This is a genomic window from Roseomonas sp. AR75 (assembly GCF_005222815.1).
Classification (GTDB): domain Bacteria; phylum Pseudomonadota; class Alphaproteobacteria; order Acetobacterales; family Acetobacteraceae; genus Falsiroseomonas.
Genome location: NZ_STGB01000005.1, coordinates 444,047 through 499,195, shown reverse-complemented (window position 1 = coordinate 499,195; position 55,149 = coordinate 444,047). Strand labels below are relative to the sequence as shown.

The window sequence follows — 55,149 nt, the reverse complement described above, 5'->3', positions numbered from 1 at the left end:
CATTCACGCCGACGCACAGCACCAGCAGCCAGCGCAGCCGCCGCTGGCGTTCGGCGCGCGCCGCCCCGGCATCCGCATGCGTCCAGGCGGCTCCGGCGGGTCCGACCTCGTAGAGCCTGCTCTCATCCACCTCGAAGGGAGGCGGGGGGTTCCTCAGCGGCGGATCACCACGAAGTGGATCGGCTGGCCCTGCTTGCGGGCGCGGCGCAGCCGCCACCAGATCGAGCCGGCGCCGATCACGCCCGCCACCAGCAGCACCGGCAGCATGATGCCGAGGAACAGCACCGCCAGCGCGGCAAACACCAGCCCGCCCGCGGCCAGCGCCACCAGCACCGCCACCCCGCCGACGCGCGCAAGCACGCGGTCGAAGGTGCCGGCCGGCTTCGGCGCGGTGTCGCGGAACTCGCCCTCCGGCGTCATGTCGAGCACGGGCGGGCGGCGCCCTGAGGCCATGTGATCGTCCATGCCCCCCATGTTGCGCGTCCGGCCCCGCGCTTCAAGCATGGACATCCTGTCATGCGGCGCCGCGCCCGTGACGAAGCGTTACCGCTCACCCCGCCGGCGCCGCGTCCACCACATGCAGGCTGGCGCTGACGGAATCGTTCCAGCTTTCCGCGCGCAGATGCCCCGCCAGATGCAGCACGCCGCCGCCGAGCAGCGCCTGGGCCAGCGGCCCGTCCTTGGCGCGGAAGCAGATCGCCTTCAGCCGCGGGCCCCCGCCCTCGCCTTCCAGGAAGCAGCGCACGGCGCTGCCTTCCTTGCCGACGCGATCGGCGCGCACCACGCGGGCGCGGTTCAGCACGAAGACGGGTTCCTCGTTGCCCGCGCCGAAGGGCGCGAGGCGCGCCACGTCCTGCGCCACCGCCACCGTCGCGCCCTGCACCGCCAGCGTGCCCTCCACGGGCAGATCCGCCGCGGAAGGCAGGCTTGCCGCGTGGGACAGCCTCTCGTTCAGGAAATCCTGCACCTCAGCCCCGCGCGCGGCGCGATAGGAGAAGCCGGCCGCCATCGGATGCCCGCCGCCGGTCTCCAGCAGCCCCGATTGCCGCGCCGCGATGATGGCGGAACCGAGGTCCACGCCCGGCACCGACCGCCCCGACCCCTTGGCCAGGCCCTCCGCCAGCCCGGCCACGCAGGCGGGCCGGTTGAACTTCTCCTTGATCCGCCCGGCGACGATGCCGACCACACCGGGATGCCAGCCCTCGCCCGAGACCAGCAGCACGGGATGGCCGAGCTCCGATTGGCGCGCCGCGGCCTCGAAGGCGGCGGTGAGCACATCCGCCTCCACCTCCTGCCGCCGGCGGTTCACGGAATCGAGCGTCGCGGCCATGGCGCGCGCCTCGACCTCGTCATCCTCGATGAGCAGGCGCAGGCCGAGGTCGCTCTCCGCGATGCGGCCGGAGGCGTTGATGCGCGGACCCAGCAGAAAGCCCAGCGTGTGCGCCGTCGGCGCGTCCTTCGCCTGCGCCACCTCCAGCAGTGCGGCGATGCCCGCACGGCCGCGCCGCGCCATCACGCGCAGGCCCTGTGCGACCAGCGCGCGGTTGAGGCCGGTCAGGGGCATCACGTCGCAGACGGTCGCCAGCGCCACGAGGTCGAGATAGGTCTTCAGGTCGGGCTCCGGCCGCGCCGCAAAGAATCCGCGCCGCCGCAGCTCCCGCAGCAGCGCGACGGCGCCGAGGAAGGCGACGCCCGCGGCGCAGAGATGCTTCAGCCCGCTGGTGCAATCCAGCCGGTTCGGGTTCACCGCGGCATGCACCGGCGGCACTGCGCCCTCGGCCTTGTGGTGGTCGAGGATCACGACATCGGCGCGGCCCTCGGCGGCAGCCAGCGCCTCGGCCGCGGCGATGCCGCAATCCACCGTGACGATCAGCGTCGCGCCGCGCTCGCAGAGCGTGCGGATGGCGGCTTGGTTGGGGCCGTAGCCCTCGTTGATGCGGTCGGGCACGTAATGCGCCACGCGGCAGCCGAGCTCGCGCAGCAGCCGCACCATCAGCGCGCCGGAGCAGGCGCCGTCCACGTCGTAGTCGCCGAACACCGCGACGGATTCAGCGCGCTGCACGGCATCGGCCAGGCGCGCCGCCGCGCGGTCCATGTCGCGCAGGCAGGAGGGATCGGGCAGCAGCGCGCGCAGCGTCGGTTCCAGGAAATGCGGCGCGTCCTCGATGCCGACGCCGCGCGCCGCCAGCAGCCGCCCCACGATCTCCGGCAGGCCGAGCCGCTGCGCGATGCCGAGCCCGATGCGCGATTCCGCCGCGCGCCAGATCCAGCGCCGCCCCGTGGCGGAGCGCGCGATGCCGAGGACGGGGCCTTCTTCCAGAATGGCGCTCACCTGCCCCCTCCCAACCCTCCCCCGCACTGCGGGGGAGGGCTTCTTCTCCCTCTCCCGCAAAGCGGGGGAGGGCCGGGGTGGTGGCCGCGCGCGCGCAACCGCCTCACGCCACGAAGGCGCTGGGCTTCAGGGCGAAGTTGTGATGCCCCTCGACATACCGCACCGTGCCGGACTTCGAGCGCATCACGATCGAATGCGTCACCGCGCCCGATCCGAAATGCCGCACGCCGCGCAGCATCGGGCCGGTGGTCACGCCGGTCGCGGCGAACATCACCTCGCCGCTCGCCATGTCCTCAAGGCCGTAGATGCGGTTCGGGTCGGAGATCCCCATCTCCTTCGCGCGCGCAATCTGCTCGTCATTCTCGAACAGCAGGCGGCCCTGCATCTGCCCGCCGATGCAGCGCAGCGCGGCAGCCGCCAGCACGCCTTCCGGCGCGCCGCCCGAGCCCATGTAGATGTCCACGCCCGTCTCCGCCTGCGACACGGCGACCACGCCGGAGACGTCGCCATCGGGGATCATCATGATTCGCGCGCCGGCGGCGCGGCAGCGCTTCACGATCTCCTTGTGGCGGTCGCGGTCCAGGAGGCAGACCACCAGGTCGGTGATGCTGCGCTTCTTCGCCTTCGCCAGCTCCCGCAGGTTCTCTTCGACGCCGGCGTCGAGGTTCACCACGCCCGCGGGCAGGCCGGGGCCGACCGCCAGCTTGTCCATGTAGATGTCGGGCGCGTGCAGGAAGCCGCCCTTCTGCGCCAGTGCCACGCAGGCCATCGCGTTCGGCCCGCCCTTGGCGGTGATCGAGGTGCCCTCCAGCGGGTCCACCGCGATGTCCACTTCCGGCCCACCGCCGGCCTTGGCGTAGATGCCGACCTTCTCGCCGATATAGAGCATCGGCGCCTCGTCCATCTCGCCCTCGCCGATCACCACGGTGCCGGAGATGGCGACGGTGTCGAAGGCGCGGCGCATCGCCTCCACGGCGGCGCCATCGGCCGCGTTCTTGTCGCCGCGGCCCATCCAGCGGCTGGCGGCGAGGCCCGCGGCCTCGGTCACGCGCACCAGCTCCAGCGCCAGGTTGCGGTCCACATGGACCTGCGGGTCGTCTTGGTGATGGGCGGCCATGGGCGGGCTTCCTCGGATGATTCGATCTGCAGGATAGCGCGGCGCTGCGCGGCGCGGACCCCCCGGCGTCACTGCCGCGCGAGCGGCCCCGCGCAGGCGGCCGGGAGCGGGCGCGGCGGCGAGGCGCGGCGCAGCGAGAAGACGGTGCAGCCGGGCCCGTCCACATTGCCGAAGACCTGGCCGTCCTCGCCCATCCAGGCCTCGAGGTCCACGGTCACGTAGTCCGGCGGTTCCAGCAGCCAGCGCCCGGCCGTCAGCGAGAGCGCCGGCGGCGCGCCCGGGCGCGGCGTCGCGCGCATCTCGAAGCAGCCTTCCGCGGCCCCCGGGTTGCCGGGCAGCGGCCAGAAATGGAACAGCCCGCCCAGCATGCCGTCGCCGCGCGCGCGCAGCCGCAGCGTGAGACCGGTCTTGCCCTGGCCGCAGACATAGGCGCCGACCCATTCGCCATCCCAGCGCAGTGCCGCCCCATCCTGCGCCGCGGCCGGGGCCGCCAGCAGGGCGGCCAGCAGGCCGAGCGCCGCGCGCCCGAGGCTCACAGCGTCTCGATCCGGATCAGGGCGGGCTTCTCGACCACCGTCTCCAGCGCCTCGATCCGCGCGATGGCGGCGCGCATCTGCGCCTCCTCGCAGTCATGCGTGGTCACCACCACCGGCACCGCTTCGCCCGGCGCGCGGCCGCGCTGCAGCATGCTCTCCAGGCTGATCGCATGGTCGCGCAGCGCGGCGGTGACGTCGGCGATCACGCCCGGACGGTCCAGCACCATCAGCCGCAGGTAGTAGGCGCCGACGCGCTTCGCCATCGGCACGCTCGGCAGCGCCGAGAGCGCGCCGTCCGAGACGCCCCAGACCGGCGTATGACGGCCGCGCGCGATGTCGATGAGATCTGCCACGATGGCGCTCGCGGTCGGCCCCGCGCCGGCGCCGCGGCCTTCCAGCACGACGCGGCCGCAAAAATCGCCTTCCGCCACCACCGCGTTGAACACGCCGTCCACGCGGGCGATCGGATGCGCCACGGGCACCATGCAGGGATGCACCCGTGTCTCGATCCCGGCCTCGGTGCGGCGCGCGATGCCCAGCAGCTTGATCCGGTAGCCGAGCTCCTCCGCCAGCTTGATGTCGAGCGCGGAGATGCTGCGGATGCCCTCGACATGAACCGAAGAAAAGTCCACCGGGCGCCCGAAGGCCAGCGCCGCCAGGATCGCCAGCTTGTGCGCGGCGTCGATGCCGTCCACGTCGAAGGTCGGGTCGGCCTCGGCGTAGCCCAGCTTCTGCGCCTCGCTCAGCGCTTCCGCGAATTCGCGCCCGCGCTCGCGCATCTGCGTCAGGATGTAGTTGCAGGTGCCGTTGAGGATGCCGAGCACGCGCGACAGGTCGTTCGCCGCCAGCCCCTCCCGCACCGCCTTGATCGCAGGGATGCCGCCGGCCACCGCCGCCTCGAACATCAGGGCCACGTTGTTCTGCTCGGCGAGCCGCGCGATCTCCGCGCCATGGACGGCGAGCAGCGCCTTGTTCGCGGTGACCACGGGCTTGCCGGCGGCCAGCGCCGCGCGGACGAGGTCGGCGGCCGGCCCTTCCGTGCCGCCGATCGTCTCCACCACCACGTCCACGTTCGGATCGCTGGCGAGTGCCGGCGCGTCCTCGTACCAGCGCAGCCCCGTCAGCGACACGCCGCGGTCCTTGCTGCGGTCTCGGGAGGAGACGGCGGTGACGGCGATCGGCCGCCCGGCCCGCGCCGCGACGGTCGCGGCATTGTCGCGCAGCAGCGTGAGCACGCCGGCACCCACGGTGCCGAGGCCGGCGACGCCGATGGCGAGGGGTTTTGTCATGGAGTTTGTCCTGCTGGTTCCCTCCCCCGCTGTCGCGGGGGAGGGTTAGGGTGGGGGAAATCCCCCTTTCGTCGCGGTTCCGCCTCCATGGGGCAGTGGGTCTCCCCCACCCCATCCCTCCCCCGCAAGCGCGGGGGAGGGGGGCTACGCCGCATCCACCTCCATCCCATCCACCGGCCCGGCATTGTCGGCCGCAAGGAACCCCTTGATCCCCCGCAGCGCCTGGCGGATGCGGTGCTCGTTCTCGACGAGAGCGATGCGCACATGCTCGTCGCCATGCTCGCCGAAGCCGAGGCCCGGGGCGACCGCGACGCGCGCCTTCTCCAGCAGCAGCTTCGAGAAGCCGACCGAGCCGAGATGCCGGAAGCGGTCCGGGATCGGCGCCCAGAGGAACATCGAGGCCTCCGGCGAGGGCACCTGCCAGCCCGCGGCGTGCAGCCCCTTCACCAGCACGTCGCGCCGCTTGCGATACAGCTCGCGCATCTCCGCGACGCAATCCTGCGGGCCGTTCAGCGCGGCGACGGCGGCGACCTGGATCGGCGTGAAGGCGCCGTAGTCGAGGTAGGACTTCACCCGCGCCAGCGCCGCGATCAGCCGCGGATTGCCGGCCGCGAAGCCCATGCGCCAGCCCGGCATGTTGTAGGTCTTGGACATCGAGGTGAACTCGACCGTCACCTCCTTCGCGCCGGGAATTTCGAGCACCGAGGGCGGGATGTTGTTCTCGTCGTAATACAGCTCGGCGTAGGCAAGGTCGGAAAGAATGAACAGCTCGTGCTTGCGCGCCATCGCGACCAGCTCGCGGTAGAACTCCCGGCTCGCCAGCAGCGCCGTCGGGTTGGACGGGAAGTTCACGATCAGCGCCGTCGGCTTCGGTACCGAATGCCGCACCGCGCGATCGATCGCGGACAGCATGTTGTCGTCCGGCGTGTAGGGTATCGAGCGCGCGCTCGCACCCGCGATGATGAAGCCGAACTGGTGGATCGGGTAGGACGGGTTCGGCACCAGGATCGTGTCGCCCGGCGAGGAGATCGCCTGCGCCAGGTTCGCCAGCCCCTCCTTCGAGCCGAGCGTGGCCACCACCTCCGTCTCCGGGTCCAGCTTCACGCCGAAGCGGCGGGCGTAGTAGCCGGCCAGCGCCTTGCGCAGCCCAGGGATGCCCTTCGACATGGAATAGCGATGCGTGCGCGGGTCCTGCACTGCCTCGACCAGCTTCGCCACGATATGCGGCGGCGTCGGACTGTCGGGGTTGCCCATGCCGAGGTCCACGATGTCCTCGCCGGCCCCGCGCGCCTTGGCCTTCGCGCCGTTCACCTCGGCGAAGACATAGGGCGGCAGGCGCCGGATGCGGTGGAACTCCTCGGTCATCGTCTTCGGTCCGTTTGATTCGCGTGCAGGATAGCCGAGCGCCCTAGCCGCCGCGAGGCGCGAGCAGGTCGCGCGAGGGCGGCGGAGGGGGCGCGAACAGGTCGCGGGACGGCGCCGGCGGCGGCGCCATCGGTTCGGGGGCCGGGACCGCGGGGGCGGGCGCGGCCGGGGCGGCCGGCGTCGCGGGCGCGGGGATCGCGGCCGGCGGCAGGGCAGGCGGGATGGTGGCGGGCTCCGCCGCCCGCGGCACCGGGGCGGGTGCCGGCACGGGCCGGGCGACCGGCTCCGGCGCGGCGGGCAGCGACTCCGGCTCCGGCCGGATCGCCGGCAGGGCGGCGATGCGCGGCGGGGCCGGCGGCGCCGCCGCGCCCGAGGGCAGGCGGCCCGCGCCCGAGGGTTCCAGCGGGCTGCGCGACTGCTCGCGGTCGGCGGCAAGGCCCGCCGAGAGCCGCGCGCGGGTCTCGGCGCTCGGCGGTTCCGGCCGCGGCGGCACGCTCGACAGATGCGGGAAATCCCCGTCCATGCCCGGCGGCGGCTCCCGCCCTTCCAGATGCGTCCGGAAGAACAGGTTCGACAGGCCCGGGCGGGGATCGAGCTCCGAGATGCGCTCGGTGCAGGCCGGCAGCGCGGCAATAACGCCCAGCAGCACGGCCGCGCGCGCTTGATCGCGCGCCCGCGAGACCCTAGCCTTTTGGCGTCTGCCGTGGCCTCCGACGCGCGGGATCATCGCTTCCCCTTCCGTGCGGGGGCGAGGGTTAGCCCGAACCGCACGCCGGCGGAAGCATCGCAGCGGTGCAACACGGACAGGCCGCCGCCCGGGCAGGGCGGCAGGACAGGCTGAGGGCTGGAAGCGGATGTCGCAGGACCCCACCACCGAGGACAAGACCAGCTTCCGCCTGCCTGACCCCAACCTGGTCAGCCGGACCATGGCCGACGTCGCCGAACGCGGCCAGCGCATCGTCACGGACTTCCTCAAGCGCCAGAGCGCCGAGGGCGCCGCCACGCCCGGGCCGGACCCGCTGAACATCGGCTCCGCCTTCCTGGAGATGACGACCCGGCTGATGACCAACCCGGCGCGGCTGATGCAGGCGCAGATCGGCTTCTGGCAGGATTATCTCACGCTCTGGCAGAACACCGCCCGGCGCATGATGGGCGAGCCGGCGAAGTCGGTGATCGAGGAATCCAAGACCGATCGCCGCTTCAAGGACGACGCCTGGCGCGAGAACGAGGTCTTCGACTTCATCCGCCAGTCCTACCTGCTCTCCGCCCGCTTCTTCACCAACGTGGTGCAGAACACCGAGGGGCTGGACCAGAAGACCGCGCAGAAGGTGGATTTCTACACGCGGCAATTCGTGGACGCGATGAGCCCGTCCAACTTCCTGATGACCAACCCGGAAGTGCTGCGCCGCACCGCCGAGACCGGCGGGGAGAACCTGCTCAAGGGCCTGTCGAACCTGCTGGCCGACCTGGAGCGCGGCAAGGGCCAGCTGCGCATCCGCATGACCGACGAGACCAAGTTCAAGGTCGGCGAGAACATCGCGGTCACGCCCGGCAAGGTGGTGTTCCGCAACGACCTGATGGAGCTGATCCAGTACCAGCCCACCACCGAGACGGTGCTGAAGCGGCCGCTGCTGATCATCCCGCCCTGGATCAACAAGTTCTACATCCTCGACCTGCGCCCGAAGAACAGTTTCATTCGTTGGGCCGTCGAGCAGGGGCACACGGTCTTCGTGGTGTCCTGGGTGAACCCCGACGAAAAACTCGCGGAGAAGGGCTTCGACGACTACATGCGCGAAGGCCCCTATGCCGCGCTCGACGCCATCGAGAAGGCGACGGGGGAGAAGGCGGTCAACGCCATCGGCTACTGCCTGGGCGGCACGCTGCTGGCCTGCACGCTGGCGCATATGCAGGCGCGGAAGGACACGCGGATCAAGTCCGCGACCTTCTTCACCACCATGGTGGACTTCGCCGAGGCCGGCGAGCTCGGCGTCTTCATCGACGAGGAGCAGCTGCAATCCCTCGAGGACAAGATGCAGAAGCGCGGCTTCCTCGAAGGGTCGGAGATGGCGACCACCTTCAACATGCTGCGCGCGAACGACCTGATCTGGTCCTTCGTGGTGAACAACTACCTGCTGGGGCAGGAGCCGTTCCCCTTCGACCTGCTCTACTGGAACGACGACAGCACGCGCATGCCCGCGCGGATGCACAGCTTCTACCTGCGCCGGATGTATCAGCAGAACGACCTGGTGCGCCCGGCCGGCGACCCCGAGGGCATCGTGCTGGACGGCGTGCCGATCGACCTGCGCAAGGTGAAGCTGCCGACCTACATCCTCTCGACGCGCGAGGATCACATCGCGCCCTGGAAGAGCACCTATCGCGCGACCCAGCTCTATGCCGGCAAGGTGCGCTTCGTGCTCGCGGCGTCCGGCCATATCGCCGGCGTGGTGAACCCGCCGGAGGCCGGCAAATACAGCCACTGGGTCCATGACGACCTGCCCGCCGACCCCGACAGCTGGTTCCGCGGGGCGACGGAGCTTTCCGGTTCCTGGTGGCCGGACTGGCAGCGCTGGATCGCGGCGCAGGACAAGGCCCAGGTGCCGGCGCGCATGCCCGGCGCCGGCGGCCTGCCGGCGCTCTGCGACGCGCCGGGCGCGTATGTGACGGTGCAGGCGCGGGACTGAACGCCCGCCGCGCCTGGAGCAACTCCCGGTTGTGCTACTTTGCGACGAATACTTGCCGTTTCTTGGAAGGTCAAGGCGTATACATATTTTACATTGTAATTTTCTTGCGAAGCGATTTCCCTGTGGAACAATGCGTTAATTAGCTGGCACGCATGTTGCTCCCTCCCCTTCGCGGCCGCTTCTGTCCCGCGGCCCGCGAACCACAAGGGATGAGGACGATGCAACCAAGACTCCTACAGGCCTCGGCGATCATCGGGACGGCGATGCTGCTCTCGGGCAACGCCCTGGCGGCGGTGACCTACACCTATGACCGGAGCAGCGTCTACTCGACGCTGCAGATGACTCAGACCCTGTCCACCGGCGAGAGCCTGTCCACGGATGACCGCGACGGCGTTGGCTACAACCGGGTGCGGGAGAATTCGGGCGGCGGCGACATCCGGGCGACCTTCACCTGGTCGAACGGGGCTACGCAGACGGGCGTATGGCAGAACCCCTCGGGCAAGAACATCCCGAGCGGTGCAGTGCTGTATCCGAACACCGCGGTGCCCGGCGTGCATTTCGACGTCGATCAGACCACGCCCTTCTATCGCGCCTTCATCGAGCAGTCCGGCGACACCTTCACGCAGCCCTGGGAGCTTCGGAACGGCAGTTCCGGCCTCGGGATCACGCAGGTGGTGCTGGAGGCCATCGGCCGTCCCGACATGGGGTTCGACACCGATGACGGCACGAATCCTGGCCATGGCGCAGGGGGCTTCTCGCTGCTCGTGGACGCGGCGCTCTCGACCTACACGGGCGACCTGGCCGTGGCGTACGACTGGTGGAACAACTGGAACGGCACCACCGACATGTTCCACCGGATGACGATCACCTTCGTCGACCCGCAGACCGGCGGCCAGGGCCAGCTCCTGCCCACCACCTCGCTGGTGTTCCGCCAGGACACCGACGAGATCGAGGTTCCGGAGCCCATGTCCCTCGCGCTGTTCGGCCTCGGGCTGGCCGGCCTCGGCGTTGTCCGCCGCCGTAACCGGTCCGCCTGAACCATCACCGCCGGCCTGCCCCGTTGGGCATGTCGGCGGATTTTACACCGGGGCGGTGCGGCGTCGCGCCGCCCCGGATGCTTCAGCGCAGCGTCCCCGGCATCTGCGCGCCCGTCAGCGAATTGAGATAGGGCGCGTTCGGGTCCAGCGCGCCGGTCACGCCGCCGATCTGCAGCCGCTGCATGCGCTGCACGTCGTCGCGCGCCATGGCGCTGGCGATGCGCGACTGCGGCAGCGGGCCCGGCGCGGCGAGCCGCGCGACGGTCGGCGCGCCGCCCGGCTGGAACAGCGCCGGCGCCAGGGCCGCCGCGGCGCCCTGCGTGCTCGATTCGCGCAGCGACAGCGAGGCCCGGCCGAGCGCCTCGGCCACCGCCGCGCCATCCGCCGCGGCATCGATGCCGATCGCCTCGCGCCATTCCGTCCGCGCCGTCCGGAGTTCCGTGATCGTGCCGATGGAGATGGGCGACCAGCGCGGATTGCGGCGGAACGCCTCGATGACGAATTCCATCTGGCCGAGCGCCCGCGCGGTCTCGGCGGGGTGCCCGTTCAGGGAAGCACCGGCGCTGGACAGCGCCGCCGCGGCCTCCGCCACCATGGCGGGCACCGGATCGGCGGCCACCACGCCGAGCCCGGGCGGCACCCGGGCGAGTTCGGGCTGCTGCCGCATCTCGGCGCAGCCCGGCAGCGCCAGCAGCAACAATCCCGGCAGCGAACGCCTGCGCATCACGAACCCCCGATGGCGCCGCGCCGCATCCGGCGGCCCGCCCTTGCCCGGTGCCATCTTGCTTGCCGGCCCGCGCGGCGCAAGCGCCGCGCGGCCTCAGAAGCCGAACCGGCGCTGCCCCATGTCGAGCATCGCGGCCTGCGCCCGGCGCGTGGCCGCGGCGGCGCGGGGCAGGACCGGCAGTTCCGCCATGCGCGCCAGCACCGCCTCCGCCTGGCCGGGCGGGACGATCGGCGCGAGCGCCGCCAGCGCCGCTTCACGATCGCCGGCCCGCAGCGCCACGGCGACCGCGAACAGCGAATCCACCACCTGCTGGGGCGGCGCGGCGGGATCGATGCCGAAGGCGGCGCGCGCCTCCGCCCGGCCGGCCTGCAGCATCAGGATGGTCGTCGGGTCGATGCCGATCCAGCGCGGCCCGACATCCAGTTCCACCGTGATGAATTCCAGCCTGCCCAGCGCCTCTGCCACGCCGGCGGGATCGCCGCGCAGCGAGGCCGGGTTGCCGAACACATAGGCCGACGTGATCACCGCCCCGCGCGTCGGGTCCGCCAGGCCGCCGGGATCGGCCGAGCGCGGCAGCGTCAGCGGCACCTGCGGCGGCGGCAGGTTCGCGCAGGCCGCGAGCAGCACCGGCATCAGCAGCGCGGCGCCCCACGCCGCCACAGGCGCGCGCGCCTTGCCCATCAGCGGAAGTTCCGCTGGTCCATCGTGGCCAGGCCGTTCACGGCAATCGCCGTGCCCGAGGCGGCGGCGGGAATGCTGGGCAGCGCCGACAGCAGGTCGAGGGCGCGCGGCGCCCCCGCCGGCCCGGTCACCGTGGCGAGGGAAGCCTGCGCCGCCGCGCGGTCACCCCCGGCAAGCGCCGATGCCGCGCCGTCGAAGGCGTTGACCGCCGCCTGCGGCGTGGTGTCGGGCACCACACCGAAGGCCTGCCTCACCGCGTCGCGGGCCTGGCGCAGCGCGCCCGGCACGGTCGGCGGCAGATTCACGAAATTCTGGCTGGTGAGGATATCCACTGTCAGCCATTCGAGCTGGGAGATCGCATTCGCCGCCCTCACCGGCTGCCCGGCCACACTGGCGGGCTGCCCGAAGACCTGGGCCGTGTTGGCGATGGCGACACGACCCGGGATGGCTGCGCCGCCCTGCAGCGAGGCCGGCAGGCTCGGCGGCTGCGTCGGCGCCATGGCGCCGGTGCACCCACCGAGGAGCACCAGGCAGAGCAGGGCGGCATGGCGGGTCGGGCGCATCGTCGTTTCCTTCTTGCCGGGGCGGCGAAGCGCCGCCGTGCGATGATCGCGGCGGGGGAGCCTAGGCGCCGCGCGCCGCAACGGGGAAGCGACGTTCCGCATCCGCACGGCGCCGGGCCCCGTCACGCCAGGCTGGCGCGGTGGCGCTTGGCGAGCGCGACGTAATTCGGCGCCGTCTTGTCGAAGCGCGCGCGTTCCTCCTCGGTCATCACGCGCACCAGCTTGGCGGGGTTGCCCATCCACAGCTCGTAGCGGCCGATCACCTTGCCCGGCGGCAGCACGCCGCCGGCGCCGAGCATGCCGCCTTCCTCGATCACCGCGCGGTCCAGCACGGTCGCGCCCATGCCGACGAAGGCGCGGTTCTTCAGCGTGCAGGCGTGCACGATGCAGGCATGGCCGATGGTGACGTCGTCGCCGATGATCAGCGGCTCCGCGCCGGCGTTGAGGTGCAGGATCGAGCCGTCCTGCACATTGGTGCGCGCGCCGATGCGCATGATGTTGGTGTCGCCGCGCAGGACGCAGTGGTACCAGACGGAGCTGTCCGCCCCGATCTCGACATCGCCGATGACGATGGCGGTGGGCGCCACCCAGGCCTCCGGGTGGATGCGCGGCAACTGGCCCTCGAAGGGCAGGAGGGGGCCGCGGGTCGCGGCGGGGTGCAGATCGTCCATGCTGTGTCTCGCTGTGCTCCGGCGGTGCTGGTCTCCGGGAAGGACCCTTGCCTTCCTTGGGGCGCCTGGCAATCGCGGCCTCGGTTCGCACTCTCGTTTCCCCCTCGCTCGCGTCTCCCCTCTCCCCCCGGACGGGGGGAGAGGGTCGCGCAGGCTTGGGCGCGTGAGCGCCCTAGCCGGAGCGGGTGAGGGGGGCTGCGCCCAGCGCTGGAGACTCAGGTTTCGCATGATGGGAGCGGGCTTCGCTTCTCCTGCACGCCCCCCTCACCCAACCCTCTCCCCCCTGAGGGGGGAGAGGGCAACGCGCGAGGGGGGGGGAGAGGGCTCGTTGCTACTCCGCCGCCAGCGGCAGAGCCGGCGCGACGTCCAGTCCGAGCATCAGCCCGATATTCTGCACCGCCGCGCCCGAGGCACCCTTGCCGAGGTTGTCGAGCCGCGCGACCAGCACCGCCTGGCGGTGCTTCTCGCTGCCAAACACCCGCAGCTCCAGCATGTTCGACCCGTTGAGGTCCTCCGGCGCCAGCCGCGCCTTGCCATCGGCGGCCTCCACGCGCACCCAGGTGGAGCGCGCATAGGCGTCGCGCAGCGCGGCCTCCAGGTCGGCCACCGCGGTGCCGGGCCGCAGCGTATCGAGGTGCAGCGGCACGCTCACCAGCATGCCCTGGGCGAAGTCGCCGACGCTGGGCACGAAGATCGGGCGGCGCGTCAGGCCGCCATAATGCTGGATCTCCGGCAGGTGCTTGTGCTCCAGCGACAGCCCATAGAGGAAGAAGGGCGGCGCGCTGCGCGCGGGCTCGAACTCCGCGATCATCGCCTTGCCGCCGCCGCTGTAGCCGGAGACGGCGTTGACCGTGACCGGGTAGTCCTTCGGCATGATCCCCGCCTCGACCAGCGGGCGGATCAGCGCGATCGCGCCGGTGGGGTAGCAGCCGGGATTGGCTACGCGCGGCGCGGCCGCGATGGCTTCTGCCTGCGCCGGCGACAGCTCCGCGAAGCCATAGACCCAGTCCGGATGCACGCGATGCGCGGTGGAGGCGTCCAGCAGCTTCGGCGCCTGGTCGCCGAGCTCGGCCGCCATCGCCGCCGCCTCCTTCGCGGCGTCGTCGGGCAGGCAGAGCACGACCAGGTCCACCTCCGCCATCAGGGCGCGCTTGGCGGCGGGATCCTTGCGCTGCTCGGCGGCGATGGAGCGCAGGGCCAAGCCGGGGAATCGCGCCAGGCGGTCGCGGATCTGCAGGCCGGTGGTGCCGGACTCGCCGTCGATGAAGACGCTCGGGATGGGGCCCTTGGCCATGATACGGCTCCTTTCGCCGCGAGATGGGGCCGGATTCCGACCCCGGAAAGCAAGAGGGGCGGGCCCTTGCGGACCCGCCCCCCGGATGAACCAGCCATGCAGGCCGGGCGTGACGCCCGGTCCGCTGGGCGTCAGCGCTTGGAGAACTGGAAGGAACGTCGCGCCTTCGGCTTGCCGTACTTCTTGCGCTCGACCGCGCGCGGGTCGCGGGTGAGGAAGCCGGCCTTCTTGAGCAGCGGGCGCAGCCCCGGCTCGTAATAGGTCAGCGCGCGGGAGATGCCGTGGCGCAGCGCGCCGGCCTGGCCCGAGAGGCCGCCGCCGACGACGGTCGCGTAGACGTCGAACTGCTGGTAGCGGTCGGTCACCAGGAAGGGCTGCGAGATCAGCATGCGCAGCACCGGCCGGGCGAAATACTTGGGCAGGCTCTTGCCGTTGATCTCCATCTCGCCCTTGCCGGGCTTCACCCAGACGCGCGCGATGGCGTTCTTGCGGCGGCCGGTCGCGTAGGACCGGCCCTGCGCGTCGCGCTTCGGCTCGCGCGGGGCCTCGGCCGGCGCGGTGGCGGTGGGGCCACCGGCGGCGTTCACCATATCCTTCAGCTCGGCCAGCGAGCCGCCGCGGGAAGTCTGCTCGCTCATGAGCTCAGGCCACCTTATTCGTTGCGCCGCCCGCGGCGACATTCGTAGCGCCGCCCGCGGCGACATTCTTGCGGTTCATCGCGCCGACATCGAGCGGCTGCGGTGTGTTGCCGCCATGCGGATGCTCCGGCCCGGCATAGACATGCAGGTTGCGCATCTGGCGCCGGCCGAGCGGACCGCGGGTGATCATCCGCTCCACCGCCTTCTCGATGACGCGCTCGGGATGCGCGCTCTCGATCCGCTCGCGGAAGGTGCGGCCCTTGATGCCGCCGGCATAGCCGGTGTGCCAGTAGAAGACGGACTGCTCCGCCTTCTGGCCGGTCACGCGGACCTTCTTCGCGTTGATGACGACGACATGGTCGCCGCAATCCACATGCGGGGTGAATTGCGCCTTGTGCTTGCCGCGCAGGCGGTTGGCGACGATGGAGGCGAGGCGGCCAAGCACCAGGCCCTCCGCATCGATCAGCACCCAGCCCTTGCTGACCTCGGCCGGCTTGATCGAGGTGGTCTGTCTCGTAAGCATTGTTGTTCAGATATCCGAAGCGATCTGTGCGGCGCGCCGTATCGCGGGAAAGGGGCGGAAAGTCAAGCGGGAAGGGGGTTTGGGGGCATGCGGTATCATGTTACCGTCGGCCTCCAGGCCGTAGACGAGCAGCCGAGGCAATCCGCCGAAGAAGCCCTCTCCCCCCACTTCTAGTGGGGGAGAGGGTTGGGTGAGGGGGACGTGCCCGGTCGTGAGCGCCCTTCATTTCCGTGCACGCCCCCCTCACCCCACCCTCTCCCCCCTACGGGTGGAGAGGGGGCAATTCCGCCCCCACCCCGACCCTCCCCCACAGGCGGGGGAGGGAGTAGAGGCGAGGCAGGGAGCAGGAACCGCCGCATGACCGACACGACCCGCAAGCTTGGCCTCGCCAACCGATCCTCCAATTACGGGGACCGGGAGTTCGCGCTCTACCTCCGGCGCAGCTTCGCCAAGTCCATGGGCTACACCCAGGCCATGCTGGACAAGCCCGTGGTCGGCATCGCCGATACCGCCAGCGACTACAACAACTGCCACCGCACCGTCCCCGAACTGCTGGAGGCGGTGAAGCGCGGCGTGCTGGCGGCCGGCGGCCTGCCGCTGGCCTTCCCGACCGTCTCGCTCTGCGAGCCCTCGCTGAACCCGTGTTCCATGCACTACCGCAACCTGATGGCGCTCGACACCGAGGCGATGCTGGCAGCGCAGCCGATGGATGCCGCGGTGCTGATCGGCGGCTGCGACAAGACCGTGCCGGCCCAGCTCATGGCGGCCGTCAGCGCCGGCACGCCCTCCGTCATGCTGGTCACCGGCCCGATGCTGGCCCAGGCCTTCGAAGGCGAGCGTCTCTCCGCCTGCACGGACTGCCGCCGCTACTGGGCCAAGTACCGGGCCGGTGACGTGACGGACGAAAAAATCGCGACGCTGGAAGGCAAGCTGGCCACCACCGCCGGCACCTGCGGCGTGATGGGCACGGCCAGCACCATGGCCTGCCTGGCCGCCACCCTCGGCTTCATGCCGCTGGACGCCGCCAGCGCGCCGGCGGTGCATGCCGACCGTCTCCGCATCGCCGAGGAAGCCGGCGCCCAGGCGGTGCGGCTGATCCACAAGCCCATGCCGCCCGCCGCTTTGGTGACGGTGGAAAGCGTCGAGAATGCGATGCGCGTGCTGCTCTCCCTCGGCGGCTCCACCAACGCGGTGGTGCATCTCGCCGCCATCGCCGGCCGCGCCGGTGTCGCCTTCGACCTCGACCGGCTCGATGCGCTGTCGGAAACCACGCCCGTGCTGGTGGACCTGAAGCCCACCGGCGAGGGCTACATGGAGGATTTCCACGCGGCCGGCGGCATGCGCGCCCTGCTCTGGGAGCTGCGCGACCTCCTGCACCTGGACACTCCGGACCTCGACGGCGTGCCGCTTCGCACCCGCATCGGTGACGGCAGCCATTTCGTGGACCGCAGAATCATCCGCGCGCGGGAGACGCCGATCAGCCCGGTCGGCGGCATCGTGACGCTCCGCGGCAACCTCGCGCCCGACGGCGCCATCCTCAAGCGCAGCGCCGCGACCCCCGCGCTGTTCGAGACGGAAGCCCGCTGCGTCGTGTTCAACGGGCTCGAGGACCTGGCGAACCGGGTGGACGACCCGGATCTCGACGTGACCGCGCAGGACATCCTGGTGCTGAAGGGCGCGGGGCCGCGTTCGCCCGCCGGCATGCCGGAAGCCGGCTACCTGCCCATCCCGAAGAAGCTCGCGCGCCAGGGCGTGAAGGACATGGTGCGCATCAGCGACTGCCGCATGTCCGGCACCGCCTTTGGCACCATCGTGCTGCATGTCGCGCCGGAAGCCGCGGTGGGCGGCCCGCTGGCGCTGGCGCAGACCGGCGACCGCATCCGGCTTTCGGTGAAGAACCGCAGCCTCGACCTGCTGGTGGACGCCGCCGAGCTGGACCGCCGCCGCGCCGCCTGGCAGCCCGCTCCCGCACCCGCCCGCGGCTGGGACCGGCTGGTGCATGAGCAGGTGACCCAGGCTCCGCTCGGCGCCGACCTCGCCTTCCTCCGCCCGCCGGGCTGAGCTTGCGCCGGCGCGCCTCGCGCCGCATGACACATCGCAGACCGCGCCGGAGACTTGCCGCCATGCCCGTGATCAACCGCATCGCCGAATTCCACCCGGAGATGACCGCCTGGCGGCAGGACTTCCACCGGCATCCCGAGCTCGGCTTCGAGGAAGTCCGCACCAGCGGCATCGTCGCGCAGAAGTTGCGGGAATTCGGCGTGGACGAGGTGCACACCGGCATCGCGAAGACCGGCGTGGTCGGCGTGATCCGCGGCAACGGCAAGTCCGGGCGCGCCATCGGCTTCCGCGCCGACATGGATGCGCTGCCGATCCATGAGCAGACCGGCGCCCCGCATGCCTCCACCATCCCCGGGAAGATGCATGCCTGCGGTCATGACGGGCACACCACGATGCTGCTCGGCGCCGCGAAATACCTCGCGGAGACGCGCAACTTCGACGGCACCGTCTACCTGATCTTCCAGCCCGCCGAGGAGAACCTGGCCGGCGGCGAGGCCATGGTGAAGGAAGGCCTGTTCGAACGCTTCCCGATGGACCGCGTCTTCGGCATGCACAACTGGCCCGGCGCGCCCGCCGGCACCTTCCTGCACGCGCCCGGCCCGGTGATGGCCGCGGTCGCGAATCTCGAAGCCACCATCACCGGCCGCGGCGCGCATGGCGCCATGCCGCACAACGGCGTGGACCCGATCCTGATCGCGTCCCACATCGTCGCCGCGCTGCAGAGCGTGGTGGCGCGCAACGTCAACCCGCTGGAAGCCGGCGTGATCACCATCGCCCACTTCACCGGCGGCCACACCTTCAACGTGATCCCCGAAAGCGTGCACCTGCAGGGCACCGCGCGCTGGTTCCTGCCCGAGGTCGGCGACCTGCTGGAGCGCCGCTTCAAGGAGATCGTCACGGGCATCGCGACCGCGATGGGCGGCGGCGCCGAATGCAGCTTCACGCGCGCCTACCCCGCCACGGTGAACGAGCCGGAGAGCACGGAGATCGCCGCCCGCGCCGCGCGCAGCGTCACCGGCGAGGCCCGCACCCGCCCGCTGCCGCAGCCCACCATGGGCGGCGAGGATTTCTCCTTCATGCTGGAGAAGAAGGCCGGCGCCTACCTGTTCCTCGGCGGCGGCAAGGGCGCGGGCGACGCGATGGTCCACCACCCGAAATACGACTTCAACGACGAGATCCTGCCGGTCGGCGCGAGCTGGTTCGCCGCCCTCGCCGAGCAGATCATGCCGCGGAACGGTTGAGGCCGATGCGCAGCCCCTGGATGCGCGCCGCGCTGCCCGCGCTCGCCCTGCTGATCGCGCTGCCGGCCGCCGCGCAGCAGCGCGGGCAGGCGCCCGTGCCGCCGCCCGCGCCGGCACCCGCACCGGCTGCGCCCACGCCGCCCGGCGCCACGCAGAGCCAGCGCGAGGCCTGGCAGATCGCCTGCGGCGATCCGGGCGAGGGCGGCATCCGGCCCTGCCAGCTCTCGGCCAATATCGTCGTGCAGCCGCAGAACCGCCGCATCGCGCGCATCGTCCTGATGCGCCAGCCGGCGACGCGCTCGCTCGGCCTGGTGTTCCAGGTGCCGCATGGCGTGCTGCTGCCGGCGGGGATGAGCTGGCAGGTGGACAATGGGGAGGTGCATCGCATCGGCTTCCAGACCTCGGATGCCGATGGCGTCTTCGCCGGCGTGCCGGTGACGGACGACCTGCTGGCCTCGCTGCGCCGCGCGACCGTGCTGCGCCTGTCCTTCGCCGCCGCGGCGAACCGCGAGACGGTGACCATGCCGGTGCCGATGGCGCAGTTCTCCGACAGCGTGGACCAGTTCTTCGCCGCCGAGCGCCGCCCGGCCGATCCCGCCGCGGTGCCCACGCCGCCACCGCCCGCGCCGGCGCCGCGCCGTTAGCTCGACTGCTCCCTCCCCCGCTGTGCGGGGGAGGGTCGGGGTGGGGGCCGCGCAACCCCGCCAGCGGGCGCCGTCACTTCGCCGGATCATGCCCCCAGTTCATCAGGCTGTAGCGCCAACGGGACGTTTCCACCTCCTGCGCCGGCCCTCCCTGCGCCAGGTGCCGGTGCACATAGCCCACCACCTTGCGCATATGCGCGTAGTCGTCGTCGGTCAGCGCGTCCTGCCGCTTGCGCCTGATCTCCACGATGCGCCGGCCGGAATGATGGCCGACCGATTCCGTCTCGCCCTCATGCGTCCAGCCGACTTCCTTGCTTTCCGCCGTCTCCAGCCAGCGCTCCAGCTCGGCCGGCGCCATGTTCACGGCATCGCGGAAGGCGTCGCGGATCTCCGCCTGCTCGTCAGCGTCGAAGGGCACGGCGCAGCACCTCCTTGTCCATACGGGAGCGGCCGGGGATGTCGCGCCTGCGCGCCTCGGCCATCAGCTCGGCCTTCGTCGCGCCGCCACCGGCGCGATGACGCGCGGTCTTCCGCGCGACATCTTCCGGCTGCGCGGAGAACTGCTTCCCCTTGCGCGTGTCCTGGCGCTTCCTGTCGGAGGTGCGGCGGTACTCCGCCTTCGACAGCGACCTGCGCGCCGCGCGCGGCAGATAGCGCTCGCCGGTGTCGCGGGAGCGCTTGCCGGAGCGCGTGCCCCACTCCTCCTTCGTCCACTGGCGGAGGCTGTTGTCCTTGCGCTTGCCGCCTTCGTAGCCGCCGCCGCGACGCTTGTATTCCTGCACGGCAAGCTGCGCCTTGCGCGCCGACCACTGCCCGGCGCGGCCGCCCTTGCTGCCGCGCGTCACCGACCGCTTCACCGTCTCCCACAAGCCGGGATCGCTGCGCTCCGCCCTGCTGCCCATCGGCGCCTCCCTGTCCGCGGCCCCGTAACGGCAGGTAGGCGAGGGAGACGCGCCGTCAGCCGCGCGCGGACGCAAACGTGATCAGGCCGCGAAGCTCTCCCGCACGCCGTCCAGCGCGATCTGTGCGGCGAGTGCCGCCAGCAGCACGCCGAGCACGCGCCCGATCACATGCCCGCCCGTGCGCCCCAGGATGCGCGCCACCTGGCCCGCCGCCAGCAGGCAGACCAGCGTCAGCACCAGCACCACCACCAGCGCGGCCACCACCGCCGCCAACTGCATCGGATCGCCGCGCGCCTGTTCGCGCATCAGCACCATGCTGGTCATCCCGCCCGGACCCGCCAGCAGCGGGATCGCCAAGGGGAACACCGAGACGTCGTGCTTCTCCGCGCCTTCCTTCTGCTCCTCGGGCGAGGCGCGCAGGAAGGTCTGGCCCATCACCATGTCGGCCGCCAGCAGGAACAGCAGCAGCCCACCCGCCACCTTCATCGCCGGCAGCCCGATCCCCAGCGCGTGCAGCAGCCAGCCGCCGACCAGCGCGAAGAGGAACAGCACCGCCGCCGCGATCAGCGTGGCGCGGATCGCCTGGCGGCGCCGCTCGGCAACGGTGGTGTTGGCGGTCATGCTTGCGAAGATCACCGCGGTCCCGAAGGGATCCACGATCACCAGCAGCGCCACCAGCGTGAACCCGAAGGTTTCGAGCATTCTTTCGTTCGCCCGTCTCTCCCGCCCCGCCCGTCTACTCCCTCCCCCGCCATGCGGGGGAGGGTCGGGGTGGGGGCACGCCCGACCCCCGTGAAACGATCCGCTCCTAGCTCCCCACCTTCAGCGTGCTGGTCAGGCCGCGCAGGCAGGCCAGGATGGAGAGCGGCGTGATCTTGCCGGTGCGCGGGTTCTCCTCGCTCGGCACGTTCTCGATCGTCATGGTCAGCCGCGCCGCCGCGGCTTCCACGCGGATCGTGTGCGTGTTGCGCGTGACATGCGGGTCCGCCCAGATCTCGATCGTCGTGCGCTGTGGCCCGATGCCGGCCAGCGCCAGCGCCGCCGCGACATTCACATTCGCCGGGAAGCCCTGCGCCGCGTCATAGGCATTACCCTTGAAGACGAGCTGCTTCTCGTCCTTCACCGCCAGTACGTCGATGCCGTGCTGCTCGAGATAGGGCGCGCCGACCAGGCCGCGCGGCGGCTTGCGCGTCTCGATGGTGACGGAGTCCACCTCGCCCTCCGCCGCCGCGCGCACCGCATCCAGCCCGAGTAGCGCGCCGGTCGGCACGATGATGCGCGCGCCCGTCGCCTTCGCCTGCTCCACCAGGTGCATGCGCGGCAGCAGCGCGCCGCAACTGCTGGGCACGAAGATGCGCCCGCGCGCGATGGCGGCCGTCGCGATCTCCTCGAACACCGCAGCCGGCGCTGCCTCCACCACCACGTCGCATTCGGCCAGCGCGGCGTTGTCCACCACCGCCGGCGGCGCGCGGAAGCCCGCGCAGTTCGCCGCGGCCTTGGCGCGGTCGCGCGCGCTCACGGAATGCAGCCGCAGCCCCGGCACGCCCGCATCCAGCGCGCGCGCCAGATGCAGCCCGATCGCACCGAGCCCCGCGATCCCGACCGTCAGTTCCTTCGCCATGCATCCCTCCGCTCTTGCGCCGCCACCTAGCACGAAGCGGCGCGGCGCCGAAGCCACGCGCTGACGCAGCTTTGAACCGGCGCTGCGCCATTGCGGCGGCGCTGGCGCCTATGACGGTGGGAGCAACCGATCGGCAGGAGCCCCGCGCATGTCCTTCGCCCCGCTCGACCTGCTCGTGCACGGCTCCAACATCCTGCTGCTGATCGCCTATTCCGTGCGGGACATGTTGTGGCTGCGCTGGTTCGCGGTGGCGGCGGCGGTCACCAACATGCCCTTCTTCCTGCTGCAGGAAACGGTGCTGTGGCCGCCGGTGATGTGGGCCGCAGTCTTCACCGCGATCAATCTCGTGCAGATCTGGCGCATCTACAACGAGCGCCGCCCGATCGTGCTCGGCGCCGACGAGCAGGCGCTCTACGACCTCGGCTTCGCTGGCATCCGCCCGCGCGAATTCCTCGCACTGACCATGGAAGGGCAGTGGTCCGACGCGCCGGCGGGCACGCAACTGCTGACGGCGGGTCTGCCGGCGCAGGATGTCTGCATCGCCATCCGCGGCCGCGTCGCCATGGCGCGGAACGGCGAGCCGATCGGCGTGCTGGAGCCGGGCGACCTGATCGGCGTGACGATGGTGCTGACCGGCGAGCCATCGCCGGTGGATGCGCGCTTCACCGAGCCGGGCCGCTACATCTGCTGGCCGACCGGCAGGCTGCGCGCCTTCCTCGAGCCGCGGCCGGAGCTGCGCGCCGCCGTGCTCGGCCATGTGAAGCAGGACGTCGCACGCAAATTGCACGCCGCCTTCTCCCGTTGAGCGGGAATCCTGTTGAATGACACGCGGATGACACGAGCTTGACAGGCTGGGCGCTGGCATCGCCACGAAAGCGGGATTACACATCGACGAAACTGTCACAGAACCGACACATCATGTCCCAGCCGGCCGGCGGCCAGGGCGGCACCGCCCGAGGCTCGGGGCCTCGCCTTGCATCGGCTGCGCTGCTCGCGCGGCTCGGCCGCGTGCTGCCCTGGCGCAATCCCTGGACGGTGGTGGTCTTCGCCGGGCTGCCGCTGGCGGCCACCTTGGTGGTGCCGATCCTCGACCTCGACGCGGCGCTGCTGTTCCAGGACCCGGTCGCACGCGGCGGCCTGCCGCTATCGGCCGGTCTTTTCTCGAATCTCGGGATCATCGCCTGGTGGATCGGCGCGGTCGCCTGCCTGCTGGCCGCGCTGGTGCTGCCGCAAGGCCGGCCGCGCCTGGTGCTGCTCTGCGGCGGACTGCTGACGGCGCTGCTGGCGACGGATGACATGTTCATGCTGCATGAGGCGGTGCTGCCGCGCATCGGCATCCCCGAGAAACTCACCCACGCCAGCTACGCCCTGCTCTCCGTGCTGTACCTGCTGGTGTTCCACAGCTTCCACCGCCGCATGGATTGGCCGCTGCTGCTCGTCGCGCTCGGCCTCTTCGCCTGCAGCATGGTGGTGGATATCTTCGTCGGCGGCAGCAGGATGCGCGTGGTCATGGCCGAGGACGGCACGAAGTTCGGCGGCATCGTCGCCTGGGCCGGCTATCACGTGCTGGCGGCGCGCTACTGGCTGCGCCGCGCCATCGCCGGCGGCGCCGGCGCGGCCTCCGCGCTGTAGCGCAGGGGCCGCGCCGCCATCGGGTCACACCACCGGGCTGCGCCCGCCATCCATGTTGATGGCCGTGCCGGTGATGTAGCTGGCCGCGTCGGAGGCGAGGAAGGTCGCCATGTTGGCGAATTCCGCCGGGTCGCCATAGCGGCCGAGCGGCAGGGACGCGCCCTGCTTCGCGATCCAGTCCGCGAAGCTCTCCTTGCTGCCGCTGGCCGCATGGCGGCGCTCATGCTGCTCGCTGACGAACAGGCCGGTGAGCAGGGCGTTGACCAGGATGCCGTGCTTCGCGCCTTCCAGCGACAGGATCTTGGTCAGCGACATGCCGGCGGCGCGGGAAACCGCGGTCGGCGCGGCCTCGGCGCCCGGCGCCTTCGCCGCGGTGGCCAGCACGTTGATCACGCGCCCCCATCTGCGCTCGGCCATGCCGGGCCACACCGCGCGCGTCAGGCGGATCGCGGCGAACAGCTTGAGGTCGAGATCGGCCTGCCACAGCGCGTCGTCCACCTCCATGAAGGGGCCGCGCTGGCTGGTGCCGGCATTGTTCACCAGGATGTCCACCGGGCCGAGCGCCGCGGTGGCGTCCGCCACCGCCTTCGCGCAGCCCTCGGCGGTGGAGACGTCGGCCGAGATCGCGGCGATGCGGGCGCCCTGGAAGCGTGCCGCGATTCCGGCCTTGGCCTTGTCGAGTTCCGACTGGCGGCGCGCCACGATGGCCACGGCCGCGCCGGCCTCCACGAAGCTCTCGGCCATCGCGCGGCCGAGGCCCTTCGAGGCACCGGTGATCAGGGCCGTACGGCCATCGAGACGGATCTGCATTCGCGGGACGTCCTAGCAGGTGAAGGAAGAGGTTTCCCCCACCCTGACCCTCCCCCGCAAGAGCGGGAGAGGGAAGCTCACCGGCGCCGCCAGGCGTCGCTTCGGCGCGCGCAGCGCGCAAGCGGCCGGAGGCCGCGCCCGCCGTCTGAGGGCACTCAAACAGGGCGCGCAAGGCGCGCCCCGCGCGGCTCGGGCGCTCACCACCCGCGCACCATGTCTGAGGCGCGAAGGCAAGCGGCCGGAGGCCGCGCCCGCCGTCTGAGGGCACTCAAACAGGGCGCGCAAGGCGCGCCCCGCGCGGCTCGGGCGCTCACCACCCGCGCACCATGTCTGAGGCGCGCCAGCCAAGCCCGCGGAGCGGGCGCCGGCGCCTGAGGCGGAAAAATGGGCGACCAACGGGACTCGAACCCGTGACATCCAAGACCACAACCTGGCGCTCTACCAACTGAGCTATGGCCGCCACAGAGGGGCGCGGTTTAGGGCCGCCAGGGTGGCGTCGTCAACCGCGCGCCCTTCCGCGCCCCATCAGCGCGCCACCGGCAGGATCGGCGCCAGCACCCGCTCCAGCGCCGCCAGTCCGGGGCCCGGTTTCAGCGCCGCCTCCACCGCTCCGCCGCCCACCGGGGTGATCTCGGCGACCGCCGCCAGCGCGGTCTCGTCCAGCCCGGCCAGCAACGCCGGCCCCAGCCACAGGCGCGGCGCGACGAAGCGGAGGCGGCCGTTCAGCCAGGCGGGCGCCTCTGCGCTGCCATGCAGTCGCATCCGGCTGTGCGGCGCGGTGCCGAGCATCTCCCAGGGCGTGAAGGCGTAGTCGTCATAGGTGTCGAAGCCGGGGATCCACGCCGCCTCGCCCAACCAGCCCTGCAGCGGCGCCGCGCCGCGCACCCAGTGCAGGAACGGCGCGACGAAGCGCGGCCAGTCCAGGCCCAGCGCCGCCTCGGCCTCCGGCGACGCATTGGCCCAGAGCGCGATGGTCAGGGTCGGCGCCGCCGCGGCGCCCTCGAACATCTCGCGCAGGCTGCCCTGCAGCAGGAAGCCCGCCAGCGGCCAGGGATCGCCAGGCCGCCGCAGGCCGATGCGCAGGGTCTGCAGGTCGGCGGCGCCATCGAACAGCCTGGCCCAGGCCTTCTGCCCGAACGCCTCGATGCGCGGGATCTCGCGCGCGGTCTTCGTGACGGTGCCGGCCTCCGTCATGTGCTTCTCCGTCGCGATGACGCAGACCAGATCGTCGCTCGTGCAGGCATCGAGCGCCGCCTCCGCCAGGGCGCGGATGGCCGGCCGGGCCGCCGCGTCATCGGCGATCACCGCCACGGCCTTGCGGATGGCCGGCGCGTTCAGGCGCAGCAGCGCCTCCTCCTGCTCCGGCGCGAGCGGGTCGGGCGGCGCGATCATCGGCCGGAAGGCGGGCCGGGTCGCCCGCAAGGTCAGTGCCGGCAGCGCGCACGCCGCACCGGCGGTGGCAAGCGTCGGCGCGATGGTCAGCGTGCCGTCGTCCGGCGCCTCGATGCCGAGGCGCAGGATCAGGATCGCCTGCGCGCGGCTGCCCGGCACCGGCGTGCGCACAGCGAAATCCGGCGCGGCAAGATCGAGGGTCTCGGCGCCTGGATCGGCCGCATCCAGCGTCGCCTCCCAGCTTGCCAGCGGCGTCATCGAGGTCGCCTGGCCGTTGTGGAAGGGCAACGCGACGCAGCTCGCGCCGCGCAGCCGAAAGCCGCCTTCGTCGCGCAGGGCCAGGCGGAGCGTGAGTCCCTGCATGCCGCCGGTGCAGACCACCAGCCAGCGGAAGACCTGCACGCGACCGGCCGCGCAGGGCCAGGCGGCTGGGTGGAAGCCGTGATAGGGGCAGTCATCCTCGGAAAAGAAGAAGCGCAGTGCGGTCTCGGCCGGCGCGGCGGCCGGCACGGCGGCGGCGCGTCGCGACAGGGCCAGGGCCGCGACGGGCGCGCCACCCTCTGCCGCGATTGCCTCGGCCGGCAGATGCGCCAGCGCGCACCATGCGGCCAGGGTGTCGTCCGCAAAGGCGCTGTCGGCGGCTTCGATCGCCTGCATGCGCGCGGCGAGATCGCCCGCGGTGTCCATCGCCGCCTCCCCGAACAGCCGCGCCCAGAGCGCCGCCTGCTTCGCGCCGCGCACGGTCTTCAGCGCCGCATCCTCCGCGCCCGCGCCGAGTGCATCCACCTGCTTGCCGCGCTCATACAGCAGCAGGTCGAAGGAATCGCTGTCCAGCACGCCGGTCACCAGCGCGGGCGCGCCAAGCTGCCGCGAGACGAGCGCCGCGACCTCCCGCAGCGTGCCGTCATCCAGCGCCGCGCAGCCGGAATCGCGGATCGTGAGGAAGCCGGCGTGGCGCGTCACGGCCACCTGCCGCGTCGCCACCTCGCCCCGCCGCGGCGCGGACCAGCCGAGCCGTGCATAGGCCTTGCCCAGCACCTGGGCGATGGCGGGGTCGAGCAGCGCCGGTGCGCGCAGATGCAGCCGCGCTGCCGTGGTTCCCATCGCCCCGCTCCGTCACCTGCTCCGTTTCGCCGCCGCAGCATGGCAGCGCGGCGGCGCGACCGGAACCGGCCAGCGCGCCGCTCAGGCGAAGGCGAGGGCGGCGATCGGCGGCAGATGCGCCGACAGCAGGCGCCAGCTCTCGCCGCCATCCGCGCTGGCCCAGAGATTGCCGGTGGTGGACCCCATGGCGAGGTGTCGCCCGCTGCGATCCACCGCCAGCGCGTGGCGATACACCAAATCGTAGCTGCCGCCCGGCGGCAGTCCGTCCGACAGGCTCTCGAGCGTCGTGCCGCCATCGCGCGTGCGCGTCACCACCAGGCGTCCGTCCACCGGCACGCGGCACTCGTCCTTCACCGCCGGCACGAACCAGGCGGTGGCCGGATCGGCGGGATGCGGCGCGACGGCGAAGCCGAAGCGCGAGGGCGCCGCGGCGGTGACTTCCGCGAAGCTCGCGCCACCGTCCTCCGAACGAAAAATGCCGTTGTGGTGCTGCGCCCAGAGCACGTCGGGCCGGGCCGCGCAGGCGGCGAGCAGGTGCACGTCCTGCACCAGCGGATCGAAGGCCTGCGCCGGCGGCATGTATTCGGCGCGCAGCCCCTTGCCGCCGATGCGCCAGCTTTCGCCGGCATCGTCGCTGAGCCACACGCCGCCGGTGGAGATGGCGATGGCGATGCGGCGCGGATCGCGCGGATCCACGACGATCGAATGCAGGCCCGGGTCGTCGTAGCCGCCGCCCATCCAGCCCTTGCGTTCCGGCAGGTCCCACAGCGCCTGGCAGAGCTGCCAGCTTGCGCCGCGATCCGCGCTGCGGAACAGCGCCGCCGGCAGCGTGCCGGCCCAGAGCACGCCGGGCTCGTCGGTGCCCCCCGGCGCGAGCGCCCAGATCATGTCGAGTGCCTTCGGATTCTCGCCTTCCGCCGGCAGGGCAGGGACCGCCACTTCCTCCCAGGTCGCGCCGCCATCGGCGGAGCGGTGCAGCTTGGTGCCGAAATGCCCGAGCCGCAGCGCCGCGTAGAGCGTGCCGTCGCGCGGATCGTGCAGGATCGCGGAGACCGGCTCGGCCAGGAAGGCGGGCGGGCCGAAGCGCCAGCCCGCACCCTCCGGCGTGCCAGAGAACAGCCCTTTGCGTGTGGCGACGAGCAGGCGCTGGGCCATTCCTATCCTCCCGAAAGGGCCTGGAAGACGAAGACCTCGTCGGCGGGCGCGAGCGCATCGGAAAGCGTCGTGCGGTCGGCCGAGGGCCGGTCGTTGATGAAGATCGTGACGTGCTTACGCAGGCGCCCATGCTCGTCGAGCAGATAGGCGCGCAGCCGCGGATTGCCGGCGAAGACGGCATCGAGCGCCGCGCGCAGCGTCGTGCCCGGCGCGTCCTGCGTCGGGCAATCCAGGTGGCGGCGCAGGTTCGGCGTGAAGGCGATGCGCGGCATGGCCCGATCCTACGCGACCGCCCGCATCCTCGCGAGCAAATAGTTACCCATTTGGTAAACTATTATCGATCGCAGGGGTCCGGGGCGGAGCCCCGGCTTTTTCCTACCCGACCGCCGCCCGTGCCGTGGCGTTGCGTGCGGCGAGCCACGCTTCGATGCGCTCCAGCGCCGCGTCCAGCACCGCCTCGCCCTTGCAGAAGGCGAAGCGCACATAGTGGTTCGGCGCGTCCGGCCCGGCGTAGAAGGCGGTGACCGGAATCGCCGTCACCTTCGCCTCCACCGTCAGCGTGCGGCAGAAGCCGACATCGTCGCCGGTCCAGCCGAGCGGGCGGACATCGGTGGTGATGAAGTAGCTGCCCTGGGTCTGCAGCACGCCGAAGCCGAGTCGCGAGAGCCCTGCCGCCAGACGGTCCCGCTTCGCCTGCAGATGCGCCGACAGCCCCGCGAAATAGCTGTCCTCTTTCGCCAGCCCGACGGCGACGCCGCGCTGCAGGTTGGGCGGCGTGGTGAAGGTGAGGTTCTGGTGCGCCTTGGCGACGTTGGGCGCGAGCGAGCGGTCGCAGGTGACGTAGCCGATCTTCCAGCCCGTCAGGCTGAAGGTCTTGCCGGCCGAGCCCACGCGCATGCAGCGCTCGCGCATGCCCGGCAGCGTCATCAGCGGGATGTGCTTCCAGCCGTCGAAGGTCAGGTGCTCGTACACCTCGTCGCAGATCGCGTAGCAATCGTGCCTGGCCAGCAGCTCCGCGATGAAGGCGAGCTCGGCGGCGGTGAACACCTTGCTCGCGGGATTCATCGGCGTGTTGAGCAGGATCGCCTTGGTCTTCGGCCCGAAGGCGGCGGCGAGCTCGGCGCGCGGCAGCTCCCATTTCGGCGGGCTGAGCCGCACGAGCTTCGGCACGGCGCCGAGCAGCTTCACCACCGGCAGGTAGGTGTCGTAGAGCGGCTCGATCAGCACGCATTCGTCGCCGGGGTTCAGCACCGCCATCAGGCAGGCGGTGATCGCCTCCGTCGCGCCGGAGGTCACGACGACCTCCGAGGCAGGGTCCACATCGATCCCGTAGAATCGCTTGTTGGCGTGGGCGACGGCCGCGCGCAGCTCCGGCACGCCGGTCATCGGCGGATACTGGTTGCGCCCATCCAGCAGCGCGGCGGCGGCGGCGTGGATCACGTCGGACGGCCCGTCATAGTCGGGGAAGCCCTGGCCGAGATTGATCGCGCCATGCTCGACGGCGAGCGCGGACATGACGGTGAAGATCGTGGTGCCGGTGGCGGAGAGCAGGTCGTTCTGGGGCTTCACGGGAGCATTCCGAAGGGGTCGCGGCCAGGCCGGGCCGGCGGGGGCGCGGAGAATGGCGAGGCCGGCGCTGGCGCGCAACGGTGATGGCGGATGCCTGCCCACAGATTGAGCAATCTGCACAGTTGCGGTACAGGTCGGATCACGCGGCCGCCAGAATCCCCGGCCAGCGGCGTTGCCGGGCTGGCACGGGGCATGCAAAACCCCGCCAGCCGCCGGAAGCGCCGTCGGCATGCGTAAGCCGTCCGGCGCGGCGGCGACGTTCGGGAGGAGGGGTCGCAGGCTGGCGCACAGGGCGCCGCGTGCGGAGCGACGGAGCCGATGAAGAAAATCGAGGCCATCATCAAACCCTTCAAGCTCGACGAGGTGAAGGACGCGCTGCACGAGATCGGGCTGCAGGGCCTGACGGTCGTGGAAGCGAAGGGATTCGGCCGCCAGAAGGGCCATACCGAGCTCTATCGCGGCGCCGAATACGTCGTGGACTTCCTCCCCAAGGTGAAGATCGAGGTGGTCTGCCCCGACGACCTGGCCGAGCGCGCGATCGAGGCGATCACCGCCGCCGCGCGCACCGGGCGCATCGGCGACGGCAAGATCTTCGTCAGCGACGTGCAGGAAGTGGTGCGCATCCGCACCGGCGAGCGCGGCGAGGAGGCGGTGTAGCCCGCCACGGATCACGTCCCCGCCGCGACGGCGGGGGCAGGGAAGGGCCGGCGCGGGCGATCGCGCGCGGCCCACCGGATCGCCGGATCGCCCAGGGGGCAGCACGGCGAGATGGGCGCGCGGCGGGGCAACCGGTCTCCGCGGCGCGGCTAACGGGACCGGAACACGCAGAGGAACAGGACCTCACACGATGGCGAAGAAGCCGGCAGCAAGCGGGGGCAATGCCGCCGTCTCCAAGGTCATGGAGATGATCAAGGAGCACAGCGTCGAATACGTGGACTTCCGCTTCACCGATCCGCGCGGCAAGTGGCAGCACACCGCGCAGCACGTCTCCACGATCGAGGAGGAGGTGTTCACCGACGGCATCATGTTCGACGGCTCCTCCATCGCCGGCTGGAAGGCGATCAACGAGTCCGACATGATCCTGATGCCGGATGCATCCACCGCCTGCATGGATCCCTTCGCGGCCAAGCCCTCGCTGATCCTGTTCTGCGACATCGTCGAGCCGTCCACCGGCCAGATGTATTCGCGCGATCCGCGCAGCACGGCCAAGCGCGCCGAGGCCTACCTGAAGTCCACGGGCATCGGCGACACCGCCTTCTTCGGCCCGGAAGCCGAGTTCTTCGTGTTCGACAGCGTGAAGTTCGGCACGGGCGGCAATTTCGGCATGTATCAGCTCGACAGCGTCGAGGGCCCCGGGTCCAACATGAAGGACTATCCGGAAGGCAACATGGGCCATCGCCCCGTGGTGAAGGGCGGCTACTTCCCCGTCCCGCCGGTCGACAGCGAGAGCGACCTGCGCGCCGAGATGCTCTCCACCATGATCGAGATGGGCCTCGCCGGCGAGAAGCACCACCACGAGGTGGCGCAGTCCCAGCATGAGCTCGGCACCAAGTTCGGCCCGCTGGTGCAGCAGGCCGACCACATGCAGATCTACAAGTACTGCGTGCACAACGTGGCGCACAGCTACGGCAAGACCGCGACCTTCATGCCGAAGCCGATTTACGGCGACAACGGCAGCGGCATGCATGTGCACCAGTCGATCTGGAAGGCCGGCAAGCCGGTCTTCGCGGGCAACGGCTACGCCGACCTGTCCGAGACGGCGCTCTACTACATCGGCGGCATCATCAAGCACGCGAAGGCGCTGAACGCCTTCACCAACCCGCTGACCAACAGCTACAAGCGCCTGATCCCGGGCTTCGAGGCGCCGGTGCTGCTGGCCTATTCCGCCCGCAACCGCTCGGCGTCCTGCCGCATCCCCTACGCGACGAGCCCGAAGGCCAAGCGCGTCGAGGTGCGCTTCCCCGATCCGGGCGCGAACCCCTACCTGGCGTTCAGCGCGATGCTCATGGCCGGCCTCGATGGCATCAAGAACAAGATCCATCCGGGCGAGGCCATGGACAAGGACCTCTACGACCTGCCGCCGGAGGAGCTGAAGGGCATCCCGACGGTGTGCGGCTCCCTGCGGGAAGCGCTGCAGGCGCTCGCCGCCGACCACGAGTTCCTGCTGGCCGGCGACGTGTTCAGCAAGGACCAGATCGAGAGCTACATCGAGCTGAAGTGGGGCGAGGTGTACCGCTTCGAGCACACCCCGCACCCGGTCGAGTTCGAGATGTACTACAGCGTCTGATCACCCGCCTTCTCCCTCCCCTGCTTGCGGGGGAGGCTCGGGGTGGGGGCCGCGCAACCTGCGAAGTTCGCACTGCGCGGCCCCTTTTTCGTGCGCCCTACTCGATCCGCGCCCCCGAGACCCGCACGATATCCCGCCCGCGCTGCAGGTCGCCCGGCAGGAAGTCGCGGAACTGCTGCGGTCCCAGCCCGATGATCGTCGTGCCATCCGCCGTCACGCGCTGGCGGAAGCCGGGGTCGGCGATCGCCGCCTGCGCTGCCGCGTTCAGCCGCTGCACGATCGCATCCGGCAGCCCCGCCGGGCCGAGCAGGCCCATCCAGCTGAAATAGTCGAAGCCCGGGATCGTCTCCGACAGCGCCGGCACGTCCGGCAACTGCGGTGCGCGATCCTTCGAGGTGACGGCCAGCGCCCGCAACTGTCCCGCACGGATCAGCGGCAGCGCCACCTGCAACTGCGGCATGCCGAACACAACCGTCCCGCCGCGCACCGCATTGACGATGTCGGGCGCGCCGCGGAAGGGGATGTGCTCCGCCTCCGTCGCCGTGCGCGAGAGGAACAGCGCCACGGTCAGATGCGCCGCGCTGCCGAAGCCGCCGGAGGCGAAGGGCGTCTTCGGGTCCTCCTTCAGCTTCGCGATCAGTCCCGCGACGTCGCGGATCGGGCTGTCAGCCTTCACGATCACCACATTGGACATGCCGAAGGCCAGTGTGATCGGCGTGAAGTCGCGCAGCGTGTCGTACTCGATGCGCGCATACAGCGCCGGGTTCACCGCGAGCGAGCCGGTGCCCCACATCAGCGTGTAGCCATCCGGCGGCGCCTGCTTCGCGACATAGGTGAAGCCGATATTGCCCGCGGCGCCGGGCCGGTTCTCGATGACGATGGTCTGGCCGATCCCCCGCCCGATCGCCTCGGCCAGCTGGCGCGCATTGATGTCGGGCGCGCTGCCGGGGATGAAGGGCACGATCAGGCGCACCGGCCGCGCCGGCCAGGCCTCCTGCGCGGCGGCAAGTCGTGGTGCGGCAAGCGTGCCGAGCGCGGCGGCCAGGCTGCGGCGCGATATCGTCATGCGGTCTCCTCCCGGGTTGCGCGCGTGCTTGCGCATTCAGTTCGCCTTCGCGCCTGAGCGGCGGACCACCTCGGCCCAGCGATCCACCTCGGCGCGCAGGAAGCGCTGCATCTCCTCCGGCGTGCCGCCCACGGGACGCGCGCCGAGTTCGGCGAAGCGCGCGACCACATCGGGCTGGCGCATGATCGCGTTCACCTCCGCATTCAGCTTCGCCAGGATCGGCGCCGGCGTGCCGGCCGGCGCGAACATCGCGTTCCAGGCCGCGGCGGAGAAGCCGGGGAAGCCGGATTCGATCAGCGTCGGCACATCCGGCAGCAGGGTCAGGCGTTCGGGCTCGGCCACGGCCAGGGCGCGCAACTCGCCGTTGCGGATCACCGGCAGCAGCGGCGGGATGCTCTCCAGCATCATCGGCACGCGGCCGGAGAGCACATCCGGCATCGCCGTGGCCTGGCCGCGATAGGGGATATGCGTCAGCGGCGCGCCGGATTCGAAGCGCAGCAACTCGGTGGCGAGATGCGGGATGGTGCCGTTTCCGCCGGTGGCGGCGTTCATGCCCTGCGGCTGGCTGCGCGCCAGCGCCAGCAGCTCCTGCACGTTGCGCGCGGGCACGGAGGGATGCACCACCAGCACCAGCGGCGTGCGCCCGATCACCGCGATGGGGGCGAGGTCCTTGAACATGTCGTAGGGCATGGAGGGCAGCAGCGAGGGGTTGGTTGCCATCGCTGCCGCGCCGAACAGCAGGGTGTAGCCATCCGGCCGCGACTTCACGACGAATTCGGCCGCAATGTTCGTCCCCGCGCCCGGCTTGTTCTCGACGATGAATTGCTGCTCGAGCCTGGTGGAGAGGTGCTGCGCGATCAGCCGTGCGAGGATGTCGGTGGACCCGCCGGCCGCGAAAGGCACGACCATGCGCACCGGCCGCGTGGGATAGGCTTCCTGCGCGCGCGCGGCGCGCGCCAGGGGCAGCGTCAGGGCGAGCGCGCCAAGGGTGCGGCGCGAGACGGCGTGTATGCGCATGCGACCTTCCTCCCGTTGCGGCCGGCGTTCTGGTGCCGTGCCTGTGTACAGCGTGCCTGCTACGCGTGCCCTGGTTCAAGCATCCCCTCTGCTAGCTCCCGCGCCATGGCGGAGGGAAAGCATGCGGCGTCCAAGAATCCCTCTCCCATGCAATGGGAGAGGGGGGGACCCTCGCGCAGCGAGGGTAGGTGAGGGCGCGACCGACTCCCCGGGATCAGCACTCCTCACGCGCCGCCTTTCACCGCGCCGTCGGCGGCGGCGTATAGGCCATGCGTTCCCGCGCGCGGATCGCCGCCTCGCCGCCGTAATGCGCGATCATCGCCGCCTGGTCCGCCTTGGCGCGCCGGTCGGCATCATCCAGGTCCACCAGCGCGCGCAGCCGTTCCTCCATCATCGCGCGCACCGCCGCATGCGCGGGATCCTCGCCGAGGTCCGAAAGCTCCTCCGGGTCGTTCTCCATGTCGAAAAGCTGCGGCGGCGCGCCGACATAGCGCACGTATTTCCAGCGCGGCGTGCGGATCATCGCCATGCCGTCGGGGCCATAGGTGTGGAACTCCGACAGCGCCGCGCGGTCCTGCGTCGGCTTGCCCGCCAGATCGAGCAGCGAGACGCCGGGCAGCCCCATCTCGGCCACCGCATCGCCCGCGCCCACCGCATCCAGGATCGTCGCGGACAGGTCGCACAGCGTCACCGGCGTGCCGCAGCTGGCGTGCGGCACATCGGGCCCGGTCATGATCATCGGGATGCCTGCGCTTTCCTCATACATCGTCGCCTTGCCCCAGAGGCCGCGCGTGCCGAGGTTGTCGCCGTGGTCGGAGGTGTAGACCACGCGCGTATTGCCATCGAGCCCGGCCTCCTGCAGCGCGCGCAGGATCTTGCCGACATTCTCGTCCATGAAGGAGACCAGGCCGAAATAGCCGGCCAGGCAGCGCTGCAAATCGTCCGGCGACGTGAAATGCCGGTAGTGGTCGGAGCGTTTTGCGAAGGTCTGCACATAGGGATGCTTCGGCCGCTCCTCCGCCGTCGCCAGCTTCGGCCGCGGCAGCGTCTGCTCGTAGTAGCGGTAGTAGTGCTCCGGCGGCGCGGTCAGCGGGAAATGCGGCGCGACCATGGAGACGAACAGCACCCAGGGCTTGTCCTGCTTCTGCGCGCCCTTCGTGCGCAGCCAGACCTGGGCCTGCGCGGCCACCTGGCGGTCGTACAGCGTGTAGCTGCTCTCGCCCGGGCCGGCTTCCTTCAGCAGCTTGCGCGCGGCGGTCTCGCGGATGTCGTCGGGGTCGCGGATCAGCATCGTCACGTCGCCCGTGCCGTTGGTGATCTGCATCGGCAGGATCGTCTCGGTGAAGCCGTCGTCGTCGCCCTCATGGCCGCGGAAATGCAGCTTGCCGATGGAGGCGACGTGGTGCCCGCGCTCGCGCAGCGCGTGGTGCCAGGATTTCATCTGGCCGCGATAGGCGATGGCGTTGTCCCAGCAGGCATTGCGATGCACCGGCTGGCCCGTGGCGAAGGCGGCGCGCGCGGGGACGCAGATGGGGGAGGGGGTGTACGCCGCCGTGAAGCGCGTGCCCGCCTGCGCCATGCCGTCCAGCGCCGGCGTGGTCACCACGGGATGGCCCGCGTATCCCGCCACGTATTTGTTGTGCTCGTCGGACATGATGACGAGCATGTTCATCGGCTTCGCCATGCGGCTCGCTTCCTCCTGAAGTTTCGTCGTTCAGCCGCCGCGCACCGGCACCGCCTCCGGCGCCGGCGGCGTCCATTCCAGTTCGGGGTCGAGCGGATAGATCGGCCGCGGCACTTCCCGCCACGGCACGCGGCTGAGCACGACCGTGGTCAGGCCCGGCACATCCACCTCGATGATGCGGTCGGGCGACCAGATGTCGTCGAAGCCCGCGCGGAAATGCCCGCGCGACTTCACCACCAGCGACCGCACCGCGCGCAGATCGACGCCGAGGCTTTCCACCATGCGCGGCTCGGCAAGCTGGCGCCGCTGCGTCACCACGGCCACGCGCACGCCGCCGATGCGCAGCAGCGCGGTCAGGCCGAGCGAGACGCTGCGCCCGCGATAAATGCCGCGGCGGCCCACCACCTCGCCATCCGTCAGCGCCTCCACCACCGCCTCCGCCTCGAAGGGTTTCGAGAACACGTTGGTCTCGTCGCGGTTGAAGCGGGCCAGGAAGCGCGCGCCAAGGCCCTTCGCATGCGCCTCCGCCGCCAAAGCGGGATCGTTGTGGATGCCGAAGACCGCGCCCTCGACGCCCGCCTTCACGAAGCTTTCCAGGATGAAGGCGGTATTGCCGCGCCCGCCACCGCCGGGATTGTCCGCGACATCCGCGAACAGCAGGGATGGCTTCTGCGCATCGCGCCCGGCCTCGAGCGCCATGCGCGTCGCGTCCTCCAGGCTCGTCAGGTTGGTCACCCATTTCGCGCGGGTGGACCAGATCCAGGCGGCGATGTCGGACGCGACCGCCTGCGCCCGCGCCGCATCGGTGCGCGTCGTCACCATCACCGAAAGCCCGTTCTTCGGCGTGTCGCCCAGCGAGAAGCCCGAGACCACCGAGACGTTCAGCACCTCATGGTCCAGGAAGCGCTGCCCATAGGCGATCGCGTCCGCATACGGCCCGCCCGCCGTGTTCTGGCTCGTCGCCGGCGGGATGAAGGGCAGTTTTCCGAGTGCCATGCGCGGCCTGCCGCCACCGAGCATCCAGCGCATCACGCCCGCGCATTCCGCGCCGCGCTCCGCCTGGTCCACATGCGGGTTGGTGATGAAGCCGCAGAGCATGTCGGCCTGCTTCACCATCTCCCACGACACGTTGCAGTGCAGGTCGAGCGTGGCGAGCACCGGCACATCCGGCCCCACCACCTCCCGCACCATGCGCAGCAGCGTGCCGTCGGGGTCGCGGTCCACCGTCGCCGTCGCCGCGCCATGCAGCGCCAGGAACACGCCGTCCAGCGGCATCGCCGCGCGCAACGCCGCCACCAGCCGCGCGCAGATGTCATCGAACACCGCCTGGTCGATCGGGCCGGAGGCGCCGGCCGTCGCCGCGATGGTGAACACCGGCTCCCAGGGCCGCCCCGCCTCCATCGCCCGCATGAAGCCCGAAAGCCCCGCCGAGGCGCGCGGCGCCGGCTTCGCCAGGTCGGCCTGCAGCGCCGCCCCTTCCAGCCAGCAGGAGCCCTCGAACTCCTCCCGCGTCGCTACCGGCGAATGGCCGTTGCTCTCCAGCATGAAGCTGCCGAGCGCGATCCTGGGTGGTTTCATGCCCGAAAATCTCCTCCGCGGTCAGGCTGGCACGCTGGCCTTGGCGCGTCCACGCGCCCCGTGCAGGATGCGCCCCAGACCTACGGGAGGCAGGCATGCGCAGAACGATCATCGCGGCGGCGATCCTGGCCGCGAGCACCAGCATGGCCGCGGCGCAGACGCTGACGCTGGGGACGAATCTCCAGCTCAACACGATGGACCCGCATTTCTTCAACGGCTTCCCCGCGGGCAGCGCGCATCCGCAGATCTTCGAGGGCCTGACCGAGATCAGCCCGTCGCTGGAAGTGAAGCCCGCGCTCGCCACCGCCTGGCGCATGATCGACCCGAACACCTGGGAATTCGAGCTGCGCCAGGGCGTGCGCTTCCACGACGGCACGCCCTTCACCGCGCGCGACATCGTCGCGACCTTCGCCCGCGTGCCGACCGTGCCGAACAGCCCCGCGCTGTTCACCCCCTTCATCCGCCCGGTGAAGGAGGTGCAGGTCATCAACGACCACCGCATCCGCATCATCACCAACACGCCGACCGCGACGCTGCCCGGCGACGTCGCGCGCGTGCTGCTGCTGTCGGAACGCGACGCCGGCCAGTCCACCAGCGACTTCAACGCCGGGCGCGTCAACGGCACAGGCCCCTATCGCTTCACCTCCTGGACGAACAGCGACAACCTCGTCATCGCGCGCAACGACGCCTATTGGGGCGGGCGCGCGCCCTGGCAGTCGGTGACGATCCGCACCATCCCGCGCGATCCCTCCCGCGTCGCGGCGCTGCTGGCGGGCGATGTGGACGCGATCGACCAGGTGCCGGCGGCGGACAAGGCGCGGATCGAGGCCGATCCACGGTTCCGCCTGTTCAGCGGCGAGGCGGCGGTCGTCCACTACATCGCGCTCGATTCCGCCCGCGCCGAGAGTCCCTTCGTCGCCGGCCGCGACGGCCAGCCGGTGGCGAACCCGCTGCGCGACCGCCGCGTGCGCCAGGCGCTGTCGATGGCGATCGACCGCAACGCCATCACGGAACGCCTGATGGAAGGCACCGCCACGCCGGCCAGCCAGTTCCTGCCCAGCAGCATCGACGGCACCAGCCCGAACCTGCGGCCGACGCCCTACGACCCCGCCCGCGCCCGCGCGCTGCTGGCCGAGGCCGGCTTCCCCGACGGCTTCCGCCTGACGCTGCACGCCACGACGGACCGCTACCCCAAGGATTCGCAGATCGCCCAGGCCATCGCGCAGATGTGGACCCGCGCCGGCATCCAGGCGCAGGTCGCCGGCGTCGCCGGCCAGGTCTTCTTCACCGAGGCGACGCGCCAGGCCTATTCCGCCTTCATCGCGCAATACGGCACCAACGAGGCCGGCGAGGGCCCGCGCGCCGTGGTGCACACCTACGAAGCCGGCCGCGGCTACGGCAACGCCAACCGCGTGCGCTACTCCAACCCGCAGGTCGATGCGCTGATCCAGGCCGCGATGAGCGAGATCGACCCCGACAAGCGTCGCCAGAAGTTGCACGCCGCCATCGACGCCGCCTTCGAGGACGTGGCGCTGATCCCCGTCTTCCATCCCGCCTGGCAATTCGCCGCGCGCCAGGGCCTGGTGATCGAATCCCGCCCCGAGCGCCGCTTCAACGCCATGATGGTCCGCCCGCAATAGTGCCCTTCTCCCTCCCCCGCATGCGGGGGAGGGCCGGGGTGGGGGCCCGACCGACAGCGCCACCTGCGCACCGCGCGCTACCCGTTCAGCACGTCATCCTCCGGCTTCCGCATCGCCCGATGCCGGTCGATCAGCGCCGCCACCGGGCGCAGCAGGAAGTTGATCGCCAGCACCAGCAGCGTGACGAAGATCCCCGTCACGAATTCCCGCGCGCCGATCAGCAGCCCGATCATCGCCACGCACCAGATCGTCCCAGCCTCGCCCAGCCCGGTCACCGCCGACCGTCCCGCGCCCTTGATGATCGCGCCCGCGCCGAGGAAGCCCACCCCCGTCGCCACCGCGCCGAAGCCGTGCCCCCAGCCGCTTTCCGGCACCCGCTCCACGATCAGCGTGGCGAAGGCGGCCGAGGCCAGCGCCACAAGCGTGCAGGTGCGGATGCCGACCGAACTGGTGGAGATCCCGCGCTCGATGCCGATCGCGGCGCCGAGCAGGAAGGCGATCAGCAGGACCGACAGCTTCGCCAGCCCGGGATAGCCGATGTAGAGCGCCTCGACCCAGGCGACGATCGCGTCGTTCATGGCGCCGCCAGTCTTGGCATGCCGCGCGCGGCGGGGGAGGGCGTTCCGCCCAACGCATGGGCAGGCGGGACACGCGACACAGGCAGGGGACGACCAGCCCGGCCGGAAAATGCTGCGCTGCCGCAATTCCGTGCTGGAAAGCCGGCACTTCGCAAGTGCAGCATGGCCCTGCCATGGACGACATGCCCCTCGACCCCGCTGACGCGACGCTCGCCGAGCTGCAGGAACGCCTGCGCGCCGCGCGGGAGGCCGCGGTCTCCGATCCCTTCGGCGATCCGGTCCTGTCCATCGCGCTGGCCATCAGTCGCCGCTTTGACGACGGCCGCCTCGACCCCGCGCTGACCGCCGCGATGATCGCCCGCCTCGCCGGCGATGCCGCGCGCGACCGTGCCGGGCGTATCGCCGCCTATGTCGGCCTCGGCGATGCGGAAGCCGCCATGGCCGCGCTGGCATCGCGCCTCGCGCGCCCCGACCCGGAGGACAGCCCCGTCCCCTTCGCCGCCTATCGCGAGGCGGTGGAGCGCCCGCGCTTCGCCGCGGTCTTCACCGCGCATCCCACCTTCTCCCTGCCGCCCGCCACCAACGCCGCGCTCGCCCGCGCCGCCACCGGCGAGGCGCTGCCCCAGGGCCTGCCGCATCGCCCTGCCGCGCCCACCCTGCAGGAGGAATTCGTCCAGGCGGCCGAGGCCATCGCGCGCGGCCGCGATGCGCTGGACGATCTCACCCGCGCGCTGCTGACCGCCGCCAAGGGCATCTGGGGGGACCGCTGGCAGGCCATCACGCCGCGGCCTGTGCTGCTGGCCTCCTGGGTCGGCTACGACACGGATGGCCGCACCGATATCGGCTGGTGGGACACGCTGCGGCTGCGGCTGACGATGAAGAAGCTGCAGCTCGAACGCCTGGCTTCGCAGCTTGCCCCGCTCGGCGATTGCGCGGCGGTGCTGCGCCAGCGCGTGCAGGCGGCGCAGGGCGCGGTGGCCGCGCAGCTCGCTGCCGCGCCGGAAGGCGCCGACCCCGCCGCGGTGCAGCGTTTCGCGAAGGCGCTGGTCGAAGGCCGCGACGCCGCGCTGACCCACACCGATGCGCTGGTCGAGCAGTTCGCCTCCGCCCTCGCCACCGCGCCGGACGAGGAGACGCGCCTGGCGCTGGCGGTCGCGCGCGCCGGCCTCGCCTCGCACGGCCTCGCGCTGGCGCATACGCATTTCCGCCTGAACGCCTCGCAGCTCCACAACGCGATGCGCCAGCGGCTCGGCCTCGCGGACGCACCGGAGGACATGTCGCGCCGCCGCGGCCTGCTCGCGCAGATGAACCAGGCGCTGGCCGAGGTCACCGCGCAGCCGCTCGATTTCGGCGCCCTGCTGGCCGAGCAGGCGAGCGCGCCGCGGCTGATGATGACGGTCGCGCAGATCATCAAGCATGTGGATGGCAGCCAGCCCATCCGCTTCCTGATCGCCGAGACCGAGACCGGCTACACGCTGCTGTCGGCGCTGTGGCTCGCGCGGCGCTTCGGCATCGAGAAGCAGGTGGAGATCTCCCCGCTCTTCGAGACGGCCGACGCGCTGGAACGCGGCGAGCGCGTGCTGGAGGAGGCGCTGCGCAGCCCGCAGTACCGCGACTACATCCGCCATCACGGCCGGCTCTGCCTGCAATTCGGCTATTCCGATTCCGGCCGCTACGTCGGCCAGCTCGCCGCCTCCTATCTCGCGGAGCGGCTGAAGCTGCGCCTGGCGGAGCAGCTCCGGCGGCACGGCCTCGCCGACATCGAGTTGGTGCTGTTCGACACGCATGGCGAGAGCATCGGCCGCGGCGCGCATCCCGGAAGCCTCGCCGATCGCTTCGCCTATCTCTCCCCGCCCGCCGCGCGCGCCGCGCTGCGCCGCGCCGGCCTCAGGCTGCGGGAGGAGAGCAGCTTCCAGGGCGGCGACGGCTACCTGCTGTTCGGCACGCCGGCCCTCGCCGCCGCCACCATCGCCCGCATCGCCGAGCATGCCTTCGCGACGGAGAGCGAGGAGGGCGACCCGATCTACGCCGAGGCCGATTTCGGCGCCGATTTTTTCGCCACCATCCGTGGCGAACTGGCGGCGCTGGTCGAGGACCCCGGCTATGCCGCGCTGCTCGGCGCCTTCGGGCCGGGGCTGCTGGACCGCACCGGATCACGCCCCGCGGCGCGGCAATCCGATGGCGTCGGCGGGCCGCTGCGCATCACGCATCCCTCGCAGCTTCGCGCCATCCCGAACAACGCGATCCTGCATCAGCTCGGCTGGCTGGCGAACACGCTACACGGGCTGGGTGCCGCCGCCGCGGCGAACCCGGATGCCTTCGCGGATCTCCGCGCAAAAAGCCCGCGCTTCGCCCGCGCGCTGGCGATGGCCGCGCATGCCGCGGCGGCGAGCGATCTCGGCGTGCTGCGCGCCGCGGTGGACACGCTCGATCCCGGCCCCTGGCTCGACCGCGCCGGCGCCACCGCGCGGCCCGGCCGGCGGGAGGAGCTGATGGCGGTCGCCGCGGCGCTGGAAAAGCTCGATCTCTCCGCCGCGGTGCGCCGGATGTTCCGCCGGTTGCAGGCGGATCACCTGGCGCTGCGCGCCGCCTGGCCCGAGTTGCCGCGCATGCCCGATCGCCTGGTGCTGCTGCACGCGCTGCGCCTCGCGCTGATCCACCGCATCTGGCTGCTGGCGGTGCGCGTGCCGGAGTTCAGCCCGCGCCACGGCGCGACGCGGGAGGCGCTGCTGCGCGGCATCCTGCAGCTGGACGTGGAGCGTGCGCTGTCGCTGCTGTCGGAGGTGTTCCCGGCGGCGCCGGACGCCTCCGCCGGCCTGGATTTCCACGAGCCCGCGCCGCCGCGAGCGGGGGCGAGCTATGCGCAGGAGCATGCGGCGATCTTCGTGCCCATGGGGCAGCTCTTCGCGCTGGTGCGCGAGTGTTCCGCGGTGATCGCGCATGAGGTGGGGGCGTTCGGGTAGGGCGCACTGGCCGTTGCGCAGCGGCGTTGAAAAGGAGAATCCCTCTCCCTCCGGCAGGGGGGAGAGGAACGCGCAGGCTTGGCGCGCAGCGCCTGGCCGGAGCGGGTGAGGGGGGGTGCGCGGAGCGCAGGCTGCGCGGCGTTCGCCAGGACAGCGCAGCCCACCCCCACCCCAACCCTCACCCGCCTTCTCATGAAAGAATCCCTCTCCACCCGGCAGGGGGGAGAGGAACGCGCAGGCTTGGCGCGCAGCGCCTAGCCGGAGCAGGTGAGGGGGGGTGCGCGGAGCGCAGGATGTGCGGCGTTCGACAGGACAGCGCAGCCCACCCCCACCCCAACCCTCACCCGCCTTCTCATGAAAGAATCCCTCTCCACCCGGCAGGGGGGAGAGGAACGCGCAGGCTTGGCGCGCAGCGCCTAGCCGGAGCAGGTGAGGGGGGGTGCGCGGAGCGCAGGATGTGCGGCATCTGCCGTCCTTCGCAGCCTGGCCGAAACGCTGGGAAAACGCGCCCGGTCTCTGCGCCCCCCTCACCCAACCCTCTCCCCCCTGTGGGGGGAGAGGACAAAACGCTGCTCGCAGCGCGGGCTCAGAACGTCACGCAGCCCGCCCGCGTCATCAGCATCACGCTCTCCTGCCCGAAGCGCGCGCGATAGGCCGCGATCACCGGCGCCAGCCGCGCTGGTCGCATCCGCCACGCTGCCGCCGGGCAACACCAGCAGCAGCAGCTTGCTGCGCTCCCGAGCGATCCGCCCGTCCCGCCCGCGCCACTGCCCCGCCGCATCCAGCACCGTCAGCCCATCCGGGAAGGAAGGCGTGACGACATCGTCGAGAAAACCCTGCCAGGCGTTGTCGGAGACAATTTCGCGGCCGCCGGCGTTGCGCCCGAAGGCGGCCTCGGCGATCGCCGCCGGCTCCAGCCCCGCCGGGCACGCCATCGGCGCCGCCGCGATCTGCGCGCAGCCGCCCAGCAGCGGCAGCGCCAGCAGCAGGCGTGTCACGCCGTCGTCGCCAGCAGCACCACGCCGCCGCAGATCAGCGCGATCGCCGCCAGCTTCTGCACGCCCAGGCTCTCGCCGAACACCGCCCAGCCGATCAGCGCGATCACCACATAGCTCGCCGCCGTGCAGGGCAGCGCGACGCTCATCGGGATCTTGCGCAGGGCGATGATGTAGAGCAGCGCTGCGCCGCCATAGCAGCCAAGGCCGAGGACGGTCTGCCAGCGGAAGAGCTGGTCGATGAAGCCGGCCGAGGCGGCCACCGACCCGCTCGCCCCCGCCTTCAGCAGGACCTGGCCGATGAGCGAGGTGGTGATCGCCGCGGCCAGCGTGATCCAGGCAGCGGTCATCGCGCGCGTCTCAGGACACCGCCCGCATGCGCGGCGACTCGCCGGCCTGCGGCGCGCCGGCGACCGCCTGCTCGCGCTCCGCCGGGCCGAGCACGTCCCGCACCACGCCCTGCGGCTTCCCGTTCGCCGAGAGGAAGGCGCGGCCGACATATTCGCCGAGCACGCCGAGGATCAGGAACTGCACGCCCGCGATCAGCAGCGTGACGGTCATCATCGAGGCCCAGCCGGACGGCGTCTCGCCCATCAGCGCCTCGAAGAACACCAGCACCGCGCCAAGCAGCCCGAAGAAGCCCATCGCCACGCCCGCCAGGATCGCCAGCCGCAGCGGCAGCACGGAGAAATTGGTCGCCAGGTTCAGCCACAGCAGCACCAGCCGCTTCAGCGTGTAGTTGCTGCGCCCTTCCGCCCGCGGCAGGTGCTTCACCTCGATGCTGTCGAGCCGCTGCGTCACCTGCATCAGCAGCCCGTCCACATACGGATACGGCCCGCGGTAGCGCGTGACCTCGCGCACGGCCAGCGCCGACATGCAGCGGAAGGAGGAGAGGTAGAGCCCCTTCGGCTTGTCCAGCAGATGGTCCGCGACCATGTTCGCGAAGCGGCTGCCGAGGTTGCGCCAGCCTTCGTGCTCCTTCTTGGCGTAGCGCGTGTACACCACGTCCCAGCCGCCGAGCCGGGCATGGTCGTACAGCTTGATCACCTCCTCCGGCGGGTTCTGCAGGTCGTCGTCCATGGTGATGACGTAGCTGCCGCGGGCATGGCGCAGGCCGGTCATGACCGCGTTGTGCTCGCCGAAATTGCGGGCGTGCTCGATATAGGTCAGCGGCACGCGCGCGGTCTTCTGCAGCGCGCGGCAGACCTCGCCCGAATTGTCTGGGCTGCCGTCATTCACCAGGATGATCTCGATGCCGCCGGCCGGATGCAGGTCGGACAGCGCCTCGACCAGGGCGCCGATGGTGGTGGCGCCGCGATAGACGGGGACCACGATGGACAGGCCTGGCGCCCCGGGGGCGGTGCCGGGCGCGGTGGGCAGGGCGGTGGTGGTGGGCACGTCCTTGACCTCCGTCACGGGCGGGTCGCGAGCATCAGCACGGAACCGCCGGCCGGCATCGGCACCCCAACGCCGGCAACGCGGCGTTCCAGTTCCGAGACGGCATGCAGGCTGGCATCCAGCCAGGGGGGGAATTCGGTCACGTCGCTCGGCGCATCCGGGCGGCGCTGCAGCACCTTCCGCTGCAGCACCATCAGCGGCAGCAGCAGGCTGTTCCAGTAGCGGCCCTGGATGGCCGTGAAGCCGGCTTCGGCCAGCAGGCGCGCGGCGCCGTCTCGGGTGAAGCGGCGGGCATTGTGCACGCGCAGGTCGTGCGCGCTGCGCAGCCATTCGAAGGCGGGCAGGTTCAGGATCAGCGTCCCGCCGGAGCGCAGCACGCGGTGGAACTCGGCCAGCGCCCGGGCCGGCTCCACCCCGGCATGGCAGATCACGTCGATGCTGACGGCCGCCCCGAAGCTGGCATCGGGGAAGGGCAGGCTGTTGGTGTCCCCCGCCGTCACCGGCCGGCCGGACTTGGCCGCGGCCCGCCCGGCTGCCTGGGGGAGGAAATCCAGCCCGACCGCCGGCAGGGCCGGCATCTCCGCCGCCAGGCGCCGCAGCAGGCCGCCGGTGCCGCAGCCGGCATCGAGCAGCGGCCCGTCGGCTCCTGGCCGGGCGCGCAGGGCATCGAGCACGCGCGCATGCGCGGCGCGATACCACCACATGCCGTCCTCGGCGGCGTCCATCAGGTCGTATTCGGCGGGATCCACGCAGCCCTTCTGACCTCCAGGCGGGGCGAGGGCAAGGCGGCCGCGCGGCGGCGGCGGGGCAGCGATGCCCCGGATGCGCCGCAATGCGATTGCATCCTGCCCCGCCAGCGCCCAAGGATGGCGCCGCCGGAAACGCCATGACCGCCCCGCCGCCCCATTCCGCCCGCCCGGCCGAGCTTGCCGAGGCCGCCGCCCCGCCGCTGGTGCTGCCCGGCCTGCTGGCGCGCGCGCCGCGGGCGCTGGCGCTGCTGCCCGCGCTGGCCTTCCTGCTGATGGTGCTGGCGCCGCCGCTGAACCACGACGTCGCGGCCATCCTGAACTTCGCCGAGCGCTGGGTCGGCGGGGAGCGGCTCTATCGCGACCTGATCGACGTCAACCCGCCGCTGATCTTCGTGCTGACCGCGATCCCCGCCTGGGTCGCGAAATGGACCCCGCTGGACGGGGTGCAGGCGTGGCTGTTCTTCACCCTCGCCTGCTGCCTGCTGGCCTGGCGGATGACCGTGCGCCTGCGCCGCGACCGCGCGGAGGGCGTGGTGGAGCGCGCGGTGCTGGATGCGCTGGTGCCGCTCGCCATCCTGCTGCCGGCCTATGACGTGGGCCAGCGCGAGCACCTGATGGCGCTGTTCGCCATTCCATACGCCTTCCTCGCGGCCCGACGGATCGAGGGGCCGCCGGTCCCGCGCGGCCTCGCCTGGGCCGTCACCATCGCCGCCGCGCTGGGCTTCGCGCTGAAGCCGCATTTCCTGGCCGTGCCGCTGCTGGTGGAGGCGCTGGTCCTGCTGCGCCGCGGCCCGGCCCAGGCGCTGCGCGATCCGCTGCCCTGGGGCATGGCCGCGGTGTGGCTGCTCTACCTGGCTTCCCTGCCGCTGCTCTTCCCGGCCTATCTCGATTTCGTCGTGCCGCTGGTGATGGGGTTCTACCTGTCGAATGGCGGCATCGGCCTGTTCGACGTGCTGATGACCTCCCCCTTCGGTCCCGCCGCGCTGCTGCTGGCGGTGCTGGCGCCCTTCGCCGCGCGCCGCGCCGCCGGCGCCACGGCGCAGGCGCTGCTGGCGGTGGGCATGGGCGGCCTGCTCTCCGCCTGGGTGCAGCACAAGGGCTGGAGCTACCACATCGTGCCCATGGCGATGCCGGGCGCGCTGCTGGCGGGGCTGCTCGCCTCCCGCTGGCTGGATCGCACCCTGCCGCCCGCCCGCGCCGCCGCCACGGCGCCGGCCTTCGCCATCGTCGTCACCGTGGCCCTCGCGCTGGTGCATATCCGCGGCGAGAGCCCCTGGCGGCAGATCTGGTATTTCGCGCTGCGCGACGGCGAGATCGCCACCACCCTGCGCCGGGAGGTCGCTGGGGAGCGCCTGCTGGTGCTCTCGCCCGACATCTACCCGGTCTACCCCGCGCTGAACTACGCCCGCGCGCGCTCCACCCTGCGCACCATGAATCTCTGGCTTCTGGTCGGCGCCTATCCCGGCTGCCCGGAAGGCGCGCCGCGCTACCGCGAGACCTGGGAGATGAGCCGCCCCGAATTCCTGGTCTACCGCACCGTCGCCGAGGATTTCGCCCGCGCGCCGCCGGCCGGCGTGCTGGTGGCGAAGAACTCCGGCATCCCCCGCTGCGGCGCCGAGGATTTCGACCCCGTGGCCTATTTCAGCCGGCACCCGGCCTTCGCCGAGACCTGGCAGCGCTACACCCGTGTCGTCCACATGGACACCTACCTGCTCTACCTGCGCGAGGATTGATGTCGTACCAGGACTTTGTCGGCCGCAGCGAGACGCGCGAGGACCGGCTGGACGCGCGGCTGATCCAGGGCATGGCCGCGACCCTCGGCGCTGCGGTGCCGGAGACGCTGCCGCCGCTCTGGCATTGGATGCTGTTCCAGGACTGGGTGCCGCCCGACCGGCTCGGCCCCGATGGCCACCCGAAGCGCGGCGGCTTCCTGCCGCCGGTGCACGACCTGCCTCGCCGCATGTGGGCCGGCGGCCGCCTGACCTTCCACGACGCAGCGCTGCGCGCCGGTGACGCCGTGCGCCGCACCAGCACCATCCGCTCCGTGCAGGAGAAGACCGGCGGCTCCGGCCGCCTCGTCTTCGTCATCGTCGGCCATCGCCTGGAAGGCCCGGCCGGCCTGGTGCTCGAGGAGGAGCAGGACATCGTCTATCGCGGCGCGGAGGGTGCCGCGGTGAAGGCGGCCCCCGCCGCTTCGCCCTGGCCCGACGCCACCCGCCGCGACGTGCTGCCCGACACGGTGATGCTGTTCCGCTATTCCGCGCTCACCGGCAACGGCCACCGCATCCACTACGACCACCCCTATGTCACGCAGGTGGAGGGCTATCCCGGCCTGGTCGTGCACGGCCCCCTGCAGGCAACGCTGATGGCGGCCCAGGCGCTGGAGACGGCACCGGGCGCCCGCCTGCGCCGCTTCGCCTATCGCGGCCGCCGGCCCTGCTTCGCCGACCGGCCCCTCGCCGTGCTGGCCGGCCGCGCCGGTAACGAGGTGGTGGCGGAGACGCGCGACGACAGCGGCGCCACCTGCATGCAGGCCGAGGCGGTGCTGGACCTGGCGGGTGCCTGAGGGCCCGCAACGCGCGCTTCCCCTCACGCAGGACACGCTGCGCGGCATCGCGCTGATCTCCTCCGGCTATGCCGTGATCTCGGCCGCCGATGCGGCGGTGAAATGGGCGCTGCCCGAGGTCGGCGTCGCGATGGCCATGATCTGGCGCGGCGTCTTCGGCATGATCTCGATCGCGCTTCTGGCGCGGGGGCGCGGGCTGTGGCCCCGCCGCGTGCCGCTGCTGGCGCTGCGCTCCACCCTGCACTGCCTGGTGACGGTGGCCTTCTACCTGGCCTGGTTCAACCATTTCCCGCTGGCCGACAGCTACGCGGTCAACGCCGCGGCGCCGCTGATCATGACGGTGCTGGCGATCCCGCTCCTGGGCGAGACCGTGGGCTGGCGGCGCTGGAGCAGCACCTGTCTGGGCTTCGCGGGCGTGCTGATCATGCTGCAGCCCGGCGGCGACCTGTGGCGGTGGGAGACGGCGATGATCCTGGCCGGCACCGCGACACTGGCGCTGACGCGGATCTGGACCCGCGTGCTGGCGGCGACGGACACGCCGCAGGCCATCGCCTTCTGGCTGCTCTTCGCGCATGTGCCGATGGGGCTGCTGCTGCTGCCCGCCTTCCCGCCGGTCGGCACCATCCTGCCCGCCTGGGAGGTCGCCTTCGCGCTGGGCTTCCTGGGCCTGGCGAACGGCGCCGCCCATTTCCTCTTCGCCCGCGCCTTCGCCATCGCGCCAGTCTCGGTGCTGGCGCCCTACGAATACACCACGCTGTTGTGGGGCGGTCTGCTGGGCTTCGCGATCTGGGCGGAGCTGCCGGGCTGGACGACGCTGGGCGGCGCCTCGCTCGTGATCGCGGCGGGGCTCTACAACCTGCATCGCGAGCGCGTCAGGCGGCGCGAAGGCCGGGCGACGCTGGCCGCCCCTGCGATCGCGGGACGCAGATAATGCCACTCAGGCACGACATGCGCCGCGGCGTGCTGCTCATGCTCGCGGCCTGCGCGGTGTTCACGCTGATGAGCGCGCTGATCAAGGCGCTCGACAACCGCTTCCACGTGGCCGAGATCATGTTCTTCCGCAGCGCCCTGGCGGTGCCGGTGGTGCTGATGGTGGTGGCGCGCGCGCATCCCGGCCGCGCGGTCTGGCAGGCGCTGCGCACGAAGCGCTTCCCCGGTCACCTGGTCCGCGCCGCCACCGGCACCACGGCGCAGGCCTGTTCGTTCTTCTCCCTGGCGCTGCTGCCGCTGGCCGAGCACACCGCGCTCACCAACACCACGCCGCTGTTCGTCACGCTGCTCTCGATCCCGTTCCTCGGCGAGAAGGTCGGCATCCATCGCGCCGGCGCGGTGCTGCTCGGTTTCCTCGGCATCGTCGTGATCGCGCTCGGCCAGGGGGCCTTCTCCGGCGGCCTGGAAGCCGCGGCGCAGATCGGCGTCATCGTCGCGGTGCTGCAGGGCGTGTTCTCCGCCGGCACCACGCTGATGGTGCGCACCCTCTCCGCCACCGAGGCCTCCACCACCATCACGCTGTGGCAGTCGCTGCTGATGACCGCCTTCGCCGCCGTCTTCCTGCCCTTCTTCTGGGTCACGCCGAGCTGGTGGGAGCTCGGCGTGCTGATCCTGGTCGGCGTGCTCGGCGGCGCGGCGCAGGTGATGCTGACCGAGGCCTGGGCCAGCGCGGAGGTCTCGGCGCTGTCGCCCTACACCTATTCCTCGCTGCTCTGGGCGATCCTGTTCGGCTGGATCGCCTTCGGCGACGTGCCGGGCCTGGCGACGATCGCGGGCGCCTTGCTGATCGTGATCGCCAGCCTCTACATCCTGCACCGCGAACTGGTGCGGCGGAGACGACGTCCATGAGTCCGAACTTCCTGCGCGAGGACGACCTCCCGCATGGCGCGGTGGAGGAGATCGTGCCGGGCGTGCGGCGCATCCTCTGCGCCAATCCGGGCCCCTTCACCTTCCGCGGCACCAACACCTATCTCATCGGCCGCGGCGCCGTGTCGGTGCTGGACCCCGGTCCCGCGGACGCGGCGCATTGCGCCGCCATCCTGCGCGCCACCGAGGGCGAGCGGGTGCGGCAGATCCTGGTCAGCCACACGCATCGGGACCATTCGCCGGGCGTCGCCGCGCTGGCGGAAGCGACGGGTGCGACCAGCTACGGCTTCGGCCCGCATCTGACGCCCGCCGATGCCGGCGGGGAGGGCGGCGACCATGCCTTCCGGCCGGACGTGACGCTGCCCGATGGCGGCGTGGTGGAGGGTGGCGATTACCGCCTGACGGCGCTGCACACGCCCGGCCATTGCGCCAACCATCTCTGCTTCGCGCTGGAGGGATTCGGCGCCCACGGCGTGCTGTTCAGCGCCGACCATGTGATGGGCTGGTCCACCACGGTGGTCGGCCCGCCCGATGGCGACATGGCCGCCTACATGGCTTCGCTGGCGAAGCTTTCGGCGCGCGACGACCGCCTGTACCTGCCTGGCCACGGCCCGAAGCTGCCCGACCCCGGGTCCTTCGTCGCCGCGCTGGCCGCGCATCGCCGCGAACGCGAGCAGAAGGTGCTGGATGCGCTGCGCGCGGCGAAGCGCGCCACGGCGGTGGAACTGGTGCCGCCCGTCTATGGCCCGGAACTCGACCCCCGCCTGGTCAACGGCGCCGCGCGCAGCCTGCTGGCGCATCTGATCAAGCTGGCCGCCGAAGGCCAGGCCCAGCGCGACGGCGAGCATTTCGAGGCGCGCTGAACACGCCCTCCCCTGCGAAGCGGGGGAGGGTGCCCGAGCGTAGCGAGGGCGGGTGGGGGCACGACCGACCGTGCCCTCCCTCACGCATCGATCGTGCGATTATCCATCCCCCGGAAGCAGATCATCTCCCGCCCCGTGCGCGCTTCCGCCGGCAGCGCCACCCATTCGGAGAACTCCGCCAGGATCTTGTAGGTGATCGCCGCAAGCTGCGCCGTGCGCGCCTTGGACAGCGGATACCAGTCCAGCTTCTCCAACTCCCCCGACCCGCCGATCTCGCCGCCGAGACGCTCCGCCGGCGCCAGCAGGAAGCGCGCATTGAAGCGCATCGCCCGCGTCGCCGGCGTCACCGCGCGGCAGAGATAATCCAGCGCGGACAGGTCCGCGAGCAGCCGTTCCCCCTGCCGTTCGCCCAGCAGCAACCCCGTCTCCTCGAACAATTCGCGCACCGCGCAGACACCCAGCGCGCGTGCCAGCGAGGGCGGCGCGCGATGGCGCAGCAGCGCCTCCGTCTCCGGCCGCAATTCCGAGGCGACGCGCACGCCGTGATCCGCTCGGTCCACGCGCCCGCCGGGAAACACCAGCACGCTCGGCATGAATTTGTGCTTGGCGTGGCGCATGCCCATCAGGATCTCGGGCTCGCCGCTGCCCTGGCGCCAGACGATCAGGCTGGCGGCGTTGCGCGGCTTGACCGCGCGCGTGCCGGGCGGGCGGGCCGCGGCGCGCTTCAGGTCCCCGCCGCCGGGATTGTCGGCGCCGCCATCGGGCTTCGGTCCGTCAGCCAAGGTTGATCCCCCTCGTCGCGAGCCAGGCGCGGAAATTCGCACGCTCCGGCACCGAAAGCTGGCGCGCGACATTCTCGCTCCAGCTGCAGCCTTCCGGCTTCGCGCCATGCACCTCGGGATAGCGCGGCTTGCCCGGCGGGCGCAGCGCGTCATAGGCGGGCAGCGCGGCGGCGAGGCCGCTGTCGTCGTAGCGTTCGCGATGCACCACGACAGAGGGCGGCAGGCGCGGCGAGGTGGCGTTGCGCGCGGCGGGAAAGCCCAGCGTCAGCCCGGCCACGGGGAACACGCCCGGCGGCAGGCCGAACAGCTCCGCCACCAGCGCCAGGTGATTCCGCACATAGGAGATCGGGCAGGTGCCGAGGCCGACGGCCTCCGCGCTCATGATGCAGAAGCCCATGGCCAGAGCGGCGTCCACGCTGGCATTGAGGAAGGTGTCCACGCTGTCGTTGGCGTGGGCGCGGCCATGCAGCGCGCAGACCTCGCGGCCGCGGCGGATGTCGCCGCAGAAGACCAGCAGCACCGGCGCATCCTTGATCCAGGGCATGCTGCCGATGGCGTCGGCGATGGCCGCGATCTTCCGGGCGTCGCGCGTGACGAGGATGGAATACTGCTGCAGGTCGGATTTCGCGGGTGCCGATTGCGCGCCGGCCAGCACCGTATCCAGCAGCGCATCCGGCACGGGATCGGGGCGGTAGCGCCGTGTCACGCGGCGATCGAGCAGCAGCGCGAGCCCGTCCGTGATCGCGGCGGGCGGGAAGGGCAGCGCGCCGTAGCGCGCGCGGATCAGGGCTTCGGCGTCCATGGGCGTCAGGCTCGCACGATCCAGGCATCCGCGACAGTCACGCCCTGGCCTTCCGCATGGACGATCAGCGGATTGATCTCCGCCTCCCTCACGCCGTCCAGCGCGGCGAGGCGGGAGACGGTGACCACGGCCCTGGCCAGAGCATCGAGGTCCCCGCGCGGCAGGTTGCGCCAGCCGGAAAGCGGCATCAGCGCGCGGACTTCGGCGATCATCTCCCGCGCTTCGTCCTCATTGACCGGCGCCAGACGCAGGGAAATGTCGCGATGCAGTTCCGAGAGCACGCCGCCGGCGCCAAGCAGCACCACCGCGCCGGCCTCCGGATCGCGGCGGAAGCCGAGGATCGCTTCCGCCAGCCCCCTCGCCATCGGCTGCACGAGGACACCGGTGAGGCGCGCCCGCGGCGCCGCCTGCGCGACGCGCGCGCGGATCGCGGCGGCGGTCTGGCGCAGCGCGGCCGCGTCGGCGATGTTCAGCGCGATGCCGCCGACCTCGGTCTTGTGCGCGATATCCGGCGACAGGATTTTTGCAGCGACCGGATAGCGCAGGCCCGCGGGCGGTTCGCCCTGCATCACCACGGCATCGGAGGCGAGCCCGAGCGCGGCGAAGAGCGCGCGCGCATCGGCCTCGTCCGGTGCATCCGGGATCGTCAACGCCGGCGCGGGCAGCGCCGCGACGTCGCGCGGCGCGCGCCAGGTGCAGAAGGCCGCGATGGCATCCGCCGCACCCTCCGGCGTGCGGAACGCCGCGATGCCCGCCTGCGCGAGCAATGCCAGGGAAGCCTCCGCCTGCGGCGCCAGGAAGGCGGCGATCGGCTTGCCCGCCTGCTTCGCCGCTTCGACAATGCCCGCGACCGAATCCTGCGGCCGGAACTGCGCGGAGCTGCCGATCACCGCCAGCGCCAGGTCGGTATCCTCCGCCGCGCGCAGCGCATCCAGCGCCGCCGCCACGCGATCCGGCTTCGTCCCCGCCAGCGTCATGTCGAGCAGCCGCGCATGGGTCGGCATGCCCGCCGCCGCCAGCTTCCGCGCCGCGGCAGCGTCCGGCTTCTTCGCCTCGATCCCGCGCACGCCCAACGCATCCACCGCCAGCGCGCCGCCACCGCCCGTGGTGGTCATCACGCCGACGGCGCGATGCGTCCGCGCCGGCGGGCGGCGCCCCGCGACCAGCGGCGGCAATTCCAGCAGCGATTCCAGCATGGTCACGCGCAGGATGCCCTGCGCGCGGAAGAACGCCTCCGCAGCCGCATCGGTGCCGGCCAGCGCGCCGGTATGGCTTGCCGCCAGCTCCGCGCCGAAAGGCGAGCGCCCGAGCTTCAGCGCGACGATCGGCTTGCCCAGGCGATGCGCCTTGCGCGCGGCTTCCGCGAGCTTTTCTGGCGCCCGGATCGCCTCCATGAACAGGCACACCACATCGACATTCGGATCGTCGAGCAGCAGGGAACAAATCTCGCCGGTGGTGAGGTCCGCCTCGTTGCCCGTGCCGATCAGGTGCGAGAAGCCGATGCCGCGCGCCGCCCCGCGCGACAGCAGCGCCCCCATCATCGAGCCCGACTGCGAGACCAGCGCGACGCGGCCGGACGGGATGCTCTCCGCCTCGAAGGCCGCGTTCGTCGTCAACGCGATTCGTTCGGACGTATTGATCACGCCCATGCTGTTCGGGCCGAGCAGGCGGATGCCGGCGGACTTCGCCGCGGCGACCACCCGCGCCTGCAAGGCCGCGCCCTCCGCCCCGGCTTCCGCGAAGCCGTCGGCCAGCACGCAGGCCACCGGGATCCCACGCGCGGCACAGGCCGCGACCTGCGCCTCCACCTGCTCCGTGCCGAGCAGGATATACGCGAAGTCGATCTCCCCCGGGATGTCCGCCAGCGACGCATAGCCGCGTTCGCCAAGCACTTCCGGTGCGCGCGGATTGACGGGGAACAGCTCTCCCGAAAACCCGTGCCGCCGCAGGTAGCGCTGCGGCCGCGCCGTCAGCCTGCCCGCATCGGCCGAGGCGCCGACCAGCGCGATGCGCCGCGGCGCAAGCAGGGCCTGTGCGAGGCTCACTTCGGCGCGCGCTGCGGGAAGCTTCGCCCGAACACGCCCTCCGCGATGCGGTTCTTCATCATCTCCAGGCTGCCGCCGGCGATCATCCAGCCGCGCGTCTTGCGCACGCAGTATTCGATCAGCAGGTCCTGGCTGTAGCCCGTGCCGCCCATCACCTGCATGGATTCATTCGCCGCCATCCAGCCCGCCTGGTTGCAGGCGTATTTCGCGATCGCGATCTGCTGCGCATCCGGCAGCCCGTCGCCCGCATTCACCGCCGCGCGGTACAGCAGCAGTTGCGCGCTATCGAGCGCCACGCGCATCTCCGCGAATTTCCATTGCAGGCCCTGGAATTCCGACAGCGGCTTGCCGAACTGCTTGCGCGTCTCCGCATGCGCCTTGGCCTGCCGGAAGCAGTATTCGCCCAACGCCAGTGCGCGGGTGGTATTGCCGCAGCGCTCCACGTTGAAGCCGGCGATCTGCTTGCGGAAGCCGCCTTCGCCCAGCAGCACGTTCTCCGCGGGGATGAAGACGTTGTCGAAATACAGCGCGCACCAGGTCTCGCCATTCATGTAGCGGCTGGGCTGGCCGAGGCGGAAACCCTCCATCCCCCGCTCGACGATCACGCTGCCGATGCCGTTCACGCCGGGCCCGAAGCGGCAATACACCACGAAGACGCCGGCATCCTCGGTGTTCGAGGTGAACACCTTCCCGC

Annotated in this window: 53 protein-coding genes and 1 tRNA gene (2 of these 54 only partly in view); 16 read left to right on the top strand and 38 right to left on the bottom strand. The window is 71.5% G+C overall.

What is annotated here, in order from left to right; translation table 11 throughout:
- From E4T13_RS21870 to E4T13_RS21835, 8 genes are all read right to left on the bottom strand, one after another.
- Positions 1–130, bottom strand: the 5' end (the start) of a protein-coding gene (locus E4T13_RS21870; RefSeq protein WP_137180463.1) for a hypothetical protein. 185 nt of this gene lie to the left of the window's left edge; the window shows 130 of its 315 coding nt (coding positions 1–130); the start codon lies at positions 128–130; its stop codon lies beyond the left edge, outside the window.
- Between the two features lie 23 nt (positions 131–153).
- Positions 154–453, bottom strand: a complete 300-nt coding sequence (locus E4T13_RS21865) for a hypothetical protein (RefSeq protein ID WP_137180989.1) — start codon at positions 451–453, stop codon at positions 154–156.
- Positions 454–550: 97 nt separating this feature from the next.
- Positions 551–2,332, bottom strand: a complete 1,782-nt coding sequence (gene recJ, locus E4T13_RS21860) for a single-stranded-DNA-specific exonuclease RecJ (protein WP_137180462.1) — start codon at positions 2,330–2,332, stop codon at positions 551–553.
- Positions 2,333–2,435: 103 nt separating this feature from the next.
- A complete protein-coding gene (gene glpX / locus E4T13_RS21855; RefSeq protein ID WP_137180461.1) occupies positions 2,436–3,449 on the bottom strand; it encodes a class II fructose-bisphosphatase in 1,014 nt (337 codons plus the stop codon).
- 68 nt (positions 3,450–3,517) lie between these two features.
- Positions 3,518–3,985, bottom strand: a complete 468-nt coding sequence (locus E4T13_RS21850) for a hypothetical protein (RefSeq protein ID WP_137180460.1) — start codon at positions 3,983–3,985, stop codon at positions 3,518–3,520.
- Positions 3,982–5,274, bottom strand: a complete 1,293-nt coding sequence (locus E4T13_RS21845; protein WP_137180459.1) for a homoserine dehydrogenase — start codon at positions 5,272–5,274, stop codon at positions 3,982–3,984. Before E4T13_RS21845 ends, E4T13_RS21850 begins: the two co-directional genes overlap by 4 nt.
- Before the next feature lie 144 nt (positions 5,275–5,418).
- Positions 5,419–6,639 carry an LL-diaminopimelate aminotransferase gene (locus E4T13_RS21840; protein WP_137180458.1) on the bottom strand — a complete coding sequence of 407 codons (1,221 nt, stop codon included), beginning with the start codon at positions 6,637–6,639 and terminating at the stop codon, positions 5,419–5,421.
- 43 nt (positions 6,640–6,682) lie between these two features.
- Positions 6,683–7,288, bottom strand: a complete 606-nt coding sequence (locus E4T13_RS21835) for a hypothetical protein (protein WP_137180457.1) — start codon at positions 7,286–7,288, stop codon at positions 6,683–6,685.
- A 205-nt stretch (positions 7,289–7,493) separates the two neighbouring features.
- On the opposite strand from E4T13_RS21835, the gene E4T13_RS21830 reads away from it, so the two are divergent.
- Both E4T13_RS21830 and E4T13_RS30265 read left to right on the top strand, forming a co-directional pair.
- Positions 7,494–9,320 carry an alpha/beta hydrolase gene (locus E4T13_RS21830; RefSeq protein WP_137180456.1) on the top strand — a complete coding sequence of 609 codons (1,827 nt, stop codon included), beginning with the start codon at positions 7,494–7,496 and terminating at the stop codon, positions 9,318–9,320.
- 218 nt (positions 9,321–9,538) lie between these two features.
- Complete coding sequence (locus E4T13_RS30265; protein ID WP_206030267.1) at positions 9,539–10,357, top strand: PEP-CTERM sorting domain-containing protein; 819 nt, start codon at positions 9,539–9,541, stop codon at positions 10,355–10,357.
- 82 nt (positions 10,358–10,439) lie between these two features.
- Here the strand turns inward: E4T13_RS30265 and E4T13_RS21820 are convergent, their stop codons facing one another.
- The 7 genes from E4T13_RS21820 to rplM form a co-directional block, all read right to left on the bottom strand.
- Entirely contained in the window at positions 10,440–11,081 is a 642-nt protein-coding gene (locus E4T13_RS21820) for a hypothetical protein (protein ID WP_137180455.1), read from the bottom strand.
- A 96-nt stretch (positions 11,082–11,177) separates the two neighbouring features.
- The gene (locus E4T13_RS21815; RefSeq protein ID WP_137180454.1) at positions 11,178–11,765 is read right to left on the bottom strand and encodes a hypothetical protein; all 588 of its coding nucleotides are present in this window, start codon (positions 11,763–11,765) and stop codon (positions 11,178–11,180) included.
- Positions 11,765–12,328, bottom strand: coding sequence for a hypothetical protein (locus E4T13_RS21810; protein ID WP_137180453.1), 564 nt, complete (start codon positions 12,326–12,328; stop codon positions 11,765–11,767). The genes E4T13_RS21815 and E4T13_RS21810 overlap by 1 nt, the downstream gene beginning before the upstream one ends.
- A 122-nt stretch (positions 12,329–12,450) precedes the next feature.
- On the bottom strand, positions 12,451–12,999 hold the full coding sequence (locus E4T13_RS21805) for a gamma carbonic anhydrase family protein (protein WP_137180452.1): 549 nt from the start codon (positions 12,997–12,999) through the stop codon (positions 12,451–12,453).
- 331 nt (positions 13,000–13,330) lie between these two features.
- Positions 13,331–14,293 (bottom strand): N-acetyl-gamma-glutamyl-phosphate reductase, encoded by a 963-nt coding sequence (argC, locus tag E4T13_RS21800; RefSeq protein ID WP_137180451.1) that lies wholly within the window; start codon positions 14,291–14,293, stop codon positions 13,331–13,333.
- Positions 14,294–14,424: 131 nt separating this feature from the next.
- The gene (gene rpsI / locus E4T13_RS21795; protein ID WP_137180450.1) at positions 14,425–14,931 is read right to left on the bottom strand and encodes a 30S ribosomal protein S9; all 507 of its coding nucleotides are present in this window, start codon (positions 14,929–14,931) and stop codon (positions 14,425–14,427) included.
- A gap of 4 nt (positions 14,932–14,935) precedes the next feature.
- Positions 14,936–15,454, bottom strand: coding sequence for a 50S ribosomal protein L13 (rplM, locus tag E4T13_RS21790; protein ID WP_137180449.1), 519 nt, complete (start codon positions 15,452–15,454; stop codon positions 14,936–14,938).
- A 357-nt stretch (positions 15,455–15,811) separates the two neighbouring features.
- Here rplM and E4T13_RS21785 point away from each other — a divergent pair, with 357 nt between their 5' ends.
- The 3 genes from E4T13_RS21785 (at position 15,812) to E4T13_RS21775 (ending at position 19,400) form a co-directional block, all read left to right on the top strand.
- Positions 15,812–17,515 (top strand): dihydroxy-acid dehydratase, encoded by a 1,704-nt coding sequence (locus E4T13_RS21785; RefSeq protein ID WP_137180448.1) that lies wholly within the window; start codon positions 15,812–15,814, stop codon positions 17,513–17,515.
- A gap of 62 nt (positions 17,516–17,577) precedes the next feature.
- The gene (locus E4T13_RS21780) at positions 17,578–18,756 is read left to right on the top strand and encodes a M20 aminoacylase family protein (protein ID WP_137180447.1); all 1,179 of its coding nucleotides are present in this window, start codon (positions 17,578–17,580) and stop codon (positions 18,754–18,756) included.
- A gap of 5 nt (positions 18,757–18,761) precedes the next feature.
- Positions 18,762–19,400 carry an invasion associated locus B family protein gene (locus E4T13_RS21775; RefSeq protein WP_137180446.1) on the top strand — a complete coding sequence of 213 codons (639 nt, stop codon included), beginning with the start codon at positions 18,762–18,764 and terminating at the stop codon, positions 19,398–19,400.
- A gap of 73 nt (positions 19,401–19,473) precedes the next feature.
- Here E4T13_RS21775 and E4T13_RS21770 read toward each other — a convergent pair whose 3' ends face one another.
- From E4T13_RS21770 to E4T13_RS21755, 4 genes are all read right to left on the bottom strand, one after another.
- On the bottom strand, positions 19,474–19,818 hold the full coding sequence (locus tag E4T13_RS21770) for a DUF3140 domain-containing protein (protein WP_240791238.1): 345 nt from the start codon (positions 19,816–19,818) through the stop codon (positions 19,474–19,476).
- Positions 19,802–20,302, bottom strand: a complete 501-nt coding sequence (locus tag E4T13_RS21765) for a DUF5872 domain-containing protein (protein ID WP_137180445.1) — start codon at positions 20,300–20,302, stop codon at positions 19,802–19,804. The genes E4T13_RS21770 and E4T13_RS21765 overlap by 17 nt, the downstream gene beginning before the upstream one ends.
- 81 nt (positions 20,303–20,383) lie before the next feature.
- On the bottom strand, positions 20,384–21,004 hold the full coding sequence (locus E4T13_RS21760) for a MarC family protein (protein ID WP_137180444.1): 621 nt from the start codon (positions 21,002–21,004) through the stop codon (positions 20,384–20,386).
- 106 nt (positions 21,005–21,110) lie between these two features.
- A complete protein-coding gene (locus E4T13_RS21755; RefSeq protein ID WP_137180443.1) occupies positions 21,111–21,923 on the bottom strand; it encodes an aspartate dehydrogenase in 813 nt (270 codons plus the stop codon).
- 148 nt (positions 21,924–22,071) lie between these two features.
- Here E4T13_RS21755 and E4T13_RS21750 point away from each other — a divergent pair, with 148 nt between their 5' ends.
- Both E4T13_RS21750 and E4T13_RS21745 read left to right on the top strand, forming a co-directional pair.
- Positions 22,072–22,728: a Crp/Fnr family transcriptional regulator gene (locus tag E4T13_RS21750; protein ID WP_137180442.1), complete on the top strand. Its 657-nt coding sequence runs from the start codon at positions 22,072–22,074 to the stop codon at positions 22,726–22,728.
- A 113-nt stretch (positions 22,729–22,841) separates the two neighbouring features.
- Positions 22,842–23,555: a hypothetical protein gene (locus E4T13_RS21745; RefSeq protein ID WP_137180441.1), complete on the top strand. Its 714-nt coding sequence runs from the start codon at positions 22,842–22,844 to the stop codon at positions 23,553–23,555.
- 24 nt (positions 23,556–23,579) lie between these two features.
- On the opposite strand, the gene E4T13_RS21740 is transcribed toward E4T13_RS21745, so the two are convergent.
- From E4T13_RS21740 to E4T13_RS21715, 6 genes are all read right to left on the bottom strand, one after another.
- Positions 23,580–24,365 carry an SDR family oxidoreductase gene (locus tag E4T13_RS21740; protein WP_137180440.1) on the bottom strand — a complete coding sequence of 262 codons (786 nt, stop codon included), beginning with the start codon at positions 24,363–24,365 and terminating at the stop codon, positions 23,580–23,582.
- 387 nt (positions 24,366–24,752) lie between these two features.
- Positions 24,753–24,825: transfer RNA gene (locus tag E4T13_RS21735), tRNA-His, on the bottom strand.
- Between the two features lie 65 nt (positions 24,826–24,890).
- A complete protein-coding gene (locus E4T13_RS21730; RefSeq protein ID WP_137180439.1) occupies positions 24,891–26,861 on the bottom strand; it encodes a hypothetical protein in 1,971 nt (656 codons plus the stop codon).
- Positions 26,862–26,942: 81 nt separating this feature from the next.
- A complete protein-coding gene (locus E4T13_RS21725) occupies positions 26,943–28,016 on the bottom strand; it encodes a sialidase family protein (protein WP_137180438.1) in 1,074 nt (357 codons plus the stop codon).
- A gap of 2 nt (positions 28,017–28,018) precedes the next feature.
- Positions 28,019–28,288, bottom strand: coding sequence for a MoaD/ThiS family protein (locus E4T13_RS21720; RefSeq protein ID WP_137180437.1), 270 nt, complete (start codon positions 28,286–28,288; stop codon positions 28,019–28,021).
- Positions 28,289–28,391: 103 nt separating this feature from the next.
- Positions 28,392–29,585, bottom strand: coding sequence for an aminotransferase (locus E4T13_RS21715; protein ID WP_137180436.1), 1,194 nt, complete (start codon positions 29,583–29,585; stop codon positions 28,392–28,394).
- A gap of 318 nt (positions 29,586–29,903) precedes the next feature.
- Here E4T13_RS21715 and E4T13_RS21710 point away from each other — a divergent pair, with 318 nt between their 5' ends.
- Both E4T13_RS21710 and glnA read left to right on the top strand, forming a co-directional pair.
- A complete protein-coding gene (locus E4T13_RS21710; RefSeq protein WP_109868687.1) occupies positions 29,904–30,242 on the top strand; it encodes a P-II family nitrogen regulator in 339 nt (112 codons plus the stop codon).
- A 190-nt stretch (positions 30,243–30,432) separates the two neighbouring features.
- Positions 30,433–31,872, top strand: coding sequence for a type I glutamate--ammonia ligase (gene glnA, locus E4T13_RS21705; protein ID WP_137180435.1), 1,440 nt, complete (start codon positions 30,433–30,435; stop codon positions 31,870–31,872).
- 97 nt (positions 31,873–31,969) lie between these two features.
- Here glnA and E4T13_RS21700 read toward each other — a convergent pair whose 3' ends face one another.
- The 4 genes from E4T13_RS21700 to E4T13_RS21685 all read right to left on the bottom strand — a co-directional run bounded on the left by E4T13_RS21700 (position 31,970) and on the right by E4T13_RS21685 (position 37,217).
- The gene (locus tag E4T13_RS21700; protein WP_170985141.1) at positions 31,970–32,938 is read right to left on the bottom strand and encodes a tripartite tricarboxylate transporter substrate binding protein; all 969 of its coding nucleotides are present in this window, start codon (positions 32,936–32,938) and stop codon (positions 31,970–31,972) included.
- Between the two features lie 36 nt (positions 32,939–32,974).
- Positions 32,975–33,955 carry a tripartite tricarboxylate transporter substrate binding protein gene (locus E4T13_RS21695; protein ID WP_137180433.1) on the bottom strand — a complete coding sequence of 327 codons (981 nt, stop codon included), beginning with the start codon at positions 33,953–33,955 and terminating at the stop codon, positions 32,975–32,977.
- A 238-nt stretch (positions 33,956–34,193) separates the two neighbouring features.
- Entirely contained in the window at positions 34,194–35,639 is a 1,446-nt protein-coding gene (locus E4T13_RS21690; protein WP_137180432.1) for a sulfatase-like hydrolase/transferase, read from the bottom strand.
- 30 nt (positions 35,640–35,669) lie between these two features.
- The gene (locus E4T13_RS21685) at positions 35,670–37,217 is read right to left on the bottom strand and encodes a M81 family metallopeptidase (protein WP_137180431.1); all 1,548 of its coding nucleotides are present in this window, start codon (positions 37,215–37,217) and stop codon (positions 35,670–35,672) included.
- A gap of 95 nt (positions 37,218–37,312) precedes the next feature.
- Between E4T13_RS21685 and E4T13_RS21680 the strand changes: the two genes are divergently transcribed.
- Positions 37,313–38,857: an ABC transporter substrate-binding protein gene (locus E4T13_RS21680; protein WP_137180430.1), complete on the top strand. Its 1,545-nt coding sequence runs from the start codon at positions 37,313–37,315 to the stop codon at positions 38,855–38,857.
- A gap of 77 nt (positions 38,858–38,934) precedes the next feature.
- On the opposite strand, the gene E4T13_RS21675 is transcribed toward E4T13_RS21680, so the two are convergent.
- Positions 38,935–39,435 carry an MgtC/SapB family protein gene (locus tag E4T13_RS21675; protein ID WP_137180429.1) on the bottom strand — a complete coding sequence of 167 codons (501 nt, stop codon included), beginning with the start codon at positions 39,433–39,435 and terminating at the stop codon, positions 38,935–38,937.
- A gap of 173 nt (positions 39,436–39,608) precedes the next feature.
- On the opposite strand from E4T13_RS21675, the gene E4T13_RS21670 reads away from it, so the two are divergent.
- On the top strand, positions 39,609–42,398 hold the full coding sequence (locus E4T13_RS21670; RefSeq protein WP_137180428.1) for a phosphoenolpyruvate carboxylase: 2,790 nt from the start codon (positions 39,609–39,611) through the stop codon (positions 42,396–42,398).
- Between the two features lie 527 nt (positions 42,399–42,925).
- On the opposite strand, the gene E4T13_RS21665 is transcribed toward E4T13_RS21670, so the two are convergent.
- The 4 genes from E4T13_RS21665 to E4T13_RS21650 are packed head-to-tail and all read right to left on the bottom strand — an operon-like array spanning position 42,926 to position 45,540.
- Positions 42,926–43,396, bottom strand: coding sequence for a DUF3574 domain-containing protein (locus E4T13_RS21665; protein WP_137180427.1), 471 nt, complete (start codon positions 43,394–43,396; stop codon positions 42,926–42,928).
- Positions 43,393–43,743, bottom strand: a complete 351-nt coding sequence (locus E4T13_RS21660; protein ID WP_137180426.1) for a multidrug efflux SMR transporter — start codon at positions 43,741–43,743, stop codon at positions 43,393–43,395. Before E4T13_RS21660 ends, E4T13_RS21665 begins: the two co-directional genes overlap by 4 nt.
- A 10-nt stretch (positions 43,744–43,753) precedes the next feature.
- Entirely contained in the window at positions 43,754–44,809 is a 1,056-nt protein-coding gene (locus E4T13_RS21655; RefSeq protein ID WP_240791237.1) for a glycosyltransferase family 2 protein, read from the bottom strand.
- Positions 44,806–45,540 carry a class I SAM-dependent methyltransferase gene (locus E4T13_RS21650; RefSeq protein ID WP_137180425.1) on the bottom strand — a complete coding sequence of 245 codons (735 nt, stop codon included), beginning with the start codon at positions 45,538–45,540 and terminating at the stop codon, positions 44,806–44,808. Before E4T13_RS21650 ends, E4T13_RS21655 begins: the two co-directional genes overlap by 4 nt.
- Before the next feature lie 137 nt (positions 45,541–45,677).
- Here E4T13_RS21650 and E4T13_RS21645 point away from each other — a divergent pair, with 137 nt between their 5' ends.
- Genes E4T13_RS21645 through E4T13_RS21625 form a run of 5 tightly spaced genes read left to right on the top strand, consistent with a single transcriptional unit; the run spans position 45,678 to position 50,826 of the window.
- A complete protein-coding gene (locus tag E4T13_RS21645; RefSeq protein WP_137180424.1) occupies positions 45,678–47,273 on the top strand; it encodes a hypothetical protein in 1,596 nt (531 codons plus the stop codon).
- Complete coding sequence (locus E4T13_RS21640; RefSeq protein WP_137180423.1) at positions 47,273–48,106, top strand: MaoC family dehydratase N-terminal domain-containing protein; 834 nt, start codon at positions 47,273–47,275, stop codon at positions 48,104–48,106. The genes E4T13_RS21645 and E4T13_RS21640 overlap by 1 nt, the downstream gene beginning before the upstream one ends.
- Entirely contained in the window at positions 48,099–49,037 is a 939-nt protein-coding gene (locus E4T13_RS21635; protein WP_240791236.1) for a DMT family transporter, read from the top strand. The genes E4T13_RS21640 and E4T13_RS21635 overlap by 8 nt, the downstream gene beginning before the upstream one ends.
- Positions 49,037–49,945, top strand: a complete 909-nt coding sequence (locus tag E4T13_RS21630; RefSeq protein ID WP_137180422.1) for a DMT family transporter — start codon at positions 49,037–49,039, stop codon at positions 49,943–49,945. The genes E4T13_RS21635 and E4T13_RS21630 overlap by 1 nt, the downstream gene beginning before the upstream one ends.
- Positions 49,942–50,826 (top strand): MBL fold metallo-hydrolase, encoded by an 885-nt coding sequence (locus tag E4T13_RS21625; RefSeq protein WP_137180421.1) that lies wholly within the window; start codon positions 49,942–49,944, stop codon positions 50,824–50,826. The genes E4T13_RS21630 and E4T13_RS21625 overlap by 4 nt, the downstream gene beginning before the upstream one ends.
- Positions 50,827–50,906: 80 nt before the next feature.
- Here the strand turns inward: E4T13_RS21625 and E4T13_RS21620 are convergent, their stop codons facing one another.
- The 4 genes in view from E4T13_RS21620 to E4T13_RS21605 are tightly spaced (at most 5 nt apart) and all read right to left on the bottom strand, a layout consistent with a single transcriptional unit that may run on beyond the window.
- Entirely contained in the window at positions 50,907–51,608 is a 702-nt protein-coding gene (locus E4T13_RS21620; RefSeq protein WP_240791235.1) for an NUDIX hydrolase, read from the bottom strand.
- Positions 51,601–52,410 (bottom strand): nitroreductase family protein, encoded by an 810-nt coding sequence (locus E4T13_RS21615; RefSeq protein WP_137180419.1) that lies wholly within the window; start codon positions 52,408–52,410, stop codon positions 51,601–51,603. Before E4T13_RS21615 ends, E4T13_RS21620 begins: the two co-directional genes overlap by 8 nt.
- 5 nt (positions 52,411–52,415) lie before the next feature.
- Positions 52,416–54,455 (bottom strand): acetate--CoA ligase family protein, encoded by a 2,040-nt coding sequence (locus E4T13_RS21610; protein ID WP_137180418.1) that lies wholly within the window; start codon positions 54,453–54,455, stop codon positions 52,416–52,418.
- A protein-coding gene (locus E4T13_RS21605) for an acyl-CoA dehydrogenase family protein (protein WP_137180417.1) crosses the window boundary here: on the bottom strand, positions 54,452–55,149 show its 3' portion. It continues 454 nt past the right edge of the window; 698 of the gene's 1,152 nt are visible here — the last part of the coding sequence; its start codon lies beyond the right edge, outside the window; its stop codon occupies positions 54,452–54,454. The genes E4T13_RS21610 and E4T13_RS21605 overlap by 4 nt, the downstream gene beginning before the upstream one ends.

Excerpts from the sequence above, each read along its gene's own strand:
- E4T13_RS30265 (WP_206030267.1), top strand. The coding sequence starts at position 9,539 with ATGCAACCAAGACTCCTACAGGCCTCGGCGATCATCGGGACGGCGATG.
- E4T13_RS21840 (WP_137180458.1), bottom strand. The coding sequence starts at position 6,639 with ATGACCGAGGAGTTCCACCGCATCCGGCGCCTGCCGCCCTATGTCTTC.
- E4T13_RS21625 (WP_137180421.1), top strand. The coding sequence starts at position 49,942 with ATGAGTCCGAACTTCCTGCGCGAGGACGACCTCCCGCATGGCGCGGTG.
- E4T13_RS21750 (WP_137180442.1), top strand. The coding sequence starts at position 22,072 with ATGTCCTTCGCCCCGCTCGACCTGCTCGTGCACGGCTCCAACATCCTG.
- glnA (WP_137180435.1), top strand. The coding sequence starts at position 30,433 with ATGGCGAAGAAGCCGGCAGCAAGCGGGGGCAATGCCGCCGTCTCCAAG.
- E4T13_RS21845 (WP_137180459.1), bottom strand. The coding sequence starts at position 5,274 with ATGACAAAACCCCTCGCCATCGGCGTCGCCGGCCTCGGCACCGTGGGT.
- E4T13_RS21680 (WP_137180430.1), top strand. The coding sequence starts at position 37,313 with ATGCGCAGAACGATCATCGCGGCGGCGATCCTGGCCGCGAGCACCAGC.
- E4T13_RS21805 (WP_137180452.1), bottom strand. The coding sequence starts at position 12,999 with ATGGACGATCTGCACCCCGCCGCGACCCGCGGCCCCCTCCTGCCCTTC.
- E4T13_RS21760 (WP_137180444.1), bottom strand. The coding sequence starts at position 21,004 with ATGCTCGAAACCTTCGGGTTCACGCTGGTGGCGCTGCTGGTGATCGTG.
- E4T13_RS21685 (WP_137180431.1), bottom strand. The coding sequence starts at position 37,217 with ATGAAACCACCCAGGATCGCGCTCGGCAGCTTCATGCTGGAGAGCAAC.
- E4T13_RS21640 (WP_137180423.1), top strand. The coding sequence starts at position 47,273 with ATGTCGTACCAGGACTTTGTCGGCCGCAGCGAGACGCGCGAGGACCGG.
- E4T13_RS21630 (WP_137180422.1), top strand. The coding sequence starts at position 49,037 with ATGCCACTCAGGCACGACATGCGCCGCGGCGTGCTGCTCATGCTCGCG.
- argC (WP_137180451.1), bottom strand. The coding sequence starts at position 14,293 with ATGGCCAAGGGCCCCATCCCGAGCGTCTTCATCGACGGCGAGTCCGGC.
- rpsI (WP_137180450.1), bottom strand. The coding sequence starts at position 14,931 with ATGAGCGAGCAGACTTCCCGCGGCGGCTCGCTGGCCGAGCTGAAGGAT.
- E4T13_RS21645 (WP_137180424.1), top strand. The coding sequence starts at position 45,678 with ATGACCGCCCCGCCGCCCCATTCCGCCCGCCCGGCCGAGCTTGCCGAG.
- E4T13_RS21700 (WP_170985141.1), bottom strand. The coding sequence starts at position 32,938 with ATGACGATATCGCGCCGCAGCCTGGCCGCCGCGCTCGGCACGCTTGCC.
- E4T13_RS21755 (WP_137180443.1), bottom strand. The coding sequence starts at position 21,923 with ATGGCGAAGGAACTGACGGTCGGGATCGCGGGGCTCGGTGCGATCGGG.
- E4T13_RS21730 (WP_137180439.1), bottom strand. The coding sequence starts at position 26,861 with ATGGGAACCACGGCAGCGCGGCTGCATCTGCGCGCACCGGCGCTGCTC.
- E4T13_RS21675 (WP_137180429.1), bottom strand. The coding sequence starts at position 39,435 with ATGAACGACGCGATCGTCGCCTGGGTCGAGGCGCTCTACATCGGCTAT.
- E4T13_RS21865 (WP_137180989.1), bottom strand. The coding sequence starts at position 453 with ATGGCCTCAGGGCGCCGCCCGCCCGTGCTCGACATGACGCCGGAGGGC.
- E4T13_RS21820 (WP_137180455.1), bottom strand. The coding sequence starts at position 11,081 with ATGCGCAGGCGTTCGCTGCCGGGATTGTTGCTGCTGGCGCTGCCGGGC.
- E4T13_RS21765 (WP_137180445.1), bottom strand. The coding sequence starts at position 20,302 with ATGGGCAGCAGGGCGGAGCGCAGCGATCCCGGCTTGTGGGAGACGGTG.
- E4T13_RS21660 (WP_137180426.1), bottom strand. The coding sequence starts at position 43,743 with ATGACCGCTGCCTGGATCACGCTGGCCGCGGCGATCACCACCTCGCTC.
- E4T13_RS21785 (WP_137180448.1), top strand. The coding sequence starts at position 15,812 with ATGACCGACACGACCCGCAAGCTTGGCCTCGCCAACCGATCCTCCAAT.
- E4T13_RS21690 (WP_137180432.1), bottom strand. The coding sequence starts at position 35,639 with ATGGCGAAGCCGATGAACATGCTCGTCATCATGTCCGACGAGCACAAC.
- E4T13_RS21710 (WP_109868687.1), top strand. The coding sequence starts at position 29,904 with ATGAAGAAAATCGAGGCCATCATCAAACCCTTCAAGCTCGACGAGGTG.
- E4T13_RS21670 (WP_137180428.1), top strand. The coding sequence starts at position 39,609 with ATGGACGACATGCCCCTCGACCCCGCTGACGCGACGCTCGCCGAGCTG.
- E4T13_RS21810 (WP_137180453.1), bottom strand. The coding sequence starts at position 12,328 with ATGCGCCCGACCCGCCATGCCGCCCTGCTCTGCCTGGTGCTCCTCGGT.
- rplM (WP_137180449.1), bottom strand. The coding sequence starts at position 15,454 with ATGCTTACGAGACAGACCACCTCGATCAAGCCGGCCGAGGTCAGCAAG.
- E4T13_RS21720 (WP_137180437.1), bottom strand. The coding sequence starts at position 28,288 with ATGCCGCGCATCGCCTTCACGCCGAACCTGCGCCGCCACCTGGATTGC.
- E4T13_RS21740 (WP_137180440.1), bottom strand. The coding sequence starts at position 24,365 with ATGCAGATCCGTCTCGATGGCCGTACGGCCCTGATCACCGGTGCCTCG.
- E4T13_RS21830 (WP_137180456.1), top strand. The coding sequence starts at position 7,494 with ATGTCGCAGGACCCCACCACCGAGGACAAGACCAGCTTCCGCCTGCCT.
- E4T13_RS21780 (WP_137180447.1), top strand. The coding sequence starts at position 17,578 with ATGCCCGTGATCAACCGCATCGCCGAATTCCACCCGGAGATGACCGCC.
- glpX (WP_137180461.1), bottom strand. The coding sequence starts at position 3,449 with ATGGCCGCCCATCACCAAGACGACCCGCAGGTCCATGTGGACCGCAAC.
- E4T13_RS21695 (WP_137180433.1), bottom strand. The coding sequence starts at position 33,955 with ATGCGCATACACGCCGTCTCGCGCCGCACCCTTGGCGCGCTCGCCCTG.
- E4T13_RS21725 (WP_137180438.1), bottom strand. The coding sequence starts at position 28,016 with ATGGCCCAGCGCCTGCTCGTCGCCACACGCAAAGGGCTGTTCTCTGGC.
- E4T13_RS21775 (WP_137180446.1), top strand. The coding sequence starts at position 18,762 with ATGCGCAGCCCCTGGATGCGCGCCGCGCTGCCCGCGCTCGCCCTGCTG.
- E4T13_RS21815 (WP_137180454.1), bottom strand. The coding sequence starts at position 11,765 with ATGGGCAAGGCGCGCGCGCCTGTGGCGGCGTGGGGCGCCGCGCTGCTG.
- E4T13_RS21615 (WP_137180419.1), bottom strand. The coding sequence starts at position 52,410 with ATGGACGCCGAAGCCCTGATCCGCGCGCGCTACGGCGCGCTGCCCTTC.
- E4T13_RS21745 (WP_137180441.1), top strand. The coding sequence starts at position 22,842 with ATGTCCCAGCCGGCCGGCGGCCAGGGCGGCACCGCCCGAGGCTCGGGG.